A 57671-nucleotide genomic window follows, 5' to 3' on the forward strand; every position below is an offset into this window, starting at 1 on the left:
TGTCGGCCCAGCGCGGCGCCTCGATGTATTCGCGTCCCTCGTTGATCAGCCACAGGGTCTGGTCGGTCCCAGGTCCCCATTGCACGAACAGATACACGAGCACGACCACGGTCACCGCAAGGGTCAGCACCCAGAACGCCAGGTTGCCGAGCGTGAGTCCCGCGACGTCGGTGCCGCTTTCGTCCTCAATGAACCAGTACACGCAGCCCATGAAGCCGTAGAGCATCCATACCACCATGGCGTTGATGTGCACCATGCGGTTGACGTTGAAATCCAGAACGCCGTAGAACAGCTCCGGCCTCAGATACTGCAAGCCGGCCAGCAGCCCGAATACGAGCTGCGCACCAAACAGGACGATCGCGACCGTGAAGTATTTGATCGCGAGCCGTTGCCCGCCGTTGAGATTCGCGCTGTCGAGTGTGCCGACGCTCATGACTCACCCCCTTGCGCAATCGGTTTGAAGTTGTACGGAAAACCATTGGTGTCGATCGCCGACATCCACTTGAGAAACGCCACGATGGCCCGCGCCTCGTCCTCGGTGATCTGCATGTTCGGCATGCGGCGTCCCGAGCCGAAGGTGCGGGCATTGGTGTCGGGATTCATCAGAAACGCGATCATCAACTGTTCGCGCGCCGCCTCCGCGCCCCAGGCCGGGTCGAGCCATGCCTTGCTGAGATCGGGCGCGTAATACGCGCCGTTGCCGAGCAGCGTATGGCAGTTCATGCAGTTGCGGCCCTGGATGATCTTCTTGCCGTAGCTGACGAGGGTTTGTGCCTCGTCCTCGCCGAGTTTCTTGCCGAACAACGGCGCGTCGGCCCCGATGACCGGAACCTGAAAATTGCGTTCGGCATCAAAGCGGTAATCGATGCGCTGGTTGATCACGCTGTAGGCCGGAACCCGCTCGCTGCCGGCCTGAATCTTCGCGAGCGTGTCGTAGGTCAATACGATCAGGATCACCGCCATCAGCGCGGTGACCCAGATCGCGATTTTTTTCCAGAAGCCTTCGCCGGCCCACCACGGGGTGTCGCTCATGGGGAACTCCTCATCAGGTGTTCGTGTTCTGCGTCGTCGTTTCCATCGGCTGCATGCCGGTGCGTGCCTTCGCACAAATGCCATATGCCATGCGGCGCGAGCAGATAGCCGATCAGCATCACGCTTACGACCGCGGCCCAGAATCCGGACAGGTGCATCGTCCAGCCGATGACGGCGACGGCGCCGACCAGCCCCGCATAGCTGAGATAGGCGAACGGCATCAGGCGTGGTACGCGATGCACACGCGCGTATGCGAACAGCAATGCATACAAAGCGCCCATGACGATCACCATGGCGCTGGCGAAGAATGTGATGACAAAGTTTTCCAGCGCGACCGGCTCGATCACGGGCTGGCGCCTCCTCCAGTACAGACTTTGTTCGAGAGCCTCTGACGTGCCCCTGGAGGGAAAGCCTAGGTGCGCCCCGGTGGCGCATCCTTGATTCGCATCAAGACCACCGTGGTGGGATTGATCCAAGTCAGGCCGAGACCGAATGCATCGGCTCCCGGGCGGTTGGACCGGAACTAGCGAACACTCACACGGGGAGGGTCGCGGGCGTCACGGGCGATGTGGACGTGCGTGGTGACTGGCGTTGCAGTCGCACCGCGTTTGCGATGACGACCAGCGAAGAGAGCGACATGCCCAGCGCCGCCAGCCAGGGGCTAACCAGTCCAGCCGCGGCAGCCGGCAGCATCAGCAGGTTGTAGCCCAGCGCCCAGGCTAGGTTCTGACGAATCACGCGTTCGGCGCGCCGGGCGATCCCGATGCTCTCTGACAGACTTTCGAGCCCGAGTCCCATCTGGATCGCATCCGCCGAGACTGCGGCCAGCTGCGTGCCGCTGCCCATGGCGATGGAACCATGGGCACGTGCCAGTGCCGGCGCATCGTTCACCCCGTCGCCGACCATGATCGTGACGGCGCCGGCCCGGGTCAGGCGGTCGACGTGTTCGAGCTTGGCCTGCGGCGTCAGCCCGCCGTACACCTCGTCGATGCCCAGCGCCGCGCCGAGCGCCTCGGCGACCGCCGGAGCGTCCCCGCTGAGCATGACCGTGCGCAGGCGGTGCGCGCGCAGCGCGTCGATCAGCGCCGTGGCGCCGGGGCGCGGGGCGTCGTCGAAGCGAAATCGCGCCACGACGCCGTTGCCGTCGGCAAGGATCGCCTCGGTATGGCCGCCGTCGGCGTTCGATGGAACACCGCCACCAAGCCCCTGTGCATCCAGCCACGTCGCCGCGCCGAGCCAGTAGCGCACACCGTCCACCTGCCCCGAGATTCCGGCGCCCGGCTGGTTGTGCCGCTCAGTCACGGCGAGCGCCGCCCCTTGTCCGGCAGCCTCAACGATCGCCCGGGCCAGCGGGTGTTCGGAACCGCGTTCCAGCGCCGCGGCGATCGCCGTTGCGCGTGCGCAGTCAACCCCGGCCCGCGGCACGTCGACATCGATGAGTCGCGGCCGCCCGCGGGTGAGCGTGCCGGTCTTGTCGAAGACGATCGTGTCGGCGCGGGCCAGGGTCTCCAGCAGGCTCGGGTTCTTGACCAGAAAGCCGGCCGTCGTCAGGCGTCCGATCGCCGCCGTGACGGCCGCCGGCGTGGCCAGCGACAGCGCGCAGGGACAGGCGACGACCAGAACGGAAACGGTGACGGCCAGCCAGCGTTCCGGATCGATCCTGAGCCATACGAACGCGACCACCGCGGCCACGGCCACCAGCCCGAACACAAACCAGCCGGCGATCCGGTCCGCCAGCAGGGCCACCGCGGGGCGTGCATTCTGCGCCTGTTCGAGCATGCGCTGGATGCCGGCCAGAACCGTTTCGTGCCCGGCCCGCTCGACACCGATGACCAGCGGCTGATCGACGTTGACGCTGCCGGCCACGACCGGGTCGCCGGGCCGCTTGGCCACCGGGCGCGACTCGCCGGTCAGCAGAGATTCGTCGACGGCCGAGGCCCCTTCGATCACCCGCCCGTCCGCCGGCAGGGTCGCCCCGGGGCGAATCCGCACGCGGTCGCCCGGCGCGAGTCGCCCCGCGGCCACGTCGGATTCCGTGCCATCGGCGGCGATCCGGGTGGCGATCATCGGCCGTGCGTACAGCAACCCCTCCCCGGCCTCGATCGAGCGCTTGCGCGCGGCGAGTTCCAGGTAGCGGGCGCCCAGCAGAAAGAACGTGAACATTGCGACGGAGTCGAAATAGACCGCGCCCTCGCCGCGCCAGGTGTGCCAGACGCTGGCGGTAAACGCGAGCGCAATGCCCAACGCCACGGGAACATCCATGCCCGCGCGTGCATTGCGCAGGTCCGTGATCGCGCGTTCGAAGAACGGCCGTGCCGAGATCAGCAGCACCGGCAGGGTCAGCAGCAGACTGATCCAGGTCATCAGGCCGCGCAGGCCGGGGTCGATGCCCCAGAAATCGCCGCCATACAGACCGATTGCCAGCATCATCACCTGCATGCCGAACACACCGGCCACACCGAGGCGGCGCAGCTGGGCGCGGCGCTCGTTTTCCAACAGCGCCTGCTGGTGTTCGGGATCGTAGGGATGGGCGCGATAGCCGATGCGCTCGATTGCGGCGAGGATCTCGCTCAGGCGAATGCGCGTGGGGTCCCAGCGCACCCGCGCGCGATGGGTCGCGTAGTTCACGCTGACGGCGGTCACGCCCGGCAGGGCCATGACGTGCCGTTCGTTCAGCCACACGCAGGCCGCGCAGGTGATGCCTTCCAGGATCAGTGCCGCCTCCCGCTCGCCCGCGCCCGGGGCGCTTACGAAGCTGCGCTGTACCTCGGCATCGTCGTAGGCCAGCAGCTCGCGCAGGTGTTCGGGAACGATCTCGGCGGCGGTCGCCGCCGGGCCGCTCCGGCGCCGGTAGTAATCGCTCATGCCGGCATCGACGATCGCGCGCGCCACCGCCTGGCAGCCGGCGCAGCACATCGGCTGCGCGACGCCGGCGATGGTCGCGGTCAGGTCGAGGCCCGCCGGAACCGGCTCGCCGCAGTGATAACAGGTCGATGGCGTGGCCATACTCTCAATACATCCGAATATTACCAATCGTTAATTGACACAGGTCAATTTCAATCTGTTATGTTGACTGTATCTTTGCGCCAGATTAACCGCGCGCAACAACGCAACGCATCAGAATTGGGGGGTACATGGTCCTAAACCACGTTCTGGGTCTGTTTACAAATCCCCGCGCCGAATGGCAGCGCATTCGTGACACCGAATGCACCGTCAGCCAGTGCATCATGGGACACGTGCTGATCCTCGCGGCCATTCCGCCGATCGCCGGATATATCGGCACCACGCAGGTCGGCTGGACGATCGGCGCCGGCGACCCGGTCAAGCTCTCCAACACCAGCGCCGGCATGATCGCGATCGCGTATTTCCTCGCGATGGTCATCGGCGTGATGGTCATGGGACGCATGATCGCCTGGATGGCCGAGACCTACGACGTTAAGGTTGGCTTCAATCGCGCCCTCGCGCTGGCCGCCTACACGGCCACCCCGATCTTCCTGGTCGGCATCTTCCAGCTCTACCCCGCACTGTGGCTCAACTTCCTGGTCGGGCTGCCGGCGCTCGCCTACGTCGTGTTCCTGCTCTACATGGGCGTGCCGGTGATGATGGAGATTCCGGCGGAACGCGGGTTTCTGATGTCCAGCGCGATTCTCGCCGTGGGCTTGGTCGGCCTGGTGTCGTTGCTGGCCGCCACCGCGATCCTCTGGGGTCTCGGCTTCGCTCCCGCGTTTACGAACTGAGCCGTCCGGACCGCCGCCGCAACACACGGCGGGACGGTCCGGGTGACGACAGCCTTTCTGGTCTTTATGAACGTTAAGCTCCGAGGTACGGCATGGCCGAAGCAATGACATATAACGACAAAGTCGTGCGCCAGTTCGCGATCATGACGCTGGTGTGGGGCATCGTCGGCATGGCGGTCGGCGTCTTCATCGCGGCCCAGATGGTCTGGCCGGCGTTGAACTTCGATCTTCCGTGGTTCAGTTTCGGACGCCTGCGTCCCCTGCACACAAACGCCGTCATTTTTGCGTTTGGCGGGTCGGCGCTGTTCGCGACGTCCTACTACATCGTGCAGCGCACCTGCCATGTCCCGCTCTTCGCGGGCGGGCTCGCGGCGTTCACGTTCTGGGGCTGGCAGCTCATCATCGTGCTCGCGGCTGTCTCGCTGCCGCTCGGAATCACGACTTCCAAGGAATACGCCGAGCTGGAATGGCCGATCGACCTGCTGATCACAATCGTCTGGGTGTCCTATGCGATTGTCTTTTTCGGCACGATTGCGAAGCGCCGCGTCGAGCACATCTACGTCGCGAATTGGTTCTTCGGCGGATTCATCGTCGTCGTGGCCATGCTGCATGTCGTCAACAGCGCTGCGATCCCGGTCAACTGGCTGAAATCGTATTCGGTCTATGCCGGGGTCCAGGACGCCATGGTGCAGTGGTGGTACGGCCATAACGCGGTGGGCTTCTTCCTGACCGCCGGCTTCCTCGGCATGATGTATTACCTGATTCCCAAGCAGGCCGATCGCCCGGTGTATTCGTATCGCCTGTCGGTCGTGCACTTCTGGGCGCTGGTATTCACCTACATCTGGGCCGGCCCGCATCATCTGCTGTACACCGCGCTGCCGAACTGGGCGCAGTCGCTGGGCATGGTGATGTCGCTGGTGCTGCTCGCACCAAGCTGGGGCGGCATGATCAACGGCATCATGACCCTGTCCGGCGCATGGGAAAAACTGCGCAAGGACCCGATCCTGAAGTTCCTGATCGTGTCGGTTTCCTTCTACGGCATGGCGACGTTCGAGGGCCCGATGATGTCCATCAAGACGGTCAACTCGCTGTCGCACTACACCGACTGGACGATCGGGCACGTACATGCCGGCGCACTGGGCTGGAACGGGTTTATCTCGATTGGCGCCCTGTACTACCTGATTCCAAAGCTGTTCAACAAGCCTTTGTACTCGATGAAACTCGTCGAGACGCACTTCTGGATCGGCACCATCGGCATCGTGCTGTACATCTCGGCGATGTGGATTTCCGGGATCATGCAGGGCCTGATGTGGCGCGCCGTGAACGAGGACGGCACACTGACCTACAGCTTCGTGGAAAGCGTCCAGGCCATGCACCCGTTCTATCTGATCCGGTTTGTGGGCGGCGCGATCTTCGTCATCGGCCTGCTGCTGATGGCCTACAACGTCGTGAAGACGATTCGCGGTTCGAAACCCGTGCCGGTCGCCGTCCCGGCTCCGGCGCACTGAGGGGCGGTCCATGGGCATTCAAGCAAAAGTTGAAAAGAACACGGGCCTGCTCCTGATCCTGTCGCTGCTGGTCGCAGCGGTCGGTGGCGTGGTCCAGATCGTTCCGCTGTTTTTCCAGCACTCGACGACGGAGCCTGTTGAGGGACTGAAACCCTACTCGGCTCTGCAACTGACCGGCCGCGACATCTATATCCGCGAGGGCTGCTACACCTGTCATTCGCAGATGATCCGGCCGTTCCGGGCGGAGACCGAACGCTACGGGCATTACTCGGTCGCCGGCGAGTTTGTCTATGACCGTCCGTTCCAGTGGGGCTCCAAGCGCACGGGTCCGGATCTGCACCGGGTCGGTGGTCGCTACTCAGACGACTGGCATCGGGTTCACATGATCAACCCGCGGGACGTTGTTCCGGAGTCGGTCATGCCGGGCTACCCGTGGCTGGAAACCACGCCGGCAGACGACGGCAGCATCCAGGACAAGATGCGCACGCTGAACCTGTTGGGTCACGGCTATACCGACGCCGAGATCGCCGCTGCCCCCGGTGACCTGGAAGGCAAGACCGAGATGGACGCGATGATCGCGTACCTGCAGGGTCTGGGCACCGCGGTGAAGACGCGTCGCTGAAGCGGCCCGCCCAATGTTCGAACAGTTTCACAGCGTGTGGACCGTGGTGATGCTCATCACGTTCATCGGAATCGTGTTCTGGGCGTTCAGTCGCCGACGCAAGCAGGATTTCGACAAGGCCGCGCGAATTCCGTTCGAAGACGACTGACTTTAACGGCCCGACTGCACCCTTGATCAGGGGAGAATTTCCGTGTCTGACTTTACAAGCGATTTCTGGAACTGGTTCATCGCCGGCGTCACCATCGTTTCCTTCATCTGGCTGATCTACCTGCTCATTTCGCAGTCGAAGGTCAAGGGGCCGAAAGGCGGTGGCCAGGCTGAGGATATGGGCCACGTCTGGGACGAGGATCTGCGCGAACTGAACACGCCGCTGCCGAAATGGTGGCTGAACATGTTCTACATCACGATCGTGTTCGGCGTGGTGTACCTCGTGCTGTATCCGGGGCTCGGCACCTTCGCCGGTGTGCTCGGCTGGACGCAGGAATCGCAGTATCAGGAAGAACTGGCCGACGCGAAGGCCGAATTCGGCCCGGTGTTCGAGCGCTTCACCAAAACCCCGCTCGGCCAGCTTGCAAAAGACCCCGCCGCGCAGAAGGCCGGCGCGCGCCTGTACGCCTCGTATTGCGCGGTCTGCCACGGTTCTGACGCGCGCGGTGCAACGGGATTCCCGAACCTGCGCGATGCCGACTGGCTGTATGGCAGCGACGGCGAGGCGATCCGGACCAGCATCGGCGCGGGCCGCGACGGCGTCATGCCCGCCTGGGAAGGCGCGCTTGGCGGCGCCGAAGGCGTTGATCAGGTGACGGCTTATCTGCTGACCCTTTCCGGCCGCAAGCCGCAGGGCGAACTGGCCAATGCGGACGTCACGCAGGGTCAGATGAAATACGGCATGTTCTGCGCGGGCTGTCACCTGCCCGACGGCTCGGGCAACGCCGCACTGGGCGCGCCGAACCTGGCCGACGACGTGTGGCTGTATGGTGGTTCGGTCCGGGCGATTCGTGAATCGATCGCCAAGGGACGCGCCGGACGCATGCCGGCGCACAACGAGTTTCTCGGTACCGACAAGGTCCACGTCCTGAGCGCGTACGTTCTGTCGCTGTCGCAGAAGTGATGGACCGCTCGGTTCCCGTCCGTTGTGGCGGAACGCCGGCCCTCACCACACAGCTGGTTGCCGCCGTGCTCTGGCCATCGTTTCTGGTGGCCGGCGCGGCGACCGGGCTGTTTTTCACGCTGTTCGATCCGCAGATCATGTTCGCGGATTACGACATCTCGCGCCTCGGAGCTTATAGCCTGGGATTTTTCGCGTTCTGGCTGATCGCGGCCCTCTCCTGCGCCGGTGCGATCTATTTCGCCCGACCCTGCCCGGGTCCGCAGCGGCGCGGTCGCTGAGCCAATCGCCGGTCGCCGGTGGCCGTCGGCGAGCGCCGACGGCAGGCCTTCGCATCTCACCATGCGGTCGCAATCCGACAGTGCTACTGTCTGGCCCTGAAATGCGTTCGTTTGCCGTACGATCGTAGCCGATCGGTACTGGCCCGCCCGGCACTAGTGTCCTGAACGAATCTGAAGAGTCCGGCACGATGACTGACCAAGCCAACGCCCAGGTGCTCGACGCCGAGGTCGAGCAGGCCCTCTACGCCAAGCGCGAAAAGATCTACCCGCGACAGGTCAGCGGACTGTTCGCGCGCCTGCGGGCACTGGCGGTGATTGCGCTGCTGGGCGGTTATTACTTCGTGCCCTGGCTGCAATGGGGCGGCCGTCAGGCCGTGCTGTTCGATCTGCCCGCGCGCAAGTTCTACATCCTCGGTGTGGTGATCTGGCCGCAGGACCTGATCTACCTCACGGCGATGCTGATCATCTCCGCCCTGTCGCTGTTCTTTTTCACCGCGCTCGCCGGGCGCCTGTGGTGCGGCTATGCCTGTCCGCAGACGGTCTGGACCGAGGCGTTCATGTGGATCGAGCGCAAGATCGAGGGCGATCGTGCGAAGCGCATGAAGCTCGACAAGCAGCCCTGGTCATGGAAGAAGCTGTCGATCAAGTCGTCGAAACACGCCGCCTGGCTGGCCTTCGCACTTTGGACCGGCTTCACGTTCGTGGGCTACTTCACGCCGATCCGCGACCTGGCCGACCGCCTGTTTCCGTATGCCTGGGGTGGCTGGGAGACGTTCTGGGTGCTGTTCTACTCGTTTGCGACCTATGGCAACGCCGGCTGGCTGCGCGAGCAGGTCTGTATCTACATGTGCCCATATGCGCGCTTTCAGAGCGCGATGATCGACAAGGACACGCTGATCGTCTCCTACGATGTCGAACGCGGCGAACCACGCGGCGCACGGCGACGCACCGCCGACCTCAAGCAGGCGAAGCTCGGCCACTGCATTGACTGTTCCATCTGCGTGCAGGTGTGCCCGACCGGAATCGACATCCGCGACGGCCTCCAGTACCAGTGCATCGGCTGCGCGGCCTGCATCGACGCCTGCGACGAGGTCATGGACAAGATGGGCTATCCGCGTGGTCTCGTGCGCTACACGACCGAGCACGCGCTGGAAGGAAACCCGACCAAGATCCTGCGCCTGCGCGTGCTGATCTATGCGGGCATCCTGTTTGCGCTGACCGTCGCCGTGGGCTGGTCGCTGTTCGTGCGCGATACGACGGCACTCGACGTGATCCGCGATCGCAACTCGCTGTTTCGCGAAACCATGGATGGTCTCATCGAGAACGTCTACACCCTGAAGCTCATCAACAAGGACGCGCACGCCCACACCTACCGGGTCAGTGTGCACGGCCTGCCGAACCTGGTGATGAAGACCGATCACGAGACCTCGGAGGTCGCCGCGGGCGAAGTCGTGGAATATCCTGTGCGGGTACAGGTTGAACCCAATGCACTCAACGAGCGCAGCGTGGATCTGCGCTTCGTGCTGAGCGCGGATGACGATCCTTCCATCCAGATCGTCGAGGAAGCACGTTTCGTCGGGCCACGGCCGGGCGAGTGGTGATGTCGGTGGCTGCTGCAACCATGCCCCGATCCTCGACGCCCTGGTACCGGCAGCCGCTGGTCTGGCTCGTCGTCGGTATTCCGGCTGCGTCCGTCGTGTTCGGTATCGCGATGCTGATCGTGTCGATCCGAACCTTCGACGCCCCCGTGGTTGACGACTATTACAAGCGTGGCAAGGAAATCAATCGCCAGCACGCGCGCGATGCACGCGCCGCCGCGCTGGGCATCGCCGGCGATCTCGCAGCGGAAAATCGCGTGCTGCGGGTTCGGCTGACCGCGGCAGATATGGACGCCCTGCCCCGCTCGGCGCAGATCACGCTCTGGCATTCCACGCGCAGTGAGCACGATCATGTACTGATCGTCCCGGCAATCGGTGGCGGCCAATATGAGACACCCCTGCCCGAATTGATTCCGGGTGTTTGGAACGTCGAACTCGCCACGGCCGACTGGCGAATCACCGGGCGCTGGCAACCCGCGAGCGACGCGGCCATCGAACTGAAGCCGTTCGCCGGGGGCTGAATGGATCCGGTCGCGCTGACCACAGTCGCGCTGTGGCCGGCGTTTCTGGCGGGCCTGCTCGGTTCCGTGCACTGCCTGGGCATGTGCGGCGGGATTGTCGGTGCATTCACCCTTGGGCTGCCTGCCGGCATTCGCCAATCCTATCCGCGCCTGCTGCCGTATCTGCTCGGCTACAACGCAGGGCGGCTGCTCAGCTATGTCGTGGCCGGCCTGATCGTCGGCTGGATCGGCGGACGCCTGCTCGGTGCTGTCGCCGGCGCGCAGTCGCTGCGGGTCGGCGTGACGATCTCCGGTGTGTTCCTGATCGCCCTCGGCCTGTACATCGGCGGCTGGTGGCGGGTGCTGATAGGGCTCGAACGCGTTGGCGCCGTGCTCTGGCGGCACGTGGAACCACTCGGGCGGCGCTTTCTGCCACCGCGCTCGCCAATGCAGGCCATCGTGTTGGGCATGGTCTGGGGCTGGCTGCCCTGCGGGCTGGTCTACAGCACGCTGGTCTGGACGCTCGCCGTTCCAACCGCCGCGGACGGCGCGCAGCTGATGCTGGCGTTCGGTCTCGGCACGCTGCCCATGCTGCTGATGATGGGCGTAGCGGCCGAGCGGCTCGCACGTTTTGTACGCCAGCCGATTGTGCGCAGCGCCGCGGCACTGGTTCTGATCGCGTTCGGCGTGTGGGCGCTGTGGCAGGTCGCCAGCGGTGCGCCGCTGGGCTGTGGCCCGATCGGTTGCCTGAACCCGGCGGTCTGAGTCGGCCCATGGCGGCACGGGCTTCTTCGGGCCGCGCAATGCGGCAGAATACTTCGCCCATGGAGCCAGCCCTGCCGAATCATGGAATCACGCCCTAAGCGTCGGTCGCGATCACCTCGCCGTTCAACCGAACAGAGCGTGGATTCCGCGTCCGCGGTCGGCGACCCCGGCGATCACAAGACGCGGCAGCGCAGTCACCGGCGCCATCGGCATCGGCCGTGGTGGATGCGTCTGCTCGGGCTGGGTCGAAAGCGGCGCGAGCATCATCGGCGGCGTCGCCACCGCCGCGAGAGCGACGAATCCCAGCCTGATCCGATCGACGCGGACAGCGACGCCGAGATGAGCGAGACCGGCCAAACGGCTGTGGACGCGGCGGCGGAGGTCCATGAGACCAGCCCATCGACCCGCGAATCGAGCGACGTCAGCGATTCAGATCACGCAACCACGGGTGAACATCGCTCGCGACGGCATCGTCGACGCCGCCACTCGCGGCACGGTCGGCGTCGACGTGCCGCGCGGAAGTTCGGCCAGCTCGGCATGCTTGCGCTTGCCGCGGTCGGCATCGGCGCAGTGGTCGCCATTATCATCGGTCTGCGTTTTGGCCACGACGCCGATCCGCTCACAGTCGCCCGTGCAGCCCACATCCGCGCCGACACGACGATCGCCGTCGAAACACTCAAGGGGCGTCTGCAGACCGCGCCGGACGATCTCGAGGCGCGCTGGCTGCTGGCGCAGGTCTATCTGGAAAGTGGCGACGGCGCATCGGCGGACAAGGAACTGCGCATCTTCGAGCGGCGTTTCGGTTCCGGGCCCGTGGAGATCCGTGAAGGTCTGGGGCGCGCGCTGCTGCGGCAGGGACTGTACGACCGGCTGCTGCGCGAGATTCGCCCGCTGCTGGAGGACTCGCCACTGGAACGGGCGCGCATCACGTTGCTGCGCTTGTCTGCCCAGCTTGCACTGGGGCGGATTGAGCAGGCGGGATACTCCGCCGACATTATTGAACGGCTGCGCGGCACGACCTGGGAGGTGCAGGTCTCGCGTGCGCGCGTCGCGCTGGCCGACGACAAGGCCGAGACCGCACTCGGCCTGCTGCGCGGACTTCAGGGCGACGACGCCGTTCACCCCGAGGTGTACTTCTTTCGCGGCGAGGCGGAGCGTCGCCTCGGCAGGTTCGAACGTGCGATCGAAGAGTATTCGACGGCAATCACCCTGGACGGCAGCTATGCGCCCGCGCGCGTGCTGCGCGCGGTGATGCATCTGCGTGCGCATCGTCCGGAACCGGCCCTGACTGACCTGGACAGCGCGCTGCGCACCGACCGGCGCGATGTCACCGCGCTGGTCATGCAGTCACTGGCACTGCTGACCCTGGGCAACATCGCCGACGCGCGCAAGGTTGCCGAAATCGGGCTCGCCATGCAGGCCGACAACGAACACGCAACCGTGCTGATGGCGCTCGCGGAGTTCGCCAGCGGTCTGTACGGGCGCACGCTGAGCCTGCTCGACACCTATCGCAAGTTCCATGTCGAGGAGCCCGCGGTCCAGCGCCTCTATGCGATCGCCCAGCTCAAAAGCGGCGATCTCGACGGCGCCACGAAAACACTGCAAGAAACACTCGCGCTTTACCCGGATGACGAGCAGGCCCTAGCCCTGCTTGGCCATGCCTACCTGAACGCCGGGCGGCTGACCGAGACCACCGAGGCGCTCGAACGGGTCGTCGCCTTGCGCCCGGAACTGGCGGAGAGCCGCGCCGCACTGGCCACGCGGCTGCTCGATGATGGTCCCGTGGATCTGATCCGCGAGATTACCGATACGATGCTCGAACGAGCCGACCTGGATCGCTACGTTCGGGCCCGCGGCCATGCCGACAGCACCCGCCCGCAGCGGCTCGCCGGCGGCGCGGGTCTGGTGGCGGATGCCGGCAGCGCCGTGCCGGCCTATGCGATCGAACGCACCATCACGATCCTGCGTCAGCTCAACGCAAACGACGATGAGGACATCGAGCGGGTGTTGCGCAACGAAGCGCTCGCGGACCCGCGGCGTCTGACGGCGATGCTGGCGCTGGTCTACGCGCGCAAGGGTCAGTATTCCGATGCACGAGATGTCGCGGCGAAGCTGGATGGCGATACGACCACCAGTCCGGCGACGGCGTACCTGGTGGGCGTCATCGAGGCGCGTGCCGGTGACGTGGCGGCGGCACGCAGTGCGTTTGCCCGCACCGTCCGAGCGAATCCCAACTTCGTCGGCGCCTATGTCGCGCTGGCACGGCTGGCGACGGCCGAAGGCGACTTCGATGCTGCGCGCCAGCATCTGGAACGCGCGCTGGCGGTGGACGCCAGCGACCCGGCCGCGGCCGTCGCGCTTGCCGAACTCGAATCGGAGCACGGCGATCCGCGCAAGGCGATCGCGGTACTGGAACCGGCCTTCCAGGCGGACCCGGGCAATCTGAATGTCGCGCGAGCACTGGTGCAGCACCGTCTCGAGCTTGGCGAAAGCGATCCGGCCTTCGCAGCGTCTGAAGCGACCTTCAATCAGCGCCCGCGCGAAGCCTCCACCCTGCTCCTGCGTGGGCTTGCCGCGCTGGCGAGCGGGCGCCTGAACAAGGCCGTTGAAGACCTCGACAATGCGACCAGTCTCGCACCGGCGTCGGCCGCGACACGAGTTGCCTACGCAACGGTGCTCAGCGTGCTCGGCAACGAAAACGCCGCTGCACGTGAGCTGAGCCACGCAGTGGAACTGGAACCTGGCTTTGTGCCGGCCCGTTTCGCTGAACTCGACCTCGCACTGCGTGATGAGCGGTTTGATGATGCGAAGTTGCTGGCGCGCCGGATTGGTCGTCAGTTCAATCAACCGATCGTCGGTGCGCAAGCGCGTGCCGAGGTGGCGCTGGCGACCGGCGATCTCGACGCGGCGGAACAGGCTCTGGTCGACGTGCTGGCGGCGGAACCCACGCGGATGCGTTCGGTGGCACTGTTTCGACTGCGCCGCCTGACCGGGCAGCTCGGCACCGCCTACGCGCCGCTGGCGCAATGGTTGGCCAGTCATCCGTCGGACAATGACCTTCGCGTCATGCTTGCCGACGCGTATCGCGACGATGGTCATATCGAGTCAGCGAGCAGCCACTACAGGGACGTGCTTGCGCAGTCGCCGGATCACCTGGGAGCACGACTGGGTCTGGTTGACTTGGAAATCGAACGCGACCCGGGCGCGGCACTGAACCTGGCACGCGACGCCTATCAGTCCCATCCAGACCGGATCGAGGCGATCGCAGCCTACGGTCGGGCCCAGTATGTCGCGGGTGACTTGCAGTCCGCGCAGTCGCTGCTGGCGCGGGCGGTGGGGGCGCGACCCTTCCATGCGCCGTATCGGTTTGCGCTCGCGCGCACGGAACTCGCGCTCGGCAACCGCGAGAATGCACGCCTGCACCTGCGTCAGTTGCTGTTGGAGCAGCCATGGTTCGAAGCACGCGACGAAGTCGAGAAGAAGCTTGCCGAGGCAGCCGCCGAATGATGTGCGCGTCTGGTCTCAGGACGCTCATGGTCATTCTGGTCGCGGGGTCACTCGGCGCATTTGCAGCCCCGGCGCATGCCCTGTTCGGGTTCGGCGGCAAGGACCCGGCCAAGATCCTTCGCGATGTCGAGGCCGATCGGGCCGCCGGCGATCTGACCACCGCAATCATCGAACTCAAGGACCTGTTGCAGGAGTTTCCGGATCACGCCGGTGCCCGGCGCACGCTCGCGCTTTCCTATCTGGATGTCGGCGACGGTGCGGCAGCGGAGCAGGAACTCGAAAAGCTGTCGCGGGCGCTGGGTACCAGCGATGCGGCATTTCAGATCGCGCTCGGTCGTGCCTATGTATTGCAGGAACAGTTTCGGCGGCTGCTGCTCAGAATCGATGCGGATCCGGGCTTTGCGCCCGCCGACCGCGCCCTGATTCATATCCTGCGCTCGCATGCGAATACCGGACTGGGCGATACCGCTGCCGCACGTGCGGAGATCAACGAAGCGATCAAGCTTGATCCTGGCAACTGGCAGATCAAGCTCGAGCTGGCCCGCATTTCTCTTCTCGACGGCGATGCGAACGCCGCGGTCAAGCACGTGGAACAGGTCGGCAACCCGATCGCACAGCTGTTTCCGGTGCGCATGATAGCCGGCGAGGCTTATCAAGCAGCGGGCGATCTCGACAAGGCTCGCCGCGCGTTCGATGCGGTCGTGCAACTCGCGCCCGAATACCAGCCTGCGCGTCTGCGCCGCGCCTGGGTCGCGTTGCTTCAGCGCGATACGCGCACGGCGCAGGTCGATCTCGACTTTCTGCGTGCGCAGAATGCAGAGCCCATCCTGGTTCGACAGTATCAGGCAGTTGCGCACTATGTGGACGGTCGGTATGCGGAGGCTGAACAGACGCTGGAGTCTCTGCTGCGTGACAAGCCGAATGAGGCAGCCGCCTCGCTGCTGCTTGGGATGACCCGACTGGAACTGCGTAACTGGTCCGGCGCCTTGGAGCGTCTCGAACCCTATGTGCGGCAGTTTCCGGACCTGCGTGTGGCGCGCATGGCACTGGCCGAGGCGCTGATCGGCGGCGGACGTGCGGCGGACGCCATCTCGATTCTGGAGGATTACCGCAAGTCACACGGCGATGATGCGGAACTGGCAAAGCTCGTTTCGCGTGCGTATGTCACGATCGGCCGCTTGGATGAAACGCTTGCGGTCATGCGCGACGCGCTCGAGAGCCATCAGGACGATCCAGTGCTGGCCGCCCAGGAGAGCCTTGCAAGAATCGCCTCTGGCGAGGTCAACGAAACGATAGCGGAGTTGAACGCCCGGATTGTCGCACGGCCCGACGACCTGCCGACCCTGGTCGCGCTGGGGGCCGTACGCCTGCATCGCAAGGAATTTGCACAGGCGCGCGAACACCTGGAGCGCGCGCTGGTGCAGGCGCCGGAATCGCCGCGGGTACTGTTGCTGATCGCGTTGTCGCACCTCGCCGAATCGCAGGCCGAAACGGCCGAGACCTATATCGACCGCGCCGCGGGCATGGGCATTGACGTGGTCGCGCCCCGCACGCTGCTGGCGATGCTGTATCTGCACCAGGAGAAACTGGATGCCGCCGAAGCGCTGATCGCCGGACTGATCGAATCGAGGCCCGGCGAGGCGGGCCTGTACAACCTGCATGGGATCGTGCTTGGCATGCGCCAGAACACCGTGGGCGCTCGTGCGAAGTTCACGCGCGCGATCGAACTGCAACCGGCGTTGATCCCGGCGTACATCAACCTCGCCAGGCTGGAGATCGATGCGAAACGGCCGGACTCCGCGCGTCAGCACTATCTCGCCGCATTGCAGTTCGCCCCGACCGATTCGCAGATCCTGAACCGGCTCGCTGAACTCGATGCGCTGACGGGTCATCCCGGCGCGGCGCTCGATAGACTTGAGAACATCTGGAAGCGCGACCCTGGCAACCGGGAAGCGGCGCTGCGCTATCTGCGCCTGCTGGTCGCGCGACGGGATCTAGCCGAGGCCGTACGGGTTGGCAAAGCGGTCGCCGATCGCTTCCCGGACACGGCCGAGGTACAGCGTCTGCTGGCAATCGCCAGCCTGGAACGCGGCGAGGTTCGCACTGCGCGCGCGGCCTTGGATCGCCTCATCGCGCTCAGCGCCGATCAACCCGATGGCTACTACCTCAAGGCCCGTCTGGAGATTGGCGAGCAGCACGAGGACCGCGCACGCACGCTGTTGTCAAAGGCGCTGGAACTCGACCCCACCCATGTGCCGGCCGTGGAAGAACTCGCGCGAATCGAGTGGCTGGCCGGAGCGCGCGATCGGGCACTGGACCTCGCCGTCGACCTGCAACGTCGGCTGCCCGAGCGTGCCGCGGGATTCACGCTGGAGGCCGCATTGCTCATGCAGGGCGCGCGTCCGCTGGATGCCGCCGCCCGATTCGCTGACGCGATGGATCGCGAACCCACCGCCGCGCTGGCGGTACGCCGTGCGGGTGCGCTTGAGGGCGGCGGTCGACCAGACGATGCAGTGGCGGTGCTTGATGATTGGCTCACGCGCGAGGCGACCAACGCGCATGTTCGCGAAGCACTGGCCCTGCTTCAGCACCGGCTGGGCCGCAATGCGGCTGCGATTGCGGGCTACGAGCGGCTGCTTGAAGACCACCCGAAACATCTGGGCGCACTGAACAATCTGGCCTGGCTGTATCACGCACAGAAAGACCCGCGTGCCCTGGAGTTTGCCGAGCGCGCGCGTGTCGTGTATCCCGAGCACCCGAGCGTGCTCGACACGCTGGCCTGGATCCTGTTTGAAACCGGCGACAAGACCCGTGCGCTCGCGCTGTTGGACAAGGCGGTCGCACTCAGGCCGGACAATGCCGTATTCCGCTATCACCGTGCCGCCGCCCTTGCGCATGCCGGGCGCAATGCCGAGGCACGGGCTGAGCTTGAACGTGCACTGCACGACGAGCGCTTCGTCGACGACCGCGTCGCCGCGCAGGCCCTGCTCAGGCAACTGCGCTGATCGACCGGTGCAATTGCTGCAATGGCAACCGGGACCGGTTTCGGCCCATCTGCCACGTCCGGGTGACGTGGACGTATGGCGCATCGATTTCGCCGCGATCGCGGCCGATGCGTCGCTTGCCCTGCTCGACGCCCGCGAACGTGCGAGACTGGAGCGACTGCGCGGCGAGCGACATCGGCAACGCTACTCGGTGTCGCACGCAGGGCTGCGCAGCGTGCTCTCACGTTACTGCGATCTGCACCCGGAACAGATCGGGTTTCAGTTCGGTCCGCGCGGCAAGCCGGCACTGGCCGATCATCCAGAGGTTGAATTCAACCTGACCAACAGCGGCGACCTGGCGCTGGTCGCGGTGAGCGCGGTCGCGGTCGGTATCGATCTCGAATGGCTGAAGCCGCAACGCGAGTTCGTTTCGATTGCCAAGCGCATGTTTACTCCGGAAGCTGCCTCGGCCGTTGCGAGTCTGGCCGGCGATGCGCGCACCGAGCGCTTCTACCAGGAGTGGACCTGTTTCGAGGCCCGCGTGAAGGCGATCGGCAGCGGACTGTTCGCCGATGAAACGCCGGCCTGGCCAGCGGTCAATTTCACGCCGGCGGCCGGTGCGGTCGCCGCCGTGGCGATCGAGCATGCCCCTGCCCGCGTTCGCGGTCTGCTGCTCACGGATCGAAACGCATGAGGGTTCATCTGCGCGCGCTGGGCTGCCGCCTGAACGAGGCCGAGCTTCAGCAATGGAGCCGTGGCTTTGCGGCCGCGGGCCATGATCTGACGGATGCGGTCGAACAGGCGGACTGGATCGTACTGAACACCTGTGCCGTCACCGGCGAGGCCGGTCGGCGTTCGCGACAGTTGATACGACGGGCGCAGCGTGCAAATCCCGACGCGCGCATCGCGGTCAGCGGCTGTTATTCAAGCCTGGAGCCCGACGTGGTGGCCGCACAGGCGGGTGTCGACCTGGTCGTTCCAAACTCCGAAAAGGACCGGCTCGTCGATCTTGCGCTGCGCGCATTCGTTGACGCACCGGCGCCGTTGGCGCGTGCCCTGCAATCCGCCGCAGCACCCTATCCGCGTACGCGCACCCGGGCCTTCGTCAAGGTTCAGGACGGCTGCCGCTATCGCTGCACCTTCTGTACCGTGACGCTGGCCCGCGGCGCGGAACGCAGCCGTGCGCCAGCCGAGATCATCGATGAGATCAACGCCGCAGTCGCCGCGGGCGTGCTCGAAGTCGTTCTGACCGGGGTGCATCTGGGCGGCTACCAGTCGCAACGCATCGACCTCGCCGGACTCGTGCAGCGCATCCTCAGCGAAACTGACATTGCGCGACTGCGGTTGGGATCCGTGGAGCCGTGGGATATTCCGGATCGACTGTATGCCACGTTGGAAAACCCGCGCTTCATGCCGCATCTGCATCTGCCGCTGCAACACGGCACAGACGGGTTGCTGCGCCGCATGGGGCGACGTACGCGCACCAAGGCGTTTCGTGAACTTGCCGCCCGTCTGCGTGAGGCACGTTCGGGACTGGCGCTGAGCACTGACCTGATCGTCGGCTTTCCAGGCGAAACCGCTGCGCTGGCCGAGCAAAGCCAGGCCTTTGTCGAGTCGATCGGGTTCGACGACCTGCATGTGTTCCCGTTCTCGCCACGTACGGGTACGGCGGCGGCGGATTTCCCCGAGCGTGTCGAACCGGATATCCGGCGCGCGCGACTGCGCGCGCTGACGGCACTGGCGGCGAGCCTGCGATCTGCCGCACGTACGCGAGCCATTGGCGCGAGCTTCGATGTGCTCTGGGAAGGCCATCGCACGACCACCGCGGATGGCGAGGTCTGGATCACGGGACTCGCGCCGAATTATCTGCGCTGCGCGCTGCGCCTGCCCGCAGCCGATGCAGCGCGGCGTCTGCGAACGCTCGAGCGCGTGCGCGGGGTGATATCCGATGACGGCGCGGACCGTCTGATCGTGCAGCCGATCTCCATCCCTGACGCCCCGTGAACGAGCGGCAGCGCGACCTGTTTCTGTGGCAGTGGTCGCGGCGACGGCGGCGTGGACGTCGCCGTGTGGGCCTGATCGGCGCACTGCTCGGCGCGCTCGGCGGACTGGTGTTCGCGCTGATGCTCGGCGCGGACACTTCGGGCACGTCGAGCCGTGGCGGCGCTGATCTTCTCGCGCAGATGCGTTCCGGCGGCGCACTTCTGTTGACTTCGGTGACCGTGTTCGCCGCGCTGGCCTGGGCGCTGGCGGACCGAACCTTCGCGCGATTCGAGGGCATGTATCAGGGGATGTTGGCCGGGGGCGCCGAGCCGCCGGCTCACAAGCCGCAATTACGGCGCGGTGAGCGCTGGCCGGCCGTCCTAGTCGGGGTCACGATGGCGCTTCTGGCCGGGACCATCCTTGCCCTGATCATCGCCTTCGGCTGACGGCCTGACAGACCGAGAGTGGGCCTGTCGGCGAAGACCATTGCCGATCTGTACAAGGATCGCCAAGGGGCTTTTCTTCAAGGCGCTCAAACCGAACCTGAAGATCCGCGTCTTCGTAGGCAACTCAGCGAACGCCGTGCTCACGCAGCTCCATCGTCAGCTGGCGGTCGCTGCGCAACTTAAACCCAACGGCCTCCGCGATACCCGGGGCGGTTCACTAGTAGGGCATGGAGCTGAATGGATTGAGCAGCGGATCGTGGATCGGGTCCAGCGTGTAGCCGTCCGTGGGCATCGGACCATAGGGGTAGGTGGCCGGATAACCGTTCATGCTGCCCCATGGGTTCGCGGGCGGCGGCTGGCCGCCGGCGGCGCCATAAGGATCCGACGGCGCCGGTGGCGGGCTCGGTGGCGTCCACGCAGGCGTTACTGCGGACGCATGACCCGGCCATGGGCTGGCGGTCGGTTGCCGGGCCTTCTCGGCTTCGCGGCGCTTTTTCACCTCGTCACGAAACACGTAGACCTTCGGGTCCAGCGCCGACGGCATGTCGCCCTCGACCGAATCGCGAAAGATCCAGCGCGGCCCTTCCGGCGGTTTGGGCGGTGCCAGGGTTGAAAATGCCGGTGGAGGGGGCGGTGGTGGTGGAGCCGGCGGCGGCGCCAATCCGTAGGCATGGCTCCACGGCGAGACCGTGCCTGAGCCTGTGGCCGGCGCTGGAACCGATCGATCCCAATCTGCGGCGAATGCCGGCAGGCCCGTCAGCGCGGCGGCCAGCGCAATCGATCGGCAGTCAGCGAAGCAGTTGGGCACGGTCTTCTGGCGGTCCTGGCAGCATGAGACCTTCGGCCGGCTCGTCGAAAGGGAGAAAACCCATCGCCGCCGGGGATTCTGGGGCCTGATTATAGAACCCGGGTTCGGTGTTGGTCAGTCGGCGCGCGTGCTCAGGCGGCGCGGGAAGCTCCGCGGGGCGCTCCCAACCATACGAACCTGAATCATCGTAGAGGTTCAAATCGGCCGGCGGGTACAGCGGCGCAAGCGATGCCCGACTTGGTGGTCGCGGCGGCAGCGGCAGCCCGTAGGGACCGGGGGGCGGCGGATAGGGATGCAGCATTTCGACGTCGGCCGGTTCATCCGCCCGATAGACGAATTCCGGGTTGCCTGCCGCACTGCCGCGCGCGTTCACGAGCACGGCAGCGCCCAGCGCAACGGCCAGGATCGTGGCGGGCCTGGAGATCATCCGCTCGACGGGCCGCCGTCGTCGTCCAACTCCGTTTTCAAACGAATGCCGCGACGACTTCCGCCCTTTCGCACCGGAACCGTCGGTCGCCGAGCGACCTGTGATTTCACCGCCGCTGGCCGTACGGGTGCCGGCGTCGTGGCGGCGGCCGTAACAGCCGGCGGCGTTGTGCCTTGTTTGGCACTCGCCTTCGTCGGGACGGCTTTTGCCGCTGCCCGGGGCTGCGGCCGCACGGCAGCCGGTTTCGCCGGCTCGGTGCCGGAGCGTCGCGCCACGGCCGTTGGACGCGGAGCCTCGCCGCGCGGTGCCGCTGTCTGGACCGGCGCCGGTCTTGGCGTGCCCTGAGTTTCGGGTGACGACGACGAAGCCGCCGCACCGCCCGCTGCGGGCGCGCTACCGATGGGCGCGGGCTTCGGCGCAGGCGGCTGGGCCGGGCGCGGCTGTGCGGAAACGGGCGGCGGCGCAATCGGGTGTGGCGCCCGCGGCACGGGCGGATGCGGTGGTACGCCGCCGGCCGGGGGCGTGCCGCCGGCACCGGGTACCGTGCGCGCCTTCGGTTTGCGCCAGCGCGCAATCAGGCTACGAATGGATTCCATGGCCAGCATGCCGAGGGCGCGAACGATGTAGTAGGTCCAGCTGATCACCGTGATCAGTTTCGACCACAGGCTGACCCATAGCGGCGTGCCGGCCGCGGCCGCCGGCCGCGGTTCAGTTGCCGGACGCGCCGGCGCCGCAGATGCGTCCGAAGTGACCGGCGCAACGGTGCCGACAACCTCGTACATCGCGTACTTGGCCTTCACACAGCCCAATGGAACAACGATCAGGGTCAGCATCGTCGATACGACGACGCCGGCCATGAGCGAGATTGCCATGCCCTGGAAGATCGGATCGGTCAGGATCACGAAGGCACCGCCCACCAGTGCAAAGGCGGTGATGAGAATCGGGCGCGTACGCGTCTTGCAGGACTCGACCACGGAATCTTTCAGCGTCGCGCCTCGACGCATTGCATTGATGGAGAAATCCACCAACAGGATGGAGTTGCGCACGATGATGCCGGCGAGCGCTATCCAGCCGATCATCGATGTCGCCGTGAACTCCGCGCCAAACACATAGTGGCCCGGAATGATGCCGAGCAGGGTCAACGGAATCGGCGCCATGATCACGGCGGGAATGCGGAAGTTGCCGAATTCCATGACGACGAGGAAATAGATCAACATCAGCGCGACCATGAACGCCGCGCCCATGTCGCGGAAGGTCTCGTAGGTGACGGTCCACTCCCCGGTCCATTCGATGAACGATTGCGTGTCGTTCTTTGGCACGTTGAAGTCCAGCCAGTAGGCGGCGTCACCGAGTGCGACGCCATCCGGCGTCCGGTAGCCGTCCTCGCGCATGAGGTCCTGGACCTGGAACATGCCATAGACCGGCGCGGCGAGATCGCCGGCGACGTCGCCCACGACATACTCGACCGCGCGCAGATCCTTGTGGAACAACGTCGCGTCCTGCTGCGCGCGCACGAAGCGTCCGAGTTCGGCGAGCGGTACCGTGGGTCCACCCGAGGTCGGAATCGGCAGCTGGTTCAGGCGCGAAATCTCCGAACGTGTCGCGAGCGGCACCTGGATCACGATATTGATCGGCTCGTTGACGCTGCCCTGCTTCACATCGCCAAGACTGAAGCCACCGAGCGCCATGGCCAGATTGCGGTTGATGGTCTCCACCGAAATTCCACGGCGAACGGCCTTCTCGGTGTCGACTTCAAAACGCCAGTAGTCGTAGGGCTCCGACATATAGTTGTCGGCATCGACAATGTTCGGGGCGCGCTCGAAATAGCCGGTGACCTCGGTGGCGACCTTGCGCCGGACGTGGTCACTCGGCCCGTGGATATCGGCGACAACCGATTGCAGCACGGGCGGGCCGGGCGGCATCTCGACAACGGCGATTCGCGCGCCCAGTTGCTGCGCCATCGGTGTGAGCAGTTCGCGAGCGGCCTCGGCGATCTCGTGACTGGACCGGTCACGCTCGGCGCGATGCAGCAACTGCACCTGCACCTCGCCCTGCCAGGGCTGCTCGCGCAGGTAGTAGTGACGGACCATGCCGTTGAAGTCGAACGGCCGCGGGACGCCCACATAGGTCTGCACGGCCGTGACTTCCGGAAAATCCCGCAGGGTTGCCGCGAACTGATAGGCAAGGTTCGCCGTGACCGGTAGCGAAGTGCCTTCAGGAAAGTCGATCGTGACGCTGAACTCGGGCTTGTTATCCAGCGGCAGCATCTTCACCTTGACGGCCTTGACGTAGAACATCGTGCATGCAAGCGCGAACAATGCCCACAGGACCAGGTTGAACATCCGGCGTTTCTTTGGATGATCGATCAGCGGCACCAGCACCCGCTCGTAGATGCGGCCGAGCCGCTCCGCTTCGCGCGCCTCGCGCTCGTGCGCGACGGTCAGATAACTCATGCGCGGGCGCAGCGCGCCGTGATGCGCCAGATACGGCACGAACATGAACGCCGCGAACAGCGACAGGATCATCGCGACGATGCCGAGTGCCGGAATCGGCTCCATGTACGGCCCCATCATGCCGCTGACGAATCCCATCGGCAGCAGGGCTGCGACCACGGTGAAGGTCGCGAGAATCGTCGGGTTGCCGACCTCGCGCACCGCGTCCACGGCGACATCGATGTCGGTATTCGTGTCGTGCAGCCAGCGGCGGTAGATGTTCTCGACCACGACGATCGCATCGTCAACCAGGATGCCGATGGCGAAAATCAGCGCGAACAGCGATACACGATCGATGGTGTAGTTCATCACGAAGGCCGCGAACACGGTCATCAGGATGACGACCGGGATCACCATGAACACGACCAGGGCGGGACGCACGGCGCGGAACGCCCCCACCACCAGCAACACGACGGCGCCGGTTGCGATGAACAGTTTCAGGATCAGACCGTTGACCTTGTCACGCGCCGTTTCGCCGTAGTTGCGGGTGACTGAAACACCCACGTCACTGGTCAGCAAGCCGCCTTCCAGCACCTCCACCTTGGCGATGATGTCCTCGGCGACCTGCACGCCATTGGTGCCCTTCTTCTTGGCAACGGCGATCGTGACGGCCGGCGCCCCGTCGGCGAGATCGATACCGGCGTCAGCCCTGCCGGTGAAATAGTTGACGATCTGGCTGGCGTCCTCCGGGCGCTGGCGAACGTTCGCCACGTCGCGGACGTAGACCGGAGAACCGTTGTGGCTGCCGACGATGAGTCGGGAGACTTCATCGGCGCCGCGCAGAAACGAACCTGTGGTGACGGTCAGTCGCGAACCGCCGGCCTCCACTCCGCCGGCACTTTGTTCGACGTTCGCTGAACGGATGGTCTGCGCCACCTGATCCAGGCTGATGCCGAACCCGGCCAGCCGATCCGGCGCGACCTCGACGACCACCTGCTCGCGCCGGCCGCCGACGACAAAGCCGTTGCCCGTCTCTGGAATCTCCTTTATCTTCTGCAGCACCTCGAATGCAAGGATGCGCAGCTGGCCATCGTCGACCTCCGGCTGTCCGTCGCCATTGACGTCACGGCCCCACAGCGTGATGTTGACGATCGGCACATCGTCGATACCCTTGGCCTTGACCAGCGGTGGGTCCACGCCGGGTGGAACGATGTCCATGTTGGAATCGAGCTTGTCATTGATCTTGACGAGCGAGTCTTCCATCTGCTCGCCGACTTCAAACTGCACCGTCACCACGCCCTGTCCGCGTTGGCTTGCGGAGTAGACGTGTTCAACGCCGGGAATCTCGAACAGGATTCGCTCCAGCGGTTCCACCGCCAGGCTTTCAACCTGCTGCGCCGGGGCGCCGGGGTACGACACGAAGATGTCGATCATCGGCACGGAGATCTGCGGATCCTCCTGCCGTGGCGTCAGCATGAGCCCCATGATTCCCATCGCCAGACAGGCGAAATAGATCAGCGGCGTCAGCGGCGACTCGATGAACTTGCGCGCCATGTTGCCCGCGAAACCGAGGTTCGGCTTCGCGTCGTGCGACTCGCTGCTGGTAGGGGTGTGGCTCATGAAAAAAGATCAGTCAATGCCTGCGTGTGTCGGTGACCGGCCGGCATATCGGCGGGCCGAAGACGCAACGCGACTGCGGGCAGTCGTCCGCTGCATACGCACGAAAAAAACTCAGCGACTCGGGGTTTCCCGCTCCGCCAGTGCCGGATCGAGTTCCTCGGGGTTCACGACGATCTGGTCGCCCGGCGTCACGCCGGCCAGCACGGTTACGAAGTCGTTGCCCTTTTCTTCCCCCAGGCGGACCAGGCGCGGGATCCGCTTTCCATCGCTGGTCTGCACATACACACGCGGCAGGCTGCCGAAGTAGCGCACGGCGCTTTTCGGAATGACCGGGGCGGCAAGCATGTTCGAGGTGTAGTCCGGGATCTGCACCGTTGAATACATGCCAGGCGCCCCGAAGCCTTGCGGAACATCCAGCTTCACGGTCACCGTGTGCCGGGTCGCATCGGCCATCGGGAAGATTTGCGCGACCTTGACCGGCACCTCGATGCCCGAGATGTCGAGCCGGCCGTTCAGCAGCTGCTTTTCACGCAGGCCGGCGACCAGTCTTGACGGCACGTCCACAACGAGTTGCAGAAACTCGACATCCGCGAAGGTCAGCAGCGGCTGCCCGGGCTGGACGGTGTCCCCTTCTTCGACGAACTTCTGCGTGATGACGCCGTTGAACGGCGCCAGGCTGCGTGCGTCACGCAGCTTCGCATCGATTGCGCGCACGCGGCTTTGCGCGCTCTGAATGGCGTTCCAGGCCTCGCGAATCTGCGAGCCCGACTGATACAGATCCGCGCGGCGCTCGACATACGGGTCGGTGACACCGGCCGCTTCCGCGAACGGCTTGGTGAACATCTGATCGAACATTGACGGCAGCCCCATGCCGCCCTGGATGCTCCGCGAACGCGGTGAGTAGAGCTCGCGCTGATAGGCGACCTGTGCGGCGCGCAGGCCGTTCTCGGCATTCGCCAGTTCAGCGACCGATGCGTTGCGTTGCGCGATCAGTTCCGCATCGTCGATTGCAACCAACAGGGCACCGGAAGTGAACGCACTGCCTTCGGTTCCGGCGATGGTCTTGACGCGGCCCGGAATCTGCGCGGCGAGAGTGACCTGCTTGTACGGAACGATCGTGCCGCCAACCGACACCATGGGCGGATCTTTCGAATCCTTGACGACGTAGATCTCGGGCGTGGCGGCACTCACCGCGGCGTGAATGCTCATCAGCAGGCCGAATACGAACGCAATCCGCTTCATTTCTCATCCTCGGCCGCCACCCGCGCGCAGGCGACGAGCATTAAAGGTTTATCAGAATATCAAATTTTGCTTATTTTTGTAAGCAGACCTGAGCGCCTGATTGCAATTACATGGCGCTGTGAGACAGGTCTAGGTCCCGCTGCCGAATGTTCAGAGCGGACCTGCGACAACCGGCCTAACCGGCTGATTTACAGTGCTGACTGCTGCCGTGGACCTGGGCACAAGCGAGGCTGGCGCGGACAGAAATCGAAATGAAGCGGCCCCGTCGCAGGGCCATCTCGCGCCGGGGCCGGACGACCGCCCGACCCGGCGCGCGATCCTCGATCAGGCGCGACCCATTGCGCTGAAGCTCTTCACAAACGGCTTCGCCATGCGCGGATCCTTGATCATCGCGCCGTAGTCGCCGGTCTTGAACTTGAGCTTGCGGGTCGTATAGGCCATGCCAAGGCCCATCATGTTGGGCGGGCTGCCCATCCACTTGTTCCACTGGTCGGCGGACGCACGCAGGTCCCAGTTCACGGTTTCACCGCTATAGGCGCCGGCGGCGGTGACGTGGCCATTTTCGATGCTCAGAACGCCGCGCGGTGCATCCTCACCGTCGATGCCGTATGCGATCACGGAATTGAAGCCAATCTGGCCGAGTGCGCCCGCGAGCTCCGGGTCGGCATTCCAGGCATCCTTGAAACGGTCCATCCAATCGGCGCTGAACAAATCTGACATTAGGTCTCTCCGAACAGTGATTTAGCGAGCGAACAGGCCCGGGATCAACCCCGGCGCCCAACTTTGGGGCAGCCCAGTCGAGCCGCCGCCAGAATCCGAGAAACGAGTGACAAAATACTCCGTAACTTAATGAATCAATGAGTATTTTTAGGCCAACAATCTTGGCCGCCGGAGCGGCGTTGACCTTGCCAAGCGATGTGGATCGGCGCGGAATTCTCCAGAAGGCGGCCAGTCATTGCAACCGTGCGTGGGCGTTGGAACGTACGTTAAACTGCGGGCACAGTCTCGCAATGTCCGCAAGCGTTTGAACACGCCCGCGACGTGTCCGGGACCGCAACAACGAACCGCAGCGAGCGCTCCACGGAGCGCTCCCCGCTCCCGCCCTCGGCCTCTGTGCCTGCGAGAGCCCATCTCCAAGGACCGCCACACCGATGATCGACGATCGACTGAACCTGCTCGAATCGCACCTAAAAGAAGAAAACCCGGTACTGCTCGATGCCGTGCGCGGATTCCGGCAGCTCGACCGCATCGCACATCGCATGGGCTTGCTGGCGGCAGATCAGTCCTACGCGACGCAGATTTCCTGGTGGCCATTGATCGCGATTCTCGGCACGTTCTCGGCCGGCAAGTCATCGTTCATCAACTACTTTCTCGACACCAACCTGCAGCGCACGGGCAACCAGGCCGTCGACGACAAATTCACGGTGCTGTGTTTCTCGCGCGAGCCGACCCCGCATGCGCTGCCTGGCGTTGCGCTCGATGCCGACCCGCGCTTTCCGCTGTATCGAATCAGCGCGGAGATCGATCGCGTCGCCGCGGGTGAAGGCAAGCGCATCGACTCGTACCTGCAGATGAAGACCTGCCCTTCGGAGGAACTGCGCGGGCGCATCCTCGTGGACTCGCCGGGATTTGATGCCGACGCACAGCGTACCGCGACGCTGCGGATCACTGACCACATCGTCGCGCTTGCCGATCTGGTGCTGGTGTTCTTCGATGCCCGGCATCCGGAACCCGGTGCAATGCATGACACCCTGCATCACCTGGTCGGCGCAACGCTGAAACGCCCGGATTCCAGCAAGTTTCTCTACATCCTCAATCAGATCGACACCGCCGCGCGCGAGGATAATCCGGAGGATGTTGTCGCGGCCTGGCAACGTGCACTCGCCGAGCAGGGACTCACCGCCGGCCGCTTCTATACGATCTACAACCCGAAGGTCGCACAGCCGATTGACGATCCGGCGCTGCGTCGGCGTTTTGAAACGAAGCGTGATCTGGATCTTGGCGAGATCATCGGGCGCATGCGTCAGGTCACCATCGAGCGCGCCTACCGCATCGTCGCTTCGCTGGAAAAGACCGCGCGCGACCTTGATGCCCATGCGGCACCGGCCATCGACCGGCTGATCGACCGCTGGCGCCGGCGCGTGCTGGTCGGTGACGCAATCGTCGCCGGACTGGTTGCCGTCGGCGTTGGTGTCGCAGCGTGGAAGTTCGGCTGGTGGACGAACGGCGCACTGGCGATCCCGGGCATCGACTGGCTTCGTGGTCATCCGGGTCGCATCTACGCCGCGCTGGCGGTTGCCGCGGCATTGGCAATCGCCGTGCACTTTGTCGTGCGCAGCGTCGCCGCCGCGGGTATTGCGCGGTCGCTCGCGCGGACCCGGCCGCCCGCGGATGTCCCCGGAAACCTGAAGTCCGCATTCATCCGCAACACCCGCCCGTGGCGCAGCATCTTCGCGCGCAAGCCCGCCGGCTGGGGGCGGTTCGCACGCAAGCGGGTTCTGGCGGTGCTCGCCGAGACCGACCGTTTCGTCCAGCGTCTGAACGACCGCTTCACCGATCCGTCCGGTCGACGCGACGCGGCTGCCGGGCCAAACGCGGTCGAGGTTGAAGCCGTGGCCGCTGCGACCGCTGACGCTCCCGCACAACCGTCGCCGGCCCCCGCCTCGTCGAGCTGAGCGACGGCTTCGCCGATGGCGATTCGCGAGTCGGACTCCGCGACCAGCCGGTCGTTCGTGCCGCTGGTCCCGGCAATCGAGATCCCGCCACACCCGCCGGCGGAGACACTTTCGCCGGCCGAGCGCGATGAGCTGCGCAAGTTCATCGCGGCCGAGCTGCGTCGTCAGAACGCCGTGCTGGTCGCGCATTACTACGTCGACGAGGAACTCCAGCGTCTCGCCGAAGAGACCGGCGGACACGTAGCCGATTCACTCGAGATGGCGCGCTTTGGAAATTCACATCCAGCCTCGACGCTGATCGTGGCCGGTGTGCGTTTCATGGGTGAGACGGCGAAGATCCTGAACATGGAAAAGCGTGTGCTCATGCCCACGCTGGAGGCCACCTGTTCGCTGGACCTGGGCTGTCCGGCCGATCAGTTCGCGACGTTCTGCGATGCGCATCCGGATCGAACCGTGGTCGTTTACGCAAACACCTCCGCCGAGGTGAAGGCGCGATCCGACTGGGTCGTGACCTCGGGCATCGCGCTGCCGATTGTGGAGCATCTCGCCGAACGTGGCGAAAAGATCATCTGGGCGCCGGACAAGCACCTAGGGGATTACGTCGCGCGCGCGACCGGCGCCGACATTCTGTTGTGGAACGGTTCGTGTGTTGTACATGAGGAGTTCCGGTCCGTCGCGCTCGAGCGTCTGCGCAGGCTGCACCCGCAGGCCGCCGTGCTGGTACACCCGGAATCACCACAACATGTGCGCGATCAGGCCGATGTGGTCGGTTCGACCACTGCGCTCATCAACGCAGCGCGCGATCTGAAGCAGAAGGAACTCATCGTAGCGACCGACAAGGGCATCTTCTACAAGATGCGCAAGGCCGCGCCGCAAAAGATCTTCATTGAGGCGCCAACCGTCGGCGAAGGCGCAACCTGCAAGAGTTGCGCGCACTGTCCGTGGATGGCGATGAACGGCCTGAAAAATCTCGCCTCGGTACTGCGCACCGGGGCCAACGAAATCCTCATCGATCCCGCGATCGCCGAGCGCGCGGTCGTGCCGATCCGGCGAATGCTCGACTTTGCGCGCGAGCACGGAATTGGCGCGCGCGGAAACGCCTGAGTACTCAGATCATCAAACCGACTTGTGCATCGTCCGACGCCAGATCGGATGATCTGACTTCGACACAGCGCATTCCCTGCCTGCTGTGCATCGATATCGAGCCGGATCCGCGCGACATCGATCCGGCGTCCGCACAGCCCTGGATCAGCGTCGAACCCACCTTCGAGCGCATGGCAGGTTTCCGCGAACGCGCGCAGAACGTCACCGGGCGGCCCGCACGCCTTCACTGGCTGGTGCGCATCGACCCGCAGATCGAGCAGTGCTACGGATCCGCCACATACGCACTGGATCGCTATGCCGCCCGGATCGAAGCATTACGCGCAGCCGGCGATGTGATCGGCCTGCACCCGCATCTGTATCGCTGGGAGTCCGATCGATGGCTGGTGGATTCGTCGAGTCCGACCTGGATCGAGCACTGCATGGGACTGGCGGTCGAGACGTACAAACAGCACTTCGGTGAGGCTGCCGAGGTGCTGCGCATGGGCGATGCGTGGCTGGACACGACCACCGCCAATCTGGCCGAAAGGCTCGGGATTCGCTACGAGCTTTCGATTGAACCCGGGTTTCGTATGCGCCATGACAGCGACATCAATTCCCGCGGACCGCTGGCCGACTATCGCTGGTTTGCGCGCAGCCCGTATCAGCCGGACCGCGATGCACTGGCGAAACCTCTGCCGCCGGGTGCCAGCCGATTACTGTGGGCGATCCCGCTCAGTTCGGCACGCATCGTACGCCCTGATCTCGCCGGGCACCTCGACGCGCTGCGGCGAGACGGATGGCGCTATCGGCAACGTCCGCGGATGCTGAAGATGTACCAACGTGGCGTTGCGCCGAACCGGTTCGCCGACCTGCTCGACCGGGCCCTGCGCGAGACACCGATGCCCTATCTAGCGCTTGCGTTCCGTACGGACCAGCGGTCCTGGGACATCGTGGGTGAAAATCTGCAATCCCTCCTTTCGCATCCGCTGGCGGGGCGCATGGACTTCTGCACGGTCGCCGACTTCGTGGCCCGTCACTGTGCGGCCGGCCGGCCGGTCAGGCGCTGATCGACTGGTCGCGTATCAGCGGTCGCAGCGCCGCCAGCAACCTTCCCAGAGCGCCGCGATTGCGTGCCACCACCGCGCGAGCGTTGTCGCCGAAACGACTGCGTTCCGCCGGGTTTTCAAACCAGCCAATCACGATTGACGACAGCTCGTCGACGCCGCGGACCTCGCGCGCGCCCTCGCCGTCCAGCAGCACCCGGGCAATTCCCGCAAAGTTGAACATGTGTGGTCCAAACAGGACCGGGACACCCAGCGCGGCCGGTTCGAGCACGTTGTGGCCGCCGCCCCGCACCAGACTGCCGCCGACAAACGCCAGGTCCGCGAGCCCATAGAAAAGCGGAAGCTCGCCCATGGAGTCGAGCACGAAGACCTCGGTGGTGGCCGCGCACGGGCGTTGCTCGCTGCGCAGCACCGTTTCGAACCCATGCCGGCTGACTAGCTGCCCTACGCGGGCGAATCGTTCCGGGTGTCTGGGCACCAGAATCAGGCGGCAATCCGCGACGCGCGAACGGACCTTGCCGAAGGCCGCGAGAATCTGCTCGTCTTCGCCTTCGTGCGTGCTCGCGGCGATCCACACGTGGCCGTCCAGTCCCAGTGCCCTGCGCAGTGCCTGCGACTGCTCGCGACGACTGGCCGGGAGCGGTTGGTCGAACTTGATGTTGCCCGTGACCCGAACGATCCCCTCCGTGGCGCCAAGATCGCGGAACCGTTGCGCATCGGGCTCATCATGGGCCGCGATCAGGCTGAACGCGTTCAGGGCAGCACGGATGAGACGCGGAAAACGCGCATAACCGCGCGCCGAACGTTGCGAAAGACGCGCATTCGCCAAAGCGACCGGAACCGAACGACGCCGGCATTCCGCCAGCAGGTTGGGCCAGATCTCCGTTTCCACGATGATCACGCAGCGTGGCCGTACGCGCTCGAGAAACTTTCGCACCGCGAAGGGTGCGTCGTAAGGCGTGAAGCGATGCACAACGCCCTCGCCCATCGCCTCGACGACACGACGCCAGCCCGTCGGTGTCGTGGTTGTGACGGTGACCGGCATCTCGGGATTCAGTTTGCGAAGTTCGCGCACGAGCGGCACCACCGCCTGCACTTCGCCGACCGAGACCGCGTGCAGCCAGACACCGCCCGATGGAACGGGTTCGATCAAGCCGAAGCGTTCGCGCCAGCGGTGCCAGTAATCCGGCGCGCGGATCCCGCGCACGAACAAGCGCAGCAGCGCGAAGGGCAGCATCAGGTAGACCACCACGGTGTACATGCGCCTCGGCCAATCGCCGCCAGTGGTCGTCGGCGGAGGCTCGGGTCGATCGACCATCACGAACCGCCCGCCATTAGGCGCTGCTCGAGCTCTGCGAGCCGTTCGGCGGTGCCTACGTCGGACCACAGGCCGGTGAAATGCGTCCCGCTCAGTCGATTCCGCTCTGCAGCAGACCGCAGCAGCGGCGCGAGCGAAAAGCGTTCTCGCATTTCACCGTCAAACAGATTGGGGTGCAAAACGGCAATGCCCGCATAGGTCAGCCGCCGCAGTGCGTTGTTGTGCACGCGCCGCCCGTCCAGCCCGAAATCACCGTCGGGATGATGGTCGGGATTGTCCACGAGGATCAGGTGCCCAAGGTCGTTGGCCGCGAGGCGGTCCAGTGTGGCGAAGTCGAAGTCGCTGTAAACGTCGGCGTTCACGACAATGAACGGTTCGTCTCCGAGCAGGGGCAACGCGCGGCGGATGCCGCCGCCAGTCTCGAGCGCCCCCGGCGGTTCATCCGACCAGTCGACGCGTACGCCGTACTGCGCGCCATCGCCAATGCGTGCGTGCAGCTGCTCGCCCAGCCAGGCGGTGTTGACCACAAGCTCGTAGACACTCGCACGCGCGAGTTGGCAGAGCACCCGTTCGATCAGGGTCTGGCCGTGAACCTCGACCAGCGGTTTGGGGATGCGATCGGTCAGCGGCCGCAGTCGCTCGCCGCGGCCCGCGGCCAGAATCATTGCACGCATGGGATCACGTGCCTGGAGCCGTCAGACAATCCGATCGCGCCGCGCCTGCTCGCGCACGCTGCGGACCCGGCGCGGAAATCTCAGCGACGCATGGAGTCGAAGAACTCGGCATTCGTCTTTGTGCCCTTGAGTTTCTCGACCATGAATTCGATCGCGGCCAGTTCGTCCATCGGGTGCAGGATTTTGCGAAGGATCCACATCTTCTGCAGTTCCTCCGGCGAGGTCAGCAGTTCCTCGCGTCGGGTACCCGAACGGTTGATGTTGATCGACGGGAAGATGCGCTTCTCGGCGATCCGGCGATCGAGGTGAATCTCCATGTTGCCGGTGCCCTTGAACTCCTCGTAGATCACGTCGTCCATCTTCGAGCCCGTGTCGATCAGGGCGGTGGCAATGATGGTCAGGCTGCCGCCTTCCTCGACGTTGCGTGCCGCACCAAAGAAGCGCTTCGGACGCTGCAGTGCGTTGGCGTCCACACCGCCCGTGAGCACCTTGCCCGAGGACGGCACCACGGTGTTGTAGGCACGCGCAAGGCGCGTGACGGAATCGAGCAGGATCACGACATCGCGACGGTGTTCAACCAGGCGCTTGGCCTTCTCGATCACCATTTCGGCGACCTGCACATGGCGTGTGGCGGGCTCGTCGAAGGTCGAGGAAATCACCTCGCCCCGGACCGAACGCTGCATCTCCGTGACCTCCTCGGGTCGTTCGTCGATCAGCAGCACGATCAGATAGACCTCGGGGTGCTGCGCGCCGATCGCCTGGGCGATGTTCTGCAGCATCATGGTCTTGCCGGCCTTTGGCGGCGAGACGATCAGACCGCGCTGGCCCTTGCCGATCGGCGCAACCAGTTCGATGAGCCGCGCGGTGATGTCCTCGGTGGAACCGTTGCCGCGTTCGAGCTTCATCCGGTGATTGGCGAACAGCGGCGTGAAATTTTCGAACAGGATCTTGTTCTTGGCGTTCTCGGGCGGCTCGTAATTGATCTCCGAGACCTTCAACAGCGCAAAGTAGCGTTCGCTTTCCTTGGGCGGGCGAATCTTTCCGGAGATCGTGTCACCGGTGCGCAGATTGAAACGGCGAATCTGACTCGGCGAGACGTAAATATCGTCCGGCCCGGCAAGAAACGAGCTGTCGGCCGAACGCAGAAATCCGAACCCGTCAGAGAGGATTTCCAGCACCCCGTCACCATAGATGTCGTCCCCGCGACGCGCCTTGGCCTTGAGGATCGCGAAGATCAGGTCCTGTTTGCGCAGCCGGCCGGTGCTGGCGGCATCCAGCCCGAGTTCGCCACCCACGGCGGCCAGATCAGCGACGGGCATCTTCTTGAGTTCGGTCAGATTCATGTGCGTAGAGAGTAGAAGTGGACGGAGGGATGCCGGAACGCATCCGGCGGGACTGGGTGGGGTCCACGCGGCGCGCATGCGCCCGCCGCGGACGAAAGGATCAGGGTCTGGTTATCGAGTCAATCGAAACTTTGAATCTATTGCCTGGTCGAGCGACGACAACCAGCTGCCCGCTCATGATGACCGCAGCGGCCACTGCCGTTGTTCACGGAAGCGTCACGCACCCGGTCGAACAAAGCGTCCTGCGTAACCGGCCGATCCACGCCAAGCGTTCGGAGATCGGCTGGGTCTGATCCGAACCGGACCGACGCACGGCAAAGGCGACGTTCAGAGATTCTTGTCGAGAAACGCCGCAAGCTGCGACTTGGTCAGCGCGCCGACGCGGGTGTCTTCAACCTCGCCGCCCTTGAACAGCATCAGGGTCGGGATGCCACGGATGCCGTAACGCGGCGGAACGCCGGGATTGTCGTCGATGTTCAGCTTCGCGACCTTCAGGCGCCCGGCATACTCGCCGGCAATCTCCTCGAGCGCCGGCGCAATCATCTTGCACGGACCGCACCACTCCGCCCAATAGTCCACAAGCACCGGCACGTCGCTTTTCAAGACTTCCTGCTCGAAATTCGTGTCGGTCAACTGGGAGATGTCGGCACTCATTCAGATCGCTCCTGGATTGCGGCGGATCGTGGTACGGGATGGCTCGGAATCCGCGGATGCGGCGAACGGGGTTGTCGATCGACAGTGGCCGCTTCCGGCCGGGTCGTTCCCGGGGTGCGGCGTCTTTCTACTAGGGTTGCGCGCATTGTGAACGAAGCGCGCGTGGGCGTGCAAGCCCACCGACCATTTCAATTAGGGTATTCTGACGGGTTATGGTTGATCAACATCTTAGCGACGTATCGTTCGCATCCCTTGGCCTGCGGCCCGAGATTCTCCACGGCCTGGCCGACGCCGGATTCGATCTGTGCACCCCGATCCAGGCCGAGTCCCTGCCGCCCGCGCTGTCCGGCAACGATGTCGCCGGTCAGGCGCAGACCGGCACCGGCAAAACGGCGGCGTTTCTGATCGCGAGCTTTCAGCGCCTGCTGACGCACGCGCCGCCACGCACGCGCCGCGCGAACCAGCCGCGCGCGATCATGCTGGCCCCCACGCGCGAACTCGCCGTGCAGATACACCGGGATGCCGAGCAACTCGGCCGCTATACCGGCCTGCGCCTGGGCCTGGCATTCGGCGGAACCGACTACGAGAAACAGCGCGAGGAGCTTGCCGCGGGCGTCGACATCCTGATCGGCACGCCGGGTCGGATCATCGACTATTTCAAGCAGCGCGTGTTCGACCTGAACGCGGTTCAGGTCATGGTGCTCGACGAGGCCGACCGCATGTTCGATCTCGGCTTCATCAAGGACATCCGCTTCCTGCTGCGACGCATGCCGCCACCCGCCCAACGGCTCAGTCTGTTGTTCTCGGCGACGCTGTCGATGCGCGTGACGGAACTCGCCTACGAGCACATGAACAACCCGGTGTCCGTGAAGATCGCGACCGACAAGGTCACGGCCGATCGGGTCCGCCAGTCCCTCTATCTGACGGCGAATGACGAAAAATTGCCGCTGCTGATCGGCCTTTTCCGGTATATGGATCCGAAGCGCAGCATTGTGTTTGTGAACACGAAACGCGCCGCCGAACTGATTGGCTCCGCGCTGGAGGCCAACGCCCTGCACGCGGCGGTGCTGTCGGGGGACGTTCCGCAGAAAAAGCGCCTGCGTTTGTTGCGTGACTTCCAGACGGGCGAACTGCCCGTGCTCGTGGCGACCGACGTTGCCGCGCGCGGGCTGCATATCCCGGAGGTCAGCCACGTGTTCAACTTCGACCTGCCCCAGGACGCGGAGGACTACGTGCACCGCATCGGTCGCACGGCGCGGCTTGGCGCCAGCGGCGATGCAATCTCGTTTGCCTGCGAGGATTATTCTTTTCATCTGCCGGACATCGAGCGCTACATCGGTCACAAGATCGAAATCGCCGAGATGAACCCGGAACTGCTGGCGACCGACCTGGAGATTCCAAAGCGCACGCATCGCCCGCGCAGCGGGCCTGGTGGACGGCCGCCGCGACGCGGTGATCGATCCAGACCACCCGCTGACGGACGGCCGCCGCGACGGCGGCGACGTCCCCGATCCGGCGCGCCGGGTTCCAGCGGCGGTTCGGCGGCATGAGCAAAAAGGACAAAAAAGACAAGAAGAAGCGCCCGGAACTGAAGGTCAAGATCACCCCCGAGAACAAGTGCAGCTTCTGCACCGGCACGATCTGTTGCAGCTACGTGACGCAGCAGATCGACGCTCCGCGTTCCAAATACGATTTCGAGCACCTGCTCTGGCAGGTCTCGCATGAAAACGTCAGCGCCTACAAGGAAGAGGATGGCTGGTATCTGATGTTCACGACCCGCTGCACGCACCTGCTCGACGACGGCCGCTGCGGCATCTACGAAACGCGCCCGGAGGTCTGCCGCGAGTATTCCAACGATTACTGCGAGTACGACAGTCCGGCCGAAGAAGGCTTCGAGCTCTATTTCCGCGACTACGACGAGCTGCTCAAATACTGCAAAAAGCGCTTCAAACGCTGGAAGCGCGGCTAGCAGGCTGCTGGATACGGTCAGCCAGCGCCTTGTGCCGGGATCTCAGGGAATTACTTCCGAAAGGTCGTGGACTACGGGGAATGCCCGCACGTGTCGCGGTGGTTGGCCAAGATCGGGACGTGATACGGCCAGCACCTGGCCGACTCCGAAGCGGGTCGCCGCCTCGAGCACCGGCAGGCTGTCGTCGACCATCAGCGCATGCGCCGGGCTGAATGGATGCAGCTGGATCATGCGCTCCCAGAACTCGACATGCTCCTTGGGGGCGCCATGGTCGTGGGAGCAGACGATCCGGTCGAACCGCTGGCCGATTCCCGTTTCGGCCAGCTTGAGTTCCAGGGTCTTGCGGTGGGCGTTGGTGACCAGCCAGAGTTGCCTGCCGGTCGCGCGCACGCCATCGAGGAAGCGAACGGTGTGCGGCAGCAGCCGGATGCCATCGCGACGCTCGCGCGCCAGTGCCATGATGTCCAGCTCGAGTTCGCGCGTCCAGTGATCGACGCAGTACCAGTCGAGCGTGCCGACCGCGGCGCGGTAACGCGCGTAGACCTGTTCGCGCGCATCGGTGGCGTCCATTCCGCGGGCACCGGCATAGCGTTGCGGAACGAATTCCAGCCAAAAATGGTTGTCGAAGCCGAGGTCAAGCAGAGTCCCGTCCATGTCCAGCAAGACGGTTTCCACGCGGTTCCAGTTCACCAGCATGGCACCATGACAAGCCGTTGCACGCACACTGTCAAGGGCCTCATGGCCGCCGCGCTTGGCCTGCTGCTGGCGTCGCCGGCATCGCCCGCCGATCTACCTGCGGAAGCCGACCCGTTCGACTGGTTCGAGCAGATCGAGCGTGCGCGGGCCGTCAATGAGGGGGAACTGCGCTTCCTCGACCCGGCGCCGCCCCAACCGGTTCACCACCACCGCAACCGGATGAAGATCGACCCGGCGGCGCTGGAGTCCGGCTGGGTCGCGCTGGAACAGTGTCACGAGCACCTTGATGCCGTGCCGGCCGCCGAGGTGGTGTATCGGGCCGGCGGAATCCGCGATCTGACTATCGTCGCGACCCGCAACATCGGGCGGGCCTGGGTCGATGGCGATTCCGTGCAGCTGGAGGACGTCGGTCACGCGGCCCTGTTGTGCGTCGCGGCGATCTCGCAGGCGCTGCAACGCGACGGCGAGCGCGGCTATCTGCTCGCCAACGGGCCATTCATGCGGCGCTTTCTGGACGGCTATTACCCCATGCGCGTGAGCCTGGAGGTCGAGTTCCCGCCCGAACAGCTCGCGTTTCGTGGCGTCACACCCGAACCGCAGCCCGGGTTGCGGGTCGACCAGCACCTCGGGCACGTGTCGGTCGACGCCAGCTTCGAGGGCCGTCTGCGGACCGAGCTGCGATTCTGCGCGATCGGCGCTGGAGCCTGCCCGTGAACGGGCCGGAGGCCGGCTGGCTGGAGCCGGTGGTTGCCATTGCCCTGGATGCGGGCGCGGCCATCATGGAGGTCTACCGGGCGCCATTCGCGGTCGAGCACAAGGCGGACAACTCGCCGCTGACCGCCGCTGATCTGGCCGCCCACCGCCTGATCACCGGGGCCCTGGCCCGCCTGACCCCGACCATTCCGGTGTTGTCGGAGGAGTCCGGTTCCGCGGTCGGCGCGGGGCGCCTGGGTTGGCCGCGTTTCTGGCTCGTGGACCCGCTCGACGGCACCCGCGAGTTCGTCAAGCGCAATGGCGAGTTCACGGTCAACATCGCGCTGATCGACGCCGGCGAGCCCGTACTCGGTGTGGTCTACGCGCCCGCGCTCGAGATCCTGTACTTCGCCGCCCGGGGTGCCGGTGCATTTCGAACGCGCAATGGCGTGCGCGAGCCGATCACCACACGCCGCCCCCCTGCCCGCCCGCCGCGCATCTGCGCGAGCCGTTCGCATCGAGGTGACTCGTTGGATGCCATGCTTTCCCGCATGGGTGACCATGATCTGGTTTCCATCGGCAGTTCGCTGAAGCTGTGCCTGGTGGCCGACGGGCAGGCAGACTGTTATCCACGCCTGGGGCCGACTTCGGAGTGGGACACGGCCGCGGCCCAGTGCGTGGTTGAATGTGCCGGCGGGCAAGTCGTGGATACGGCCGGACATCGTTTGCGCTATAACAAGCCCGAGACCCTGCTGAACCCCCACTTCCTGGTGGTCGGGGACCCTGCATATGACTGGATTGCGAATCTGTCCGATTAGTGCGCGCATGACCGCACTGGTGCTCGGGTTGGTACTTGGCACTGCCCTGGCCGGTGGCGGTCCGAACGAGCGGATCAACGAAGTCGTCTTCGCGGACGACCCTGCATTCCGCAACCTCAAGCACCCGCCGTGGTTCAAGAAGAGCTTCTACGACCTGCGCGAGGACCTCGAAGACGCTCGCACGCACGGCAAGTTCGGGCTGATGCTCTATTTCGGCCAGGAACACTGCGCCTATTGCGAGGCGTTTCTGGAGCATGACCTCGGCAAGCTGGACATCGAAAGTCTCGTCCGCCGTCAGTTCGACGTCATCGGTTTTGATATCTACGGTGCGCGCGAAGTGACCCTGCCGGATGGCCAGAAATACACGGAACAGGAGCTTTCGGTCTTCTTCGAGGCCCAGTTCACCCCGACCCTGCTGTTCATCGGCCCGGAAGGCAACGAGGTGTTTCGTCTGCGCGGCTACTATCCGCCCTACCAGTTCCGCGCCGCGATCAACTACGTAACCGACGGGTTCTACCGGTCGGAGAGCTTCCGCGACTTTCTCGCCCGGGCCGATCCGACCATGAGTTTCGAGGAGGGCGGCCTGAACTATTTCGAACTCGCCGCACCGCCCCCGCTGGCGCTGGATCGAAGCCGCATGCCGGCTCAGCGTCCGCTAGCCGTGTTCTTCGAACAGGGCGACTGCCACGCCTGCGACGCGCTGCACACCGACCCCCTCAATGACGGGGCGGTTCTGGCGCGGCTGCGCGACTTTGACGTCGTGCAGCTCGACATGTGGTCGCAGAGTCCTGTGATCACGCCCGCCGGCGAGCGAACGACCGCGCGCGACTGGGCGCGGAAGCTGGGCCTGTTCTTTACCCCGACCATCGTGCTCTACGACGAACGCGGAAAGGAGATCATCCGCGTGGATTCCGTCGTTCAGCAGTATCGCTTGGCGGGCGTGCTGGAATTCGTGCAGACACGCGCCTACCTGGAGCAGCCCAATTTCCAGCGCTGGCGTTATGAAAAGCGCCTGGAAAGCTACCGCGAGCGGCATGGAACGGAGTTTCTTTGATTCAAAGCCCTGATCAAGCCATCCTGGCTTGCCAGGGCAACGAAAACGAAAAAGCGTGGTTTTTCGTTTTCTCCCATTTTCGACGGCTTGCAGCCGGCCAAAATGGCGGCACTTCCCTGTTCCGCGTGGATTCAAAGCCCTGATCAAGCCATCCTGGCTTGCCAGGGCAACGAAAACGAAAAAGCGTGGTTTTTCGTTTTCTCCCATTTTCGACCGCTTGCGGCCGGCCAAAATGGCGGCTGTGACCGTATCAACGTCCCATCAGGAACAGAACTCGCGCAGGTAACGCTCCAGTTCGCGGCGCTGGGCGCGCAGCTTGGTGCCCTGCCCGGCCTTGTAGCCGCGACGCATCGTCGATTCGATGCGTTCCAGGCGCGCCTCGCGGCTATGGCAGCGCTCGGCGATCCGGCGCTTCTCGGCGGCGCCGGCCCCCGATCGGGCGGATTTTTTCACGGCTGGCGGACTCCAAGTCCCGGTGCGGTAGTCTTTGGCGCTGGCCGACCAGCCGACCTTGGGCGCACCGTGCCCGTCCAGTTTCACCTGTCCCCCGTCACTGCACGCGGTTTCCTGAAAGACGATCCGGCCGTCCTCCAGATCGCAGCGATACACTGCCGCCTGGCCCGGCGCTGGCGTAAAAGCCGCGGTCAGGGGCAGCAGAACGATCGCAATCAGGTGTGGTATGCGCATGGGGTCATTGAACCGCGCCGGAACGGACTCCGACAGCGGCGGCGCGCGACGGGCGATGTGCGATTTTGCCGACCGCCGGCGTAGGTGCGGCGCGTGGTTCGCCGTGCGGGCATTATGGGCGTATCAAAAACTGCTTTAGCCCCAAGGGTCGGCGCTACGGTACCCTACGCCACGTTTCCCCCTGCCAGAGCCGGGCGCAGCATCCCCTTTAGCGCGTTGCACGGCCGGCATCGTCTACCGTCTTCCCGAGGGATCCCCAGATGATCAAACCGCACGGTTCGGACACGCTCAAGCCGCTGTTCGTCTACGACCCTGACCGCCACCATGCGCTGATGCACGAGGCCGAAAGCCTGCCGTCCATCGTGATCTCGTCGGCTGCTGCCGGCAATGCCGTTCAGCTCGGCGGTGGTTACTACACGCCGCTGTCCGGATTCATGAACAAGGCCGACGCAATGGCCGTCGCCGACAGCATGGTCATGACCGACGGGACCTTCTTCCCGGTACCCGTCGTCAACTGCGTTGAGAGCGCCGGCAACATCAAACCGGGCGACCGCATTGCGCTGCGCGATCCAAATGTCGAGGGAAATCCCGTGCTGGCCGTCATGGAGGTGACCGCGGTTGAGGAATTCTCGGATGCCGACATGGCCTTCATGACCGAGAAGGTCTACGCCACCACCGATCCCGAGCATCCGGGCGTCGCCGCGTTCAACAGCGTCGGCAAGGTCTGTCTGTCCGGGCCGATCCAGGTTCTGAACTTCTCCTACTTCCAGACGGATTTCCCGGACACCTTCCGCACCGCAGTCGAGATTCGCAACGAAATCGCCGAACGCGGCTGGAAAAAGGTCGTCGCGTTCCAGACCCGCAATCCCATGCACCGTGCGCATGAAGAGCTGTGCCACATGGCACGTGAGTCGATTGGCGCGGACGGCGTGGTCATCCACATGCTGCTCGGCAAGCTCAAGAAGGGTGATATTCCGGCGCCCGTGCGCGATGCGGCAATACGCAAGATGGTCGAGCTGTACTTCCCGCCGAACAGCGCGATGGTCACCGGCTATGGCTTCGACATGCTCTACGCCGGCCCGCGCGAGGCCGTGCTGCACGCGCTGTTCCGCCAGAACATGGGGGCGACGCATTTCATCATCGGCCGTGACCATGCCGGCGTCGGTGATTACTACGGCGCCTTCGATGCACAAACGATCTTCCAGGATCAGGTTCCACGTGGCGCACTTGAGATCGAGATCTTCAATGCCGATCACACCGCCTACAGCAAGAAGCTCAATCGCGTGGTGATGATGCGCGACGTGCCCGACCATACCAAGGAAGATTTCGTGCTGCTCTCAGGCACCAAGGTGCGTGAGATGCTCGGCAACGGCATTGCGCCGCCGCCGGAATTTTCGCGACCGGAAGTCGCGAAGATTCTCATGGATTACTACCAGTCCCTGAACTGACATCGCCGACCGGCCACCGCGCGGATCGCGCGAACCGCGCGGTGGCCGTGTCTGAATCGAACCGACCTTCAGCCTCGCGCATCCTCCACCCCGGAGGTCCGGATGGACGAACGTGATCGTTTCCATCAGTTCGCGCTGGAACGCGACGCGGAACTTCGCCGCCGCGTAAAGCTGTTTGGCACTCTGCTGGGCGAGGTCGTCGGCGAGCAGGCCGGCGCGCAGACGCTGGCTGCCGTCGAGCGTTTGCGCTCGGGGTTCGTCAGGCTGCGCAAGCGCGACGACGAACGCCTGCGCCAGCGACTGATCGCCGCGATCGCGCAGCTCTCGGACATCGAGCTGGTACCGATCACCCGCGCCTTCAACATCTATTTCAGTCTCGTCAACATCGCCGACGAGATCCACCTGTTTCGTCAGCGCGAGCGTGTCAAGCGGCTCGGCCAGGGCCTGTGGGTCGGCTCGTTTGAACATACCTTTTCGACACTGGCCGCGCAGGGTCTGAGTCGTGATCAGGTGCTTGGCCTATTCGAGCGCATCCACTACCAGCCGGTCTTCACCTCGCACCCGACCGAGGCCAAACGTCGCACGATGCTGATGTGGTTGCGGCGGCTGTTCACCACCGCGCTCAAACTTGAACAGCCGGGCCTGGCCGAGGCCGATCGGCGCGCACTGATCGCGGAAGTCAAACGCGAAATCCAGACCATCTGGCACACCGATGAGGTGCGCGCGCATCGACCGCAGGTCGAGGACGAGATTCGCAACAACATGCACTATTTCCGTCAGTGCCTGTTCTCCACCCTGCCGGACATGTACCGGCGCATGGCCAGCGCGTTTGAGCGCGCCTACCCGGTCGCCGACGGTGGTCACCCTCTGCACCTGCCGACCATGATCCGTTTCGGCTCCTGGACCGGTGGCGATCGCGATGGCAACCCGAACGTGACGGCGGTGCAGACCTGCATGGCCGTCCGCTATCACACCGCGACGGTGCTCGGGGAATATATCCGGCGCGTGTCGGAACTGATCAGCCAGTTGACGCATTCCGCGGCCCTCAGCCCCGGCGCGAACGAAATTATCGAGAACCTCGGCGAGGTCGACCAGACCATCAGTGTACGGCTGCGCATGCAGAACCCGCGACGTTTCGCATCGGAACCGTATCGTCACCGGCTGGACATCATCCGGACACGACTGCGCGCACGGCTGGATGCAGTCGAAGCGCGCCTTGCGGGGTCCGAGAAGGTCACGGACGCGCCCGATGCCTACCAATCCGCGCACGAGTTCGAGTCCGATCTGAAGGCCATTCGTCACCTGCTCGTGCGCTCCGGCGACGAGGCAATTGCCAATGCAGCGCTCAGCGACCTGCTGCGCCTGGTCGAAAGCTTCGGATTCCACCTGATGCAACTGGACCTGCGCCAGGAAGCCAGACGACACACCGAAGCCGTTGCTGAAGTGCTCGCGCAGCAGTGGAATGCGCCTGATTATCAGAGTCTGCATGAGGCGGCGCGCCTGGAGGTGCTTGCCACAGCGATCGAGCGTGAATCGCTGCCGGTGGATCGCAGCCGACTCAGCGAGACAGCGAACGAGGTCATCGCGACGCTCGAGGCCGTTCCGGTCATGCGTCGCGAGGTCAGTTCACATGCGTTCGGCAGCTACATCATTTCCATGGCCTCGCGCGCCTCCCATGTGCTTGAGGTCATGCTGCTGGCACGAATCGCAGGGCTCGCTGGTCGCCGCGGCGACGACTGGTTCTGCCGGCTGCGCGTCGCGCCACTGTTCGAGACGATCAACGATCTCGGCAACATCAACGCCCTGCTCGGTGGCATGTACTCAAACGCCTGTTATCGAGGACTGCTGCACGCCAGCGGTGACATTCAGGAAATCATGCTTGGATATTCGGACTCGGCAAAGGACGGCGGCATGCTGACCTCGGCCTGGAGTCTGTATCAGGCGCAAAGCCGAATCGCGGAGATCTCCCGCGATCACGCCGTAGAGTTTCTGCTGTTCCACGGTCGCGGCGGCACGATCGGTCGTGGCGGCGGTCCGACCCACGAGGCCGTGCTCGCGCAGCCGCCGGGCACCGTGCGCGGGCGCCTGAAGTTCACCGAACAGGGCGAAGTCATCTCGTATCGCTACAGCAATCCCGAGACGGCCATCTATGAACTCGCCATGGGACTGACCGGCACCATCAAGGCAAGCTGCGATCTGCTCGGCGAGCCGGAGGACAACTACCAGGACTTCGCGGAAGTCGCCGGCACGCTAAGCGTCGAGAGCGAGCGCAACTTTCGCGATCTGACCGAACGCACGACCGGGTTCATGGACTACTTCTACCAGGCGACGCCGGCCAACGAACTTGCGTTCCTGAACATCGGGTCGCGCCCGTCGCACCGCAACAAGGGCGACCGCTCGAAGTCGTCCATCCGGGCAATCGGCTGGGTGTTTGCGTGGGCGCAGTCACGCCATACCCTGCCCGCGTGGTTTGGGATCGGCAGTGCCCTGTCGACATTCGCGGACAGCGCGCCCGACGCACTTGAGAAGCTCCAATCCATGTTCAGAACCTGGCCGTTCTTCCGCGCCCTGCTGTCCAACACGCAGATGGCGCTGTACAAGGCCGAAATGCATATCGCGCGATACTACGCAGGTCTCGCCGAAGACCCCGGAACCGCCGAGCCCATCCTTTCCCGGATCCGCGCAGAGTACGAGCGCACTGTCGCGATGATCATCGCAATCACGGGCCAGACAGCGCTGATGGAGGACGATCCGGTGCTGGCCCTGTCACTGCAGCGGCGCAACCCGTATCTTGACCCCTTGAACTTCATCCAGGTCGATCGACTGCGCCGCGTACGGGATGCACGGCTTTCCACCGAACAACGTGACAACGCCACCCAGGTCGTGCTGCGCACCATCAATGCAATTGCCGCCGGCATGAGAAACACCGGATAAACACAATGACAAAGCCACCCGCATCGTCTGCCACGACCGAAACACGCCTGTTCGTGATCGACACGAACGTGCTGATGCACGACCCGACGGCGCTGTTTCGTTTCAAGGAACACGATCTGTTCGTGCCGATGGTCGTGCTCGAGGAACTCGACTCCGCGAAGAAGGGAACCTCGGAGGTCGCACGCAACGTGCGCCAGACCAGCCGGTTTCTGGACGACATGGTGCGTGACTTGGATGCCGAGCAGATTCGTGCCGGTCTCCCGCTCGAAGGATACGGATTCGCCGGGCGACATGGGGGACAGGCCACCGGCCGGCTGTTCTTGCAGACCGAGGCGCTGGAGGCCAGCCTGCCGAAATCCCTGGCTGGACAGTCGGCGGACAATTCGATTCTCGCGATCACCATTGCCTTGCGCGAAGCACACGCCGGACGCGAGATCGTTCTGGTCTCCAAGGACATCAATCTCCGCATCAAGGCCGCGGCACTCGGCATCTATGCCGAGGACTATTTCAATGACAAGGTGCTCGACGACGTCAACCTGCTCTATTCAGGCTATGTCGAGCTGCCCGAGAGCTTTTGGGAGACGCACGGCAAGGACATCGCCTCCTGGCAGGAAACCGACGGGCGTACCTTCTATCGCATCACCGGCCCCGAGATCGAAGGCTGGTTTCCGAACCAGTGCCTGAGCATCGGCAGTTCCATGGATGCGATCGTTCGGGAAGTCGGCGAAGGATCGGCCGTGATTGAACGCGTACACGACCATCGCAACGAGCACCACGCGGTATGGGGCATCCGCGCGCGTAATGTCGAACAGAACTTCGCGCTGAATCTGCTGCTCGACGAAGAAATCGATTTCGTCACCCTGCTCGGCATGGCTGGCACGGGCAAGACGCTGCTCGCGCTGGCAGCCGGTCTGACCATGGTGCTGGACCGCAATCGCTATCGCGACATCATCATGACGCGCGTGACGGTGCCGGTCGGCGAAGACATCGGATTCCTGCCCGGCACGGAGGAGGAAAAGATGGCGCCGTGGATGGGCGCCCTGATGGACAACCTCGAAGTGCTGACCGAAAAGACCGAGGGTGGTGACTGGGGCCGACGTGCGACAAACGACCTGCTTGCAAGCCGGATCCACATCCATTCGGTGAACTTCATGCGCGGGCGCACGTTCCTGAACAAGTACATCATCATCGACGAAGCACAGAACCTTACGCCAAAACAGCTCAAGACCCTGATCACGCGCGCGGGGCCGGGTTCGAAGATCGTCTGCCTGGGCAACATCGCCCAGATCGACACGCCGTATCTGACCGAGACCTCGTCCGGGCTGACCTACGTCGTGGACCGGTTCAAGAACTGGGAACACAGCGGCCACATCACGCTGCGCCGCGGCGAGCGTTCGCGACTGGCGGACTATGCGTCGCAGGTCCTGTGACAGGCCGTATGGTCCGGACGGAACACCGACTTTTCCCTTTTCGCAAGTCTGTGCGGGCCATGGTTCGGCCCGCCGATTGGCTGATCGTCAGTCAGGCCTGATGTTGGCCCCGCCCGGCGGTTGAACCGCGACTGTCCTGCTTGCCGCTCAGCAACGCCTGCGCGGCGCGACGTTCGTTCGGACTCATCTGTGCGTGGAGTTTCTCGAGCGACTTCTTGGCCGAGGCACTGCCATTAGTCGCCGCAGCAACGAGCCAGCGGAAGGCGACCAGCGGATTCCGGTCCACATGCTTTCCCTCCATGGCGAGCTTGCCCAGCTGATACTGAGCCGGGGCGAACCCGCTTTCCGCAGCGCGCGAATACCAGCGCAACATCTGCTGTGCATCACGTTCGGCGCCATAACGTCCCCAGCGATACATCGTCGCCAGCATGTACTGGGCGTTGGCCGAGCCCTGCTCGGCCGCCGCACGATACCAGCGGCCGGCCTGCAAGTCGTCGTGATCGACTCCGAGACCGTTGGCATACATCCAGGCGATGCGCGCCTGCGCCGGCGCGAACCCGGAATGCGCCGCACGCAGCATCCACTCGCCGGCAACCACGTAGTTAAGCCCCACGCCGTCGCCGTTGGCATAGGCCCAGGCGAGGTGATACTGCGCCAGCGCCACACCGGCATTCGCGTGACATTCGAGTACCGGCAGTGCCGTTTCAAAGCGGCCGTCGCGCAGCGCGTCGAGCGCCACGCCCAGATCTGCACAGTCGCTCACGCCGGCGCGTTGGTGCCGGCTGCGGCGTCGGCCGTTCGCGGCCATGCGCGCAGCACCGCTTGCACCAGGGTTGCCAGTGGGATCGCGAAGAACACGCCCCAGAACCCCCAAAGCCCGCCAAAGAACAGGATCGCGACGATGATCGCGACGGGATGCAGATTAACGACCTCGGAAAACAGCAGTGGAACCAGCACGTTTCCGTCGATCGCCTGGATGACGAAATACGCAATCGAAAGGTAGAAGAAGTCCGAATGCCAGCCCCACTGGAAATAAGCCACCGCCAGCACGGGAATCGTGACCACGGCCGCGCCGATATACGGAATGATCACCGACAGCCCAACCAGCATGCCAAGCAGCATCGAATACTGCAGACCCATGATCGAAAACGTCAGTGCACTGGTAGCCCAGATGATGAAGATTTCCCAGAACTTGCCGCGCACGTAGTTGCCGATCTGCGCGTCAACATCCGACCAGACCCGTTTCGCAAGATGATTGTCGCGCGGCAGCATCTGGCCGAACCAGGCAAAGATGCGATCCTTGTCCTTCAGGAAGAAAAACACCAGCAGCGGCACCAGGATCGCGTAGACCATGATGGTGATCAGGCCGACGACCGATGACAGCGACAATGACAAGATGCGCTGTCCGAAAACGCCGATCTCGCCCTTGATCACGCGGATCACATCGTCGACCTGTTCGGTTGAAACAATCTCCGGGTAACGATGCGGAAGTGTCATCAACAGTTCCTGCCCGCGTGCGAGCATGCTTGGCAGTTCCTGGATCAGCTGCGTTGCCTGTACCGAGATTTGCGGCAACATGCCGAAAATCAGGAGCAGAACCAGCGCCAGAAACAGCAGGAACACGATGATCACGGCAAGCAGCCGCGGAATACGGGCACGCTCCAGGGGGCGAACGAGACCCTCGAGCAGGTACGCGATGACCACCCCCGCGAGCGCCGGCGCGAGCATTTCGCCCATCGACAGAACGATCGCAAAGCCGACGATCAGCGCAATTGACAGATAGACAATTTGCGGATCGGCAAGTGTTCGCTTGAACCAAGCGGTCAGGGTATTCATGGGGGGCCTGCCTATCCTTTCGGAGCGCCAAAACGCTTCGTGTAATGACGTGCGAACAGGGTCTCAAGTGCGGTGATCACATCGGCGCCATCGCGCCCCTGCAGCATGTGCTCGCTCATCAGGGCGGAGGCCTCGTGCAGCAGATCGTCGGTATTCAGCATGGTGTAGTCGCCTGACAGCCTGCGCATCGCGCCCACGACGGTTTCGGATTCAGGCCGAGGGGTGAGCACCGGAACAGCGGACGCCACTTCTGCATTGGCCTGACGACGCCCGGCCAGAACCTCGACGAGCGCGAGCACGGTTTCCTGATCACGCGCGTCCAGGTCCGCGAACAGTTTGAGCAGACGGCGTTGAAGGCCGCCCGTGATCGCCGGATTCGCAATCAAACGCTGGGTTCTACTGTCTCGGTGCAATAGTCGCGCGCGAACTCGAGCAATTCTTCCATTACCCGGTGGCGGAATTTCTGCTTCTGGCGCACGAACGAGAATGGTCGTTCCAGCGGCGGATCCAGCGCAATTGCCCGCAGGGTGCCCAGCTGTAGCTCTTTTGCAATTGTGGTCTTGGAGATGATCGAAAGCCCCATGCCGGCTTCGACCGCACCCTTGACGGCCTCGGGACTGCCGAGTTCCATGCTGATCTTGATCGCGCTTTCGTCGCATCCGCCCGCGGTGCGCAGGTATTCCGCAATCACCTCGCGCGTGCCCGAACCTTCCTCGCGGCAGATGAACGGAAACGTCGTCATGCGTTCCACGCTCACGCTGCCGGCACTCGCGAGCGGATGATCCGGATCGACCACAACGACCAGTTCGTCGATCCGGCACACCTCGACGTCGAGATTCTTGTTCGCGACCGGTGCTTCTACAACGCCGAGATCGATGGTGTTGTTCTCCACCATCTGCACAATGCCGTCGGTATTCGAGACCTTCAGATGTATCTCGACGTCCGGGTAACGCTTTTTGAAATCGCCAAGCAGCGACGGCAGCATGTATTCAGCCACCGTCGTGCTCGCACCCAGCAGCAGCGCGCCGCTGACATCACCCGTGACCTCCTTGACGGCGTTCTCCATCTGCGCGTAGAGATCGAAGATGCGATCGGCGTACTCATAGACCCGCCGGCCGGCATCCGTAAGGGAGATGCGGTTATGCGTACGATCGAACAGTCGGGTGTTGAACTGTTCTTCGAGCTGACGAACCTGAAACGTGACCGCGGGCTGCGTCATGTGCAGCGCCTCGGCGGCCTTCGTGAAGCTCAGCAGCTTCGCGACCGTGAAAAACACCTGTAGACGACGATCGGCCATGGTGGTTCTGGTCTCATGTCCCGGCGTGAGCGAAAAAAACGCGACGCGCTTGAGAGGCGGTTCTTATATACAGAAATAAATTTCTTATGCCAACCGGCAAAAAAAACCCGCGGACCGGAACCGGACCACGGGTTTGTTCGTTCAGATGTACAGGCAGATGTCCGATTCGCCGGCAAACTCGAAGAACGTCGCGGCACCACCAAACTCGAGCCCGTCGATGAAATCCTTGTGATCGAAGTCGAACAGATCGACCGTCATCTGGCAGGCGATCAGCTTGACCTCGGCCTCCTGACACAGTTCGCGCAACTCTTCGACGCTCGCCACACCCTTGGCCTTCATCTTGTTCTTCATCATGAAGGTCATCATGCTCTGCATGCCGGGCAGTGCGGTCAATGCAACCGGGAACCACTTGTCCATTGCCAGCGGCATGGGCATTCCGGGATTGCCGAGCGGCGTCACCTGCAGGTCGAGCTTTTTGCGCACAAGCTGGAGCCCGTAGAAGGTGAAGAAGATCTGCGTGTCGTAGCCGAGCGCCGCGGCGGTCGACGCCAAAATGAACGGCGGATACGCCCAGTCGAGCGAACCCTTTGTAGCGATGATGGCCAAGCTCTTGGTATCGGACATTTGCTTACCCTCCGGTTCCGGTCTCTGGTCGGACCGCGTTCAATCAGGCCCGCTTGAGCAGGAACATGAACTTGCCGTCGGCCTCGCCGGACTTCAGCAGCGCATTGCCGGTCTGCTTCGCGAACGCCTCAAAGTCCTTGACCGAGCCCGGGTCCGTCGCGATCACGCGCAGCACCTGACCACTGGTCATGCCATTGAGGGTTTTCTTCGCACGCAGGATCGGCAGCGGGCAGTTCAGGCCGGTCGCGTCGAGTTCTTGATCGAAGTCAGACATGGTTCACCTCGCAGTAAGAATCGCCTCCGGCAACGGCCACCAAGGGAACCGGCGCGCCGGATTTTGGGATTAGTAGATTCTTATATTGTCACGTAATGGAGCGATTAATGCAATTGCGCGCTGGCGTACTGCCCGGCGATGCAACAACCGCTGGGCCGGGTTGAATTGGCGGAGAGGGTGGGATTTGAACCCACGAGGCCCGCAAGGGCCTGCCGGTTTTCAAGACCGGTGCATTCAACCGCTCTGCCACCTCTCCGGGAACGTGCCCACCGATGATCAGCGCCGGCCTAGACCGATCCAGCGGAATCATCGGCTTACGCATGATTATGCCCAAACCACTGCAAGCGCGGGACCGATCGTGCCTGCCACGCGCCAGGCTCATAGATCTGGCCCGAGCCACGACGGCTTGCATCCGTGACGCGCGCCCGCATAATACCCGAGCACAACCGTAGGTAGGATGGGTCCCGGTCGGGAACACCGCGAGTCCGCTGCGGTCTTAACAGGCTGTTGAAATTCTCCTTTCAACAGCCTGATGTCGCGCGACAGGGACGTCTCGCCCGAAAATCGAACATGCAAGTGTTTGATTTTCGTGAGCAACCGAAAACCGCGCTTTTCGGTTGCGACGTTGAAAAGGCCATGGATGGGCCTTTTTCAACAACCTGTTAAGCCCCGAACCAGTCGATTACCTGGAGGCAACGCTCCGATGAATGATTCGATCCGTGCGATCCCGGCACGTGCCGGCTCCGCGCTGACCACGAACCGGGTTCTGAAAAACACCTACCTGCTGCTCGCGCTGACCCTTGGCTTCAGCGCGCTGACGGCAATGGCGTCCATGGCGCTCGAGATGTCGCCGATGACCTACCTGATCGCGGTCATCGCATCCATGGTGCTGGGCATCTTCGTGCTGCCACGAACGGCCAATTCGGCGGCCGGCATTGGCGTGATCTTCCTGATCACGGGTCTGCTCGGTTTCGGACTCGGCGCCATCCTGTCGATCTACCTGTCGCTGCCGAAGGGTCCGCAGATCGTCGCAACGGCGTTCGGCGGAACGGGCGTGATCTTCCTGGGTCTGTCCGCCTATGCCCTTACGAGCAAGCGGGATTTCAGCTTCATGGGCGGCTTTCTGGTCGCCGGCATGATCGGCGTCGTCGTGCTGATGCTCGCGAACCTGTTCTTCCAGCTGCCGATTCTCTCGCTGGCCATCTCCGCGGTGATCCTGCTGCTCATGAGCGGGTTCATCCTGTTCGACACCAGCCGCATCATCAACGGCGGTGAGACGAACTACATCATGGCCACCTATGGCATCTACCTCAGCATTTTCAACATCTTCATCAGCCTGCTGAACATCCTCGGGCTGACGAGCGACGACTAGTCGAACGGCGTCCGGCCCCCCTGCGGGCCGGACGCATTTTCCGCCCACCGATACCCCGAAATGCCCGGTCACTGGACCCAATGGCTGTGGGCCGCGGTGCTGGTCATGTGGCTGGTGATGATGATCCGCCGCTGGCGGGCGGTCAAAGAGGCCACCCCGGACGCCAAGCCCGGCGACTGGCCGGCCGCACTGCTGGCACTGGCGGTGGTGATCGGCTTTGTGTACCTGCTGATCCAGTACGTCAAATCGTCCTGATCGAGCGTCGCATTTGCGGCCTCAGCCCGGCTTTACGCGAGACAGGAAGGGTCTCGCCCGAAAATCGAACATGCAAGTGTTTGATTTTCGTGAGCAACCGAAAACCACGCTTTTCGGTTGCGACGTTGAAAAGGCCATGGATGGGCCTTTTTCAACAAGCTGTTAGACGCTCCTGTCCGCCCATGAACGGCCGCAGCGCCTCGGGGATCACGACGCTCCCGTCGGCCTGCTGGTAATTTTCCAGCACCGCCACCAATGTGCGTCCGACCGCCAGCCCGGAGCCGTTGATGGTATGCACCGGCTCGGGTTTGCCGGTCGCCGGATTGCGCCAGCGCGCCTGCATGCGCCGCGCCTGAAAATCCTCGAAATTGCTGCACGAGGAGATCTCCCGATAGGCGCCCTGCCCCGGCAGCCAGACTTCCAGGTCATAGGTCTTCGCCGCGGAAAAGCCCAGATCGCCACCGCACAACGCGACGACCCGATACGCAAGCCCCAGACGCTGCAAGACGGTCTCTGCATGCGTCGTGAGTTCCTCCAGTGCTTCGTAGGAGTTGCCTGGCGCGACGATCTGCACCAGCTCGACCTTGTCGAACTGGTGCTGGCGGATCATGCCGCGGGTATCCTTTCCGTAGGAGCCGGCCTCGCTGCGAAAGCACGGGGTGTGCGCGCAGCGCTTGAGCGGCAGCGCATCCGCTTCGACGATGCCCTGGGCCACCAGGTTAGTGACCGGCACCTCCGCGGTCGGGATCAGGTACAGATCGTGCCCCGCGGCACGGAACAGATCGGCCTCGAACTTTGGCAGCTGGCCGGTTCCGGTCAGGCTCGCGGCGTTCACCAGGTACGGGACGTAGGCCTCGGTGTAACCGTGCTCGGTCGTGTGCAATTCGAGCATGAACTGCGCAAGCGCGCGGTGCAGACGGGCGACCGGGCCGAGCATAACCGCGAAGCGACTGCCAGAGAGCTGGCTCGCCGATTCGAAATCGAGCCCCAGCCCCGCGCCGACATCGACATGGTCGCGCGGTTCGAAATCAAACTCCGGCGGCGCACCCCAGCGTCGGACCTCAAGGTTGTCCGCCTCGCTCGTGCCCACCGGCACCGACTCGTGCGGAACGTTCGGAATGCCCAGACTCAGCGCGCGCAGTTCGGCCTGGACCTGCTCGGACTCGGCCTCGGCGGCCTTAATGCGCTCGCCGAGATCGGCCACCTCGGCCAGCAGCGGCGCGATGTCCTCGCCCTTGGCCTTGGCGAGCCCGATCGCTTTTGAGCGCGCATTGCGCTCGGCCTGAAGCTGCTCGGCCGCGAGCTGGGTCGCCTTGCGGCGTGACTCGAGTGCATCCAGTGCGTTCGTGTCCAGGGTGAAACCGCGTTTGGTCAGGGCCGCGGCTACCGCGGCTGCGTCGCCGCGCAGTCGTTTCGGGTCAAGCATGAATTCTCAATCCAGATGAAGGGTCGCTGACCAGGACACCATGTGGCCGGCCGCGACGCGGGTCTTCAGATGTTCGATCACCGCCGCAGCCTTCTCCGGGCGGTCGAAAAACTCGATGATGATCGGCAGATCGGCCGACATGTCCAGCAGGCCGGCTTCATGCACGCGACCGTGCGAACCGAAACCGGCGATGCCGCGAAACGCGGTGACACCCGCGACCTGCTCCTGGTCATGCAGAATCCGGAGCAGCGAGCGATAGTGGTCTCCCGCTTCGCTACAGTAGATTCGCACCACGGTTACATCGTTCGCCTTCATCCCACCTGCCTCGCCACCACCATACCCAGCCAGGCTGCGCCCACACAGGCCAGAACACTGATCAGCATGTTTGCCACGGCCTTGGTGTAGTCGGCCTGCTCGATCAGATTCAAGGTTTCGATCGAAAAGGTCGAAAACGTGGTGAACGCACCCAACAACCCGATCAGCCAGAAACTGCGCCATTCCGCAGCCACCGCGAGCCGCTCGATCATCAGGAAATAGAGCACGCCCATGACCAGCGACCCCGACACGTTGACGACCAGCGTGCCCCACGGGAACCCGCGTCCAAGCCACGCGTAGACGGCCTGCGCGGTCCAGTAGCGCAGCAGCGCGCCGACTGCACCGCCCCCGGCGATGGCCACTGTGTGCCACATGGTTGGGCCCAAGAATCAAAGTCCGCGATGGTACCGAACCCGCCCCGCGGCGAACAGTTCTGGACCGGGCCCGGACGGCGAACTGATCAGGATATGGCGGCTATTCGTCGGTCGGGAAAGACCCGCTCCGCGCATCCAGATCGCGCAGCCGGGCAAGTTTTTCAGCGATCTTGATCTCCAGTCCGCGCGGGACCGGCACATAGAAACGCCGCCCCGCCAGTTCGGGCGGTAGATAGGTCTCGCCGGCCGCGTAGGCCTCCGGCTCGTCATGGGCATACCGATAGTCGCGCCCCGCCCCAACGGACTTCATGAGCGCAGTGGGCGCGTTGCGCAGATGCATGGGAACCGCAAGCGAACCCTGTTCCTGGACGGCGGAACGCGCTGCGTTGAAGGCTGCGTATACCGCATTGCTCTTGGCCGCACAGGCCAGATACACCGCGGCCTGCGCCAACGAAAGTTCGCCCTCCGGGCTGCCCAGCCGTTCCTGCGCCTCCCAGGCATCCAGCGTGATACGCAATGCGCGCGGATCGGCGTTGCCGATGTCCTCGCTGGCGATACGCACGAGGCGCCGGGCCAGATACAGCGGGTCGGTGCCGCCGTCGAGCATGCGCGCAAGCCAGTACAGCGCCGCATCCGGCGACGAGCCTCGAATCGATTTGTGCAGGGCGGAGATCTGGTCATAGAACACGTCGCCGCCGCGGTCGAACCGTCGCCCGTCGCCACCGGCGAGGAGTTCCGCGGCGCGCCCGCGCCTGACCGGATCACGCCCCTCCCCGATCCGCAATGACAGCTGCTCGAGGAGATTCAGCGCGCGCCGCGCGTCGCCGTCCGCCATGTCCGCGATCAGCGCGAGTGTGTCGTCCTCAAATCGTCCGGAGAGTCCTTCCAGCGCCGCGTCTTCTCGCAGTGCGCGCTGGAGAATCGCGACGATTTCCGTGGGCTCGAGCGACTTCAGCACATAGGTACGGGCCCGTGAGAGCAACGCGTTGTTCAGCGCAAAGGACGGGTTTTCGGTGGTCGCGCCGATGAAGGTCAGCGTGCCGTCCTCGACATGCGGCAGAAACGCATCCTGCTGCGCCTTGTTGAACCGGTGTACCTCGTCGACAAACAGCACGGTCGCCCCTGCGTGCGCCTTGGCCTCCGCGACGGCCTTGCGAATATCGGCGACGCCCGAGAGCACGGCGGACAGGCTGATCCATTGCGCGCCGCTGGCGTCGGCCAGCATGCGTGCTAGCGTGGTCTTGCCAGTGCCAGGCGGGCCCCAGAGGATCATCGAATGCAGGCGGCCGGTTCGAAGCGCCTGGGCAAGTGGGCCGGTCGGACCGAGCAGATGTGCCTGACCGCTCAGCGCATCGATCGTAGCCGGCCGCACACGGTCGGCCAGCGGCCGTGTATCGGCTCCGGCCGGTGCGTCATCGCCGGAAGACATCGAAGGCGGTCTGTGGTTCGAGTTTCAATGTGGCGGGAAAAGCAGCACAAGCATGCATTTCGGATGATTCTACCCGGGACCGGCCCATCACACCGGTACTCCGGCCCCCACCCGTCGTCGTCGCCAGCGCGCGGTGTACCCTGTTTGGTGCATACGCCCATGCTGGCGGACCAGATTGACCAGCGGCCGCGGCAGCCGTGCCGTCAGCCGCCCAGTCAGATCCAGCGCGTCGAGAACGACGTGCCCGGTGCCGCTACGATACGACCGTTGAAACCTCTTGAACGTCTGATCAGGAAATCATTGCCCGGGAAGCTTCGCTTCCATCAACTGCCCGTTCTGATCGACTCGCCCGCGATACCGAATAGGCTGATTTCAGCCTGTGGTGACTTCGCTCTTGCCGGCCTCCTGCCAGATTGTTGGCAGGTGCAGATGATCGCCGAGGATGTCGCCCTGCGGCGTGGCAAGCCTGTGATCGAGCGCCGGCGCCACGGTGCCGCGATCCTCAATGTAGGCGATGATTTCATGCGGACCGACCAAGTGGGTTTTCTTGCCGTCGACCGCTAACGGGCTGTTTCTGAGAAAGAGATTAAACTCGGCCAGGGAGTAAAGCCGGTCAGCAGCCAGCGGTTGCCCGTCGACGGTGATTTTCTGGATTCTGTTCGGGTGTTTCTTGGTTAGATCGACCACCAGCTCGACGCCGGAAAAACGCCACATATTGCTGCCGACCTTTTGCAGAATGTCGTCGGTGACGACGTTATCCACGGCCGCTTCCAGCATCGCTTGTATATCGCGGCCGTAGAATTTCATGGTGTGCACGGGCGCCTCGGTGGGCACCAGATTGAAAACGTCTTCCACCGTGATATCGCCGGGCAGAATGCTCGCGCCGTAGCGCCCCGGCTCCGCGACGCTGATGTTCTGACCGGTGCGCTCGCGCAGCGCGTCGGTGACAAGATTGTCGCCAGTGCTTTGCCACGTGCCTTGGCGGTAAATCACCGTTTCGGCTTTACCGATGACCCGCTCCAGCTCTTCCTTGTATGGTGCGCGGAATTTCTCGATCATTGCCGCGATTTCTCGATCAGGTTCGATTTGGTTGGCCCGAATCGGAAACAGGGTCTGCTCGAATTCAACGACGCGCTTGTTGGCGATGTGCAGATCCAGCTGGCCCAGCAGCTTGCCGTGCGAACCGCTTTGCACAATGATGACACCGCGCTGGCTTTTGGCGTTGTGCACGAGGTCGGGTCGGTATAGCGCGTCGTGCGTATGCGCGCCGATCACCACATCAATGCCGTTGACCATTTCGGCGAACTTCGCATCCACCTTCCAGCCCAT

Annotated in this window: 54 protein-coding genes and 1 tRNA gene (2 of these 55 only partly in view); 27 read left to right on the plus strand and 28 right to left on the minus strand. The window is 64.1% G+C overall.

The window, feature by feature from the left end:
• From KDG50_11415 to cadA, 4 genes are all read right to left on the minus strand, one after another.
• Positions 1-433 carry the beginning of a cbb3-type cytochrome c oxidase subunit I gene (locus KDG50_11415; GenBank protein MCB1866032.1) on the minus strand. Its footprint begins 1025 nt before the window's first position, so the window shows 433 of its 1458 coding nt (coding positions 1-433); the start codon lies at positions 431-433; its stop codon lies beyond the left edge, outside the window.
• Entirely contained in the window at positions 430-1032 is a 603-nt protein-coding gene (locus tag KDG50_11420; GenBank protein MCB1866033.1) for a cytochrome c, read from the minus strand. The genes KDG50_11415 and KDG50_11420 overlap by 4 nt, the downstream gene beginning before the upstream one ends.
• Complete coding sequence (locus KDG50_11425) at positions 1029-1379, minus strand: hypothetical protein (protein MCB1866034.1); 351 nt, start codon at positions 1377-1379, stop codon at positions 1029-1031. Before KDG50_11425 ends, KDG50_11420 begins: the two co-directional genes overlap by 4 nt.
• A 187-nt stretch (positions 1380-1566) precedes the next feature.
• Positions 1567-4038: a cadmium-translocating P-type ATPase gene (cadA, locus tag KDG50_11430; protein ID MCB1866035.1), complete on the minus strand. Its 2472-nt coding sequence runs from the start codon at positions 4036-4038 to the stop codon at positions 1567-1569.
• A 128-nt stretch (positions 4039-4166) separates the two neighbouring features.
• Here cadA and KDG50_11435 point away from each other — a divergent pair, with 128 nt between their 5' ends.
• The 14 genes from KDG50_11435 to KDG50_11500 all read left to right on the plus strand — a co-directional run bounded on the left by KDG50_11435 (position 4167) and on the right by KDG50_11500 (position 20071).
• Positions 4167-4769: a YIP1 family protein gene (locus KDG50_11435; protein MCB1866036.1), complete on the plus strand. Its 603-nt coding sequence runs from the start codon at positions 4167-4169 to the stop codon at positions 4767-4769.
• Positions 4770-4861: 92 nt separating this feature from the next.
• Positions 4862-6277 carry a cytochrome-c oxidase, cbb3-type subunit I gene (gene ccoN, locus KDG50_11440; protein MCB1866037.1) on the plus strand — a complete coding sequence of 472 codons (1416 nt, stop codon included), beginning with the start codon at positions 4862-4864 and terminating at the stop codon, positions 6275-6277.
• A gap of 10 nt (positions 6278-6287) precedes the next feature.
• Positions 6288-6899, plus strand: coding sequence for a cytochrome-c oxidase, cbb3-type subunit II (gene ccoO, locus KDG50_11445; GenBank protein ID MCB1866038.1), 612 nt, complete (start codon positions 6288-6290; stop codon positions 6897-6899).
• Between the two features lie 13 nt (positions 6900-6912).
• Positions 6913-7047, plus strand: coding sequence for a cbb3-type cytochrome c oxidase subunit 3 (locus tag KDG50_11450; protein MCB1866039.1), 135 nt, complete (start codon positions 6913-6915; stop codon positions 7045-7047).
• 36 nt (positions 7048-7083) lie between these two features.
• A complete protein-coding gene (ccoP, locus tag KDG50_11455; GenBank protein MCB1866040.1) occupies positions 7084-8010 on the plus strand; it encodes a cytochrome-c oxidase, cbb3-type subunit III in 927 nt (308 codons plus the stop codon).
• Positions 8010-8288: a hypothetical protein gene (locus tag KDG50_11460; protein ID MCB1866041.1), complete on the plus strand. Its 279-nt coding sequence runs from the start codon at positions 8010-8012 to the stop codon at positions 8286-8288. Before ccoP ends, KDG50_11460 begins: the two co-directional genes overlap by 1 nt.
• Before the next feature lie 188 nt (positions 8289-8476).
• Positions 8477-9889, plus strand: coding sequence for a cytochrome c oxidase accessory protein CcoG (gene ccoG, locus KDG50_11465; GenBank protein ID MCB1866042.1), 1413 nt, complete (start codon positions 8477-8479; stop codon positions 9887-9889).
• A gap of 20 nt (positions 9890-9909) precedes the next feature.
• Positions 9910-10407 (plus strand): FixH family protein, encoded by a 498-nt coding sequence (locus tag KDG50_11470; GenBank protein ID MCB1866043.1) that lies wholly within the window; start codon positions 9910-9912, stop codon positions 10405-10407.
• Positions 10408-11151 (plus strand): sulfite exporter TauE/SafE family protein, encoded by a 744-nt coding sequence (locus KDG50_11475; GenBank protein MCB1866044.1) that lies wholly within the window; start codon positions 10408-10410, stop codon positions 11149-11151. It abuts the gene before it with no gap.
• A 138-nt stretch (positions 11152-11289) separates the two neighbouring features.
• Entirely contained in the window at positions 11290-14658 is a 3369-nt protein-coding gene (locus KDG50_11480; GenBank protein ID MCB1866045.1) for a tetratricopeptide repeat protein, read from the plus strand.
• The gene (gene prsT / locus KDG50_11485; GenBank protein MCB1866046.1) at positions 14655-17663 is read left to right on the plus strand and encodes a PEP-CTERM system TPR-repeat protein PrsT; all 3009 of its coding nucleotides are present in this window, start codon (positions 14655-14657) and stop codon (positions 17661-17663) included. The genes KDG50_11480 and prsT overlap by 4 nt, the downstream gene beginning before the upstream one ends.
• Positions 17664-17670: 7 nt before the next feature.
• Positions 17671-18336 (plus strand): 4'-phosphopantetheinyl transferase superfamily protein, encoded by a 666-nt coding sequence (locus KDG50_11490; protein MCB1866047.1) that lies wholly within the window; start codon positions 17671-17673, stop codon positions 18334-18336.
• Positions 18333-19646, plus strand: a complete 1314-nt coding sequence (locus KDG50_11495) for a MiaB/RimO family radical SAM methylthiotransferase (protein ID MCB1866048.1) — start codon at positions 18333-18335, stop codon at positions 19644-19646. Before KDG50_11490 ends, KDG50_11495 begins: the two co-directional genes overlap by 4 nt.
• Positions 19643-20071 carry a hypothetical protein gene (locus KDG50_11500; GenBank protein ID MCB1866049.1) on the plus strand — a complete coding sequence of 143 codons (429 nt, stop codon included), beginning with the start codon at positions 19643-19645 and terminating at the stop codon, positions 20069-20071. Before KDG50_11495 ends, KDG50_11500 begins: the two co-directional genes overlap by 4 nt.
• A 217-nt stretch (positions 20072-20288) precedes the next feature.
• On the opposite strand, the gene KDG50_11505 is transcribed toward KDG50_11500, so the two are convergent.
• The 5 genes from KDG50_11505 to KDG50_11525 all read right to left on the minus strand — a co-directional run bounded on the left by KDG50_11505 (position 20289) and on the right by KDG50_11525 (position 27320).
• Positions 20289-20879 carry a hypothetical protein gene (locus tag KDG50_11505; protein ID MCB1866050.1) on the minus strand — a complete coding sequence of 197 codons (591 nt, stop codon included), beginning with the start codon at positions 20877-20879 and terminating at the stop codon, positions 20289-20291.
• Positions 20860-21306 (minus strand): hypothetical protein, encoded by a 447-nt coding sequence (locus tag KDG50_11510; protein ID MCB1866051.1) that lies wholly within the window; start codon positions 21304-21306, stop codon positions 20860-20862. Before KDG50_11510 ends, KDG50_11505 begins: the two co-directional genes overlap by 20 nt.
• A complete protein-coding gene (locus KDG50_11515; protein ID MCB1866052.1) occupies positions 21303-25358 on the minus strand; it encodes an efflux RND transporter permease subunit in 4056 nt (1351 codons plus the stop codon). Before KDG50_11515 ends, KDG50_11510 begins: the two co-directional genes overlap by 4 nt.
• A 111-nt stretch (positions 25359-25469) precedes the next feature.
• Positions 25470-26567, minus strand: a complete 1098-nt coding sequence (locus tag KDG50_11520) for an efflux RND transporter periplasmic adaptor subunit (GenBank protein ID MCB1866053.1) — start codon at positions 26565-26567, stop codon at positions 25470-25472.
• Between the two features lie 357 nt (positions 26568-26924).
• The gene (locus KDG50_11525) at positions 26925-27320 is read right to left on the minus strand and encodes an SCP-2 sterol transfer family protein (GenBank protein MCB1866054.1); all 396 of its coding nucleotides are present in this window, start codon (positions 27318-27320) and stop codon (positions 26925-26927) included.
• Positions 27321-27751: 431 nt separating this feature from the next.
• On the opposite strand from KDG50_11525, the gene KDG50_11530 reads away from it, so the two are divergent.
• Positions 27752-29275 carry a dynamin family protein gene (locus KDG50_11530; protein ID MCB1866055.1) on the plus strand — a complete coding sequence of 508 codons (1524 nt, stop codon included), beginning with the start codon at positions 27752-27754 and terminating at the stop codon, positions 29273-29275.
• 15 nt (positions 29276-29290) lie between these two features.
• Positions 29291-30379: a quinolinate synthase NadA gene (gene nadA, locus KDG50_11535; GenBank protein ID MCB1866056.1), complete on the plus strand. Its 1089-nt coding sequence runs from the start codon at positions 29291-29293 to the stop codon at positions 30377-30379.
• A 4-nt stretch (positions 30380-30383) separates the two neighbouring features.
• Here the strand turns inward: nadA and KDG50_11540 are convergent, their stop codons facing one another.
• Complete coding sequence (locus KDG50_11540; GenBank protein ID MCB1866057.1) at positions 30384-30551, minus strand: hypothetical protein; 168 nt, start codon at positions 30549-30551, stop codon at positions 30384-30386.
• Between KDG50_11540 and KDG50_11545 the strand changes: the two genes are divergently transcribed.
• Positions 30550-31425 carry a hypothetical protein gene (locus tag KDG50_11545; GenBank protein ID MCB1866058.1) on the plus strand — a complete coding sequence of 292 codons (876 nt, stop codon included), beginning with the start codon at positions 30550-30552 and terminating at the stop codon, positions 31423-31425. The two genes, KDG50_11540 and KDG50_11545, sit on opposite strands and share 2 nt — an antisense overlap.
• On the opposite strand, the gene waaA is transcribed toward KDG50_11545, so the two are convergent.
• The 4 genes from waaA to trxA all read right to left on the minus strand — a co-directional run bounded on the left by waaA (position 31415) and on the right by trxA (position 35411).
• Positions 31415-32740, minus strand: a complete 1326-nt coding sequence (gene waaA / locus KDG50_11550) for a lipid IV(A) 3-deoxy-D-manno-octulosonic acid transferase (GenBank protein MCB1866059.1) — start codon at positions 32738-32740, stop codon at positions 31415-31417. The two genes, KDG50_11545 and waaA, sit on opposite strands and share 11 nt — an antisense overlap.
• Positions 32740-33414 (minus strand): nucleotidyltransferase family protein, encoded by a 675-nt coding sequence (locus tag KDG50_11555; GenBank protein ID MCB1866060.1) that lies wholly within the window; start codon positions 33412-33414, stop codon positions 32740-32742. The genes waaA and KDG50_11555 overlap by 1 nt, the downstream gene beginning before the upstream one ends.
• A gap of 80 nt (positions 33415-33494) precedes the next feature.
• Positions 33495-34757: a transcription termination factor Rho gene (rho, locus tag KDG50_11560; GenBank protein MCB1866061.1), complete on the minus strand. Its 1263-nt coding sequence runs from the start codon at positions 34755-34757 to the stop codon at positions 33495-33497.
• Positions 34758-35084: 327 nt separating this feature from the next.
• Positions 35085-35411, minus strand: coding sequence for a thioredoxin TrxA (gene trxA / locus KDG50_11565; protein MCB1866062.1), 327 nt, complete (start codon positions 35409-35411; stop codon positions 35085-35087).
• Positions 35412-35623: 212 nt separating this feature from the next.
• On the opposite strand from trxA, the gene rhlB reads away from it, so the two are divergent.
• Both rhlB and KDG50_11575 read left to right on the plus strand, forming a co-directional pair.
• A complete protein-coding gene (gene rhlB, locus KDG50_11570; GenBank protein ID MCB1866063.1) occupies positions 35624-36961 on the plus strand; it encodes an ATP-dependent RNA helicase RhlB in 1338 nt (445 codons plus the stop codon).
• Positions 36958-37380, plus strand: coding sequence for a YkgJ family cysteine cluster protein (locus KDG50_11575; GenBank protein MCB1866064.1), 423 nt, complete (start codon positions 36958-36960; stop codon positions 37378-37380). Before rhlB ends, KDG50_11575 begins: the two co-directional genes overlap by 4 nt.
• A gap of 42 nt (positions 37381-37422) precedes the next feature.
• On the opposite strand, the gene yrfG is transcribed toward KDG50_11575, so the two are convergent.
• Entirely contained in the window at positions 37423-38076 is a 654-nt protein-coding gene (gene yrfG, locus KDG50_11580; protein MCB1866065.1) for a GMP/IMP nucleotidase, read from the minus strand.
• A gap of 42 nt (positions 38077-38118) precedes the next feature.
• Here yrfG and KDG50_11585 point away from each other — a divergent pair, with 42 nt between their 5' ends.
• Genes KDG50_11585 through KDG50_11595 form a run of 3 tightly spaced genes read left to right on the plus strand, consistent with a single transcriptional unit; the run spans position 38119 to position 40641 of the window.
• Positions 38119-38790 carry an alpha/beta hydrolase gene (locus KDG50_11585; protein ID MCB1866066.1) on the plus strand — a complete coding sequence of 224 codons (672 nt, stop codon included), beginning with the start codon at positions 38119-38121 and terminating at the stop codon, positions 38788-38790.
• The gene (gene cysQ / locus KDG50_11590; GenBank protein MCB1866067.1) at positions 38781-39587 is read left to right on the plus strand and encodes a 3'(2'),5'-bisphosphate nucleotidase CysQ; all 807 of its coding nucleotides are present in this window, start codon (positions 38781-38783) and stop codon (positions 39585-39587) included. The genes KDG50_11585 and cysQ overlap by 10 nt, the downstream gene beginning before the upstream one ends.
• A complete protein-coding gene (locus KDG50_11595; GenBank protein ID MCB1866068.1) occupies positions 39574-40641 on the plus strand; it encodes a thioredoxin fold domain-containing protein in 1068 nt (355 codons plus the stop codon). The genes cysQ and KDG50_11595 overlap by 14 nt, the downstream gene beginning before the upstream one ends.
• 261 nt (positions 40642-40902) lie before the next feature.
• Here KDG50_11595 and KDG50_11600 read toward each other — a convergent pair whose 3' ends face one another.
• Complete coding sequence (locus tag KDG50_11600) at positions 40903-41328, minus strand: DUF4124 domain-containing protein (GenBank protein MCB1866069.1); 426 nt, start codon at positions 41326-41328, stop codon at positions 40903-40905.
• A gap of 260 nt (positions 41329-41588) precedes the next feature.
• Between KDG50_11600 and sat the strand changes: the two genes are divergently transcribed.
• From sat to KDG50_11615, 3 genes are all read left to right on the plus strand, one after another.
• On the plus strand, positions 41589-42776 hold the full coding sequence (gene sat, locus KDG50_11605; GenBank protein ID MCB1866070.1) for a sulfate adenylyltransferase: 1188 nt from the start codon (positions 41589-41591) through the stop codon (positions 42774-42776).
• A gap of 102 nt (positions 42777-42878) precedes the next feature.
• On the plus strand, positions 42879-45710 hold the full coding sequence (gene ppc, locus KDG50_11610) for a phosphoenolpyruvate carboxylase (GenBank protein MCB1866071.1): 2832 nt from the start codon (positions 42879-42881) through the stop codon (positions 45708-45710).
• A 5-nt stretch (positions 45711-45715) separates the two neighbouring features.
• A complete protein-coding gene (locus tag KDG50_11615; protein ID MCB1866072.1) occupies positions 45716-47140 on the plus strand; it encodes a PhoH family protein in 1425 nt (474 codons plus the stop codon).
• 91 nt (positions 47141-47231) lie between these two features.
• Here KDG50_11615 and KDG50_11620 read toward each other — a convergent pair whose 3' ends face one another.
• The 7 genes from KDG50_11620 to KDG50_11650 form a co-directional block, all read right to left on the minus strand.
• Complete coding sequence (locus KDG50_11620) at positions 47232-47903, minus strand: sel1 repeat family protein (protein MCB1866073.1); 672 nt, start codon at positions 47901-47903, stop codon at positions 47232-47234.
• Positions 47900-48976 (minus strand): AI-2E family transporter, encoded by a 1077-nt coding sequence (locus KDG50_11625; protein MCB1866074.1) that lies wholly within the window; start codon positions 48974-48976, stop codon positions 47900-47902. The genes KDG50_11620 and KDG50_11625 overlap by 4 nt, the downstream gene beginning before the upstream one ends.
• 11 nt (positions 48977-48987) lie before the next feature.
• Entirely contained in the window at positions 48988-49359 is a 372-nt protein-coding gene (locus KDG50_11630) for a Crp/Fnr family transcriptional regulator (GenBank protein ID MCB1866075.1), read from the minus strand.
• Entirely contained in the window at positions 49359-50273 is a 915-nt protein-coding gene (locus KDG50_11635) for a LysR family transcriptional regulator (protein MCB1866076.1), read from the minus strand. Before KDG50_11635 ends, KDG50_11630 begins: the two co-directional genes overlap by 1 nt.
• 141 nt (positions 50274-50414) lie before the next feature.
• Positions 50415-50897 carry a DsrE/DsrF/DrsH-like family protein gene (locus KDG50_11640; protein ID MCB1866077.1) on the minus strand — a complete coding sequence of 161 codons (483 nt, stop codon included), beginning with the start codon at positions 50895-50897 and terminating at the stop codon, positions 50415-50417.
• 43 nt (positions 50898-50940) lie between these two features.
• Positions 50941-51171 carry a sulfurtransferase TusA family protein gene (locus KDG50_11645; GenBank protein MCB1866078.1) on the minus strand — a complete coding sequence of 77 codons (231 nt, stop codon included), beginning with the start codon at positions 51169-51171 and terminating at the stop codon, positions 50941-50943.
• A gap of 166 nt (positions 51172-51337) precedes the next feature.
• Positions 51338-51427 (minus strand) — tRNA-Ser (locus tag KDG50_11650).
• A gap of 447 nt (positions 51428-51874) precedes the next feature.
• Here KDG50_11650 and KDG50_11655 point away from each other — a divergent pair.
• Both KDG50_11655 and KDG50_11660 read left to right on the plus strand, forming a co-directional pair.
• The gene (locus tag KDG50_11655) at positions 51875-52543 is read left to right on the plus strand and encodes a Bax inhibitor-1/YccA family protein (protein MCB1866079.1); all 669 of its coding nucleotides are present in this window, start codon (positions 51875-51877) and stop codon (positions 52541-52543) included.
• Between the two features lie 60 nt (positions 52544-52603).
• The gene (locus KDG50_11660; protein MCB1866080.1) at positions 52604-52798 is read left to right on the plus strand and encodes a hypothetical protein; all 195 of its coding nucleotides are present in this window, start codon (positions 52604-52606) and stop codon (positions 52796-52798) included.
• A 151-nt stretch (positions 52799-52949) separates the two neighbouring features.
• Here KDG50_11660 and serS read toward each other — a convergent pair whose 3' ends face one another.
• The 5 genes from serS to KDG50_11685 form a co-directional block, all read right to left on the minus strand.
• A complete protein-coding gene (gene serS / locus KDG50_11665) occupies positions 52950-54224 on the minus strand; it encodes a serine--tRNA ligase (protein MCB1866081.1) in 1275 nt (424 codons plus the stop codon).
• A gap of 6 nt (positions 54225-54230) precedes the next feature.
• The gene (locus KDG50_11670; protein MCB1866082.1) at positions 54231-54539 is read right to left on the minus strand and encodes a DUF190 domain-containing protein; all 309 of its coding nucleotides are present in this window, start codon (positions 54537-54539) and stop codon (positions 54231-54233) included.
• Positions 54536-54913, minus strand: a complete 378-nt coding sequence (gene crcB / locus KDG50_11675) for a fluoride efflux transporter CrcB (protein ID MCB1866083.1) — start codon at positions 54911-54913, stop codon at positions 54536-54538. The genes KDG50_11670 and crcB overlap by 4 nt, the downstream gene beginning before the upstream one ends.
• Positions 54914-55013: 100 nt before the next feature.
• Complete coding sequence (locus tag KDG50_11680) at positions 55014-56342, minus strand: replication-associated recombination protein A (GenBank protein ID MCB1866084.1); 1329 nt, start codon at positions 56340-56342, stop codon at positions 55014-55016.
• Positions 56343-56714: 372 nt separating this feature from the next.
• Positions 56715-57671 carry the 3' portion of a 5'-nucleotidase C-terminal domain-containing protein gene (locus KDG50_11685; protein ID MCB1866085.1) on the minus strand. 699 nt of this gene lie beyond the right edge of the window, so the window shows 957 of its 1656 coding nt (coding positions 700-1656); its start codon lies beyond the right edge, outside the window — the gene reads right to left on this strand; it ends in the stop codon at positions 56715-56717.

The sequence above is a fragment of the Chromatiales bacterium genome (assembly GCA_020445605.1).
Taxonomy (GTDB): domain Bacteria; phylum Pseudomonadota; class Gammaproteobacteria; order JAGRGH01; family JAGRGH01; genus JAGRGH01.

Excerpts from the sequence above, each read along its gene's own strand:
- KDG50_11420 (MCB1866033.1), bottom strand. The coding sequence starts at position 1,032 with ATGAGCGACACCCCGTGGTGGGCCGGCGAAGGCTTCTGGAAAAAAATC.
- cadA (MCB1866035.1), bottom strand. The coding sequence starts at position 4,038 with ATGGCCACGCCATCGACCTGTTATCACTGCGGCGAGCCGGTTCCGGCG.
- KDG50_11435 (MCB1866036.1), top strand. The coding sequence starts at position 4,167 with ATGGTCCTAAACCACGTTCTGGGTCTGTTTACAAATCCCCGCGCCGAA.
- ccoN (MCB1866037.1), top strand. The coding sequence starts at position 4,862 with ATGGCCGAAGCAATGACATATAACGACAAAGTCGTGCGCCAGTTCGCG.
- ccoO (MCB1866038.1), top strand. The coding sequence starts at position 6,288 with ATGGGCATTCAAGCAAAAGTTGAAAAGAACACGGGCCTGCTCCTGATC.
- KDG50_11450 (MCB1866039.1), top strand. The coding sequence starts at position 6,913 with ATGTTCGAACAGTTTCACAGCGTGTGGACCGTGGTGATGCTCATCACG.
- KDG50_11460 (MCB1866041.1), top strand. The coding sequence starts at position 8,010 with ATGGACCGCTCGGTTCCCGTCCGTTGTGGCGGAACGCCGGCCCTCACC.
- ccoG (MCB1866042.1), top strand. The coding sequence starts at position 8,477 with ATGACTGACCAAGCCAACGCCCAGGTGCTCGACGCCGAGGTCGAGCAG.
- KDG50_11470 (MCB1866043.1), top strand. The coding sequence starts at position 9,910 with ATGCCCCGATCCTCGACGCCCTGGTACCGGCAGCCGCTGGTCTGGCTC.
- KDG50_11475 (MCB1866044.1), top strand. The coding sequence starts at position 10,408 with ATGGATCCGGTCGCGCTGACCACAGTCGCGCTGTGGCCGGCGTTTCTG.
- prsT (MCB1866046.1), top strand. The coding sequence starts at position 14,655 with ATGATGTGCGCGTCTGGTCTCAGGACGCTCATGGTCATTCTGGTCGCG.
- KDG50_11495 (MCB1866048.1), top strand. The coding sequence starts at position 18,333 with ATGAGGGTTCATCTGCGCGCGCTGGGCTGCCGCCTGAACGAGGCCGAG.
- KDG50_11510 (MCB1866051.1), bottom strand. The coding sequence starts at position 21,306 with ATGATCTCCAGGCCCGCCACGATCCTGGCCGTTGCGCTGGGCGCTGCC.
- KDG50_11515 (MCB1866052.1), bottom strand. The coding sequence starts at position 25,358 with ATGAGCCACACCCCTACCAGCAGCGAGTCGCACGACGCGAAGCCGAAC.
- KDG50_11520 (MCB1866053.1), bottom strand. The coding sequence starts at position 26,567 with ATGAGCATTCACGCCGCGGTGAGTGCCGCCACGCCCGAGATCTACGTC.
- KDG50_11525 (MCB1866054.1), bottom strand. The coding sequence starts at position 27,320 with ATGTCAGATTTGTTCAGCGCCGATTGGATGGACCGTTTCAAGGATGCC.
- KDG50_11530 (MCB1866055.1), top strand. The coding sequence starts at position 27,752 with ATGATCGACGATCGACTGAACCTGCTCGAATCGCACCTAAAAGAAGAA.
- nadA (MCB1866056.1), top strand. The coding sequence starts at position 29,291 with ATGGCGATTCGCGAGTCGGACTCCGCGACCAGCCGGTCGTTCGTGCCG.
- KDG50_11545 (MCB1866058.1), top strand. The coding sequence starts at position 30,550 with ATGGCAGGTTTCCGCGAACGCGCGCAGAACGTCACCGGGCGGCCCGCA.
- KDG50_11540 (MCB1866057.1), bottom strand. The coding sequence starts at position 30,551 with ATGCGCTCGAAGGTGGGTTCGACGCTGATCCAGGGCTGTGCGGACGCC.
- waaA (MCB1866059.1), bottom strand. The coding sequence starts at position 32,740 with ATGGTCGATCGACCCGAGCCTCCGCCGACGACCACTGGCGGCGATTGG.
- KDG50_11555 (MCB1866060.1), bottom strand. The coding sequence starts at position 33,414 with ATGCGTGCAATGATTCTGGCCGCGGGCCGCGGCGAGCGACTGCGGCCG.
- rho (MCB1866061.1), bottom strand. The coding sequence starts at position 34,757 with ATGAATCTGACCGAACTCAAGAAGATGCCCGTCGCTGATCTGGCCGCC.
- trxA (MCB1866062.1), bottom strand. The coding sequence starts at position 35,411 with ATGAGTGCCGACATCTCCCAGTTGACCGACACGAATTTCGAGCAGGAA.
- rhlB (MCB1866063.1), top strand. The coding sequence starts at position 35,624 with ATGGTTGATCAACATCTTAGCGACGTATCGTTCGCATCCCTTGGCCTG.
- KDG50_11575 (MCB1866064.1), top strand. The coding sequence starts at position 36,958 with ATGAGCAAAAAGGACAAAAAAGACAAGAAGAAGCGCCCGGAACTGAAG.
- yrfG (MCB1866065.1), bottom strand. The coding sequence starts at position 38,076 with ATGCTGGTGAACTGGAACCGCGTGGAAACCGTCTTGCTGGACATGGAC.
- KDG50_11585 (MCB1866066.1), top strand. The coding sequence starts at position 38,119 with ATGGCCGCCGCGCTTGGCCTGCTGCTGGCGTCGCCGGCATCGCCCGCC.
- KDG50_11600 (MCB1866069.1), bottom strand. The coding sequence starts at position 41,328 with ATGCGCATACCACACCTGATTGCGATCGTTCTGCTGCCCCTGACCGCG.
- sat (MCB1866070.1), top strand. The coding sequence starts at position 41,589 with ATGATCAAACCGCACGGTTCGGACACGCTCAAGCCGCTGTTCGTCTAC.
- ppc (MCB1866071.1), top strand. The coding sequence starts at position 42,879 with ATGGACGAACGTGATCGTTTCCATCAGTTCGCGCTGGAACGCGACGCG.
- KDG50_11615 (MCB1866072.1), top strand. The coding sequence starts at position 45,716 with ATGACAAAGCCACCCGCATCGTCTGCCACGACCGAAACACGCCTGTTC.
- KDG50_11625 (MCB1866074.1), bottom strand. The coding sequence starts at position 48,976 with ATGAATACCCTGACCGCTTGGTTCAAGCGAACACTTGCCGATCCGCAA.
- KDG50_11635 (MCB1866076.1), bottom strand. The coding sequence starts at position 50,273 with ATGGCCGATCGTCGTCTACAGGTGTTTTTCACGGTCGCGAAGCTGCTG.
- KDG50_11640 (MCB1866077.1), bottom strand. The coding sequence starts at position 50,897 with ATGTCCGATACCAAGAGCTTGGCCATCATCGCTACAAAGGGTTCGCTC.
- KDG50_11645 (MCB1866078.1), bottom strand. The coding sequence starts at position 51,171 with ATGTCTGACTTCGATCAAGAACTCGACGCGACCGGCCTGAACTGCCCG.
- KDG50_11655 (MCB1866079.1), top strand. The coding sequence starts at position 51,875 with ATGAATGATTCGATCCGTGCGATCCCGGCACGTGCCGGCTCCGCGCTG.
- KDG50_11660 (MCB1866080.1), top strand. The coding sequence starts at position 52,604 with ATGCCCGGTCACTGGACCCAATGGCTGTGGGCCGCGGTGCTGGTCATG.
- serS (MCB1866081.1), bottom strand. The coding sequence starts at position 54,224 with ATGCTTGACCCGAAACGACTGCGCGGCGACGCAGCCGCGGTAGCCGCG.
- KDG50_11670 (MCB1866082.1), bottom strand. The coding sequence starts at position 54,539 with ATGAAGGCGAACGATGTAACCGTGGTGCGAATCTACTGTAGCGAAGCG.
- crcB (MCB1866083.1), bottom strand. The coding sequence starts at position 54,913 with ATGTGGCACACAGTGGCCATCGCCGGGGGCGGTGCAGTCGGCGCGCTG.
- KDG50_11680 (MCB1866084.1), bottom strand. The coding sequence starts at position 56,342 with ATGTCTTCCGGCGATGACGCACCGGCCGGAGCCGATACACGGCCGCTG.